The following is a 54,480-nucleotide window of genomic DNA, read 5'->3' as shown; positions in this document are numbered from 1 at the left end:
GGTGGTGAATTCGAGCCAGGGCGGCGGCACCAAAGACACCTGGATCCTGGACGAGTAGAGAGATGCTGTCGCGTACCGCCGAAAACCTCTACTGGCTCGCCCGCTACGTCGAACGGGCCGAATATCTCGCGCGCACCATCGATGCGACGCTGCGCGTCACCGCGCTTCCCGCCGCCTATATCGGCAAGACCAATGAATGGGATTCGGCGCTGCTCACCGCCGGGGTCGCCGCCAGCTTCTATCAGACCTACGAGGAAGCCAACGAGCACAACGTCGTCGAGTATCTCTCGTTCTCGCCGAACAATCCGTCCTCGATCAGGAACTGCATCGAGGCGGCGCGGCTGAACTCGCGCTCGGTGCGCACCGCGCTCACCAGCGAGATGTGGGACACCATCAACTCGGCCTGGATCGAGCTTCAGGCGGTGTGGAGCAAGGGCGCCTCGACGCGCGAGGACCTCGCCAAATTCCTCCGCTTCGTGCAGGAGACCTCGCTGCGCTTCGACGGCTCGGCCTACCGGACCATGCTGCGCAACGACGCCTACTGGTTCTCGCGCATGGGCGTGCATCTGGAGCGCGCCGACAACACCGCGCGCATTCTCGACGTAAAATATCATGTGCTGTTGCCCGAGGAGGAGCATGTCGGCGGCCCGCTCGACTTCTATCAATGGAGCTCAATCCTGCGCTCGGTCTCGGCGCTGACCGCCTATCACTGGGTCTATCGCGAGACGCTGAAGCCGTGGCTGATCGCGGATCTGCTCATCCTCAACGACACGCTGCCGCGCTCGCTCGCCAGCTGCTACGGCAACCTCGTGCGCAACCTCGACCAGATCGGCGTCGCCTATGGCCGCCAGGGCCCGGCCCAGCGCCACGCCCGCGGCATCCGCAACCGGCTGGAACACAGCAATATGAACGACATTTTCCAGCATGGCGTGCATGAATTCATTCAGGAATTCATCACGGACAATTCCAGGCTGGGCGAAATCATCACGAAGCAGTATTTGATCTAGCCGAGACTGAAACCTTCACCTTTCGTCATTCCGGGGCGATGCAAAGCATCGAACCCGGAATCTCGAGATTCCGGGTCTGGCGCTTCGCGCCATCCCGGAATGACGGAATCAAAACACCATGCGCCTGCGAATCCAGCACATCACGACCTATCGCTACGAGCCGCCGGCCACCAGCGTGATCCAGATCCTGCGCATGACGCCGGGCAGCCATGACGGGCAATACGTCGCGGAATGGCAGATCGACGTCTCCACCGACACCAAGCTCGACATGCATGAGGACGCGTTCGGCAACGTCACCCACGTGCTGTCCTGCGGACCGGTCGGCGACATCCAGATCACGGCAGAAGGGCTGATCGAGACCCACGATACCGGCGGCGTGCTGCGCGGCACGGACGAGCGCTTCCCGGCTGGGATGTTCCTGCGCTCCACCGACCTCACCTCCGTCAATCCGGCGATGACGGCGGTTGCGCGCCAGTTGCGCAGCGAGGCCGAGAGCGACACGCTGGGCTTCCTGCACACGCTGATGACGCAGATTGCCGATCACATGACGTTCGACGAAGACCCCACCAACAGTGGCACGTCCGCGGTGGAGGCGTTCGCGCTCAAGCGCGGGGTCTGCCAGGATTACGCGCACATCTTCATCGCCTGCGCCCGCGCCGGCGGCGTGCCGGCGCGCTTCGTGTCCGGGCACTTTCTGCGATCGGACGACACGGCGCACCAGGAGGCCGGCCATGCCTGGGCGGAGGCCTACGTGCCCGATCTCGGCTGGGTCGGCTTCGATCCCGCCAACAGCATCTGCGCCACCGACGCCCATGTGCGCGTTGCGATCGGGCTCGACTATCTCGGCGCGGCCCCGGTGCGTGGCACGCGCTATGGCGGCGGCACGGAAACGCTGGCGGTGGCCGTGAAGGTCGAGCAGACCAGCCGCGGCGGGCAGTCGCAATCGCAGTCCCAACGGCAGAGCTAGGTGCTGCCGGACGAGCGCATGCGCCGTGCTACAGTCGCGGGATCAGACCAGACCAGCGAGGTAGCCCATGGCGACTGTAAAACTGCTTTCGGATGACGAACTCTCCGCCGACGCGCGCGCCGTTTTCGACGACATCCGGATGGTGCGGAAGTCGGATTTCGTCAACAATTTCTGGCGGGCGCTGGCGCATGATCCGAAGACGCTGCGGCGGACCTGGGAGAGCATCAAGGAAGTGATGGCTCCGGGTGCGCTCGACCCCAAGACCAAGGAAATGCTCTACGTCGCGGTTTCGATCGCCCATGGCTGCAGCTACTGCATTCATTCGCACACCGCCGCCGCACGGGCCAAGGGCATGACCGAGGCCGAATATGGCGAGCTGCTCGCCATCGTCGGCATGGCTGCGGAGACGAACCGGCTGGTCACGGCGCTCGGCGTGCCCGTCGACGAGGCGTTTCTGGTGGACGCGGCGGATTGAGGTCGGAGCGGAGCGCGATTCCTCGTCATTCCGGGGCGCGCTTAGCGCGAACCCGGAATCCATTGATCCACCAACTCTGCGGCCCAATGGATTCCGGGCTCGCGACTTCGTCGCGCCCCGGAATGACGGGCCCAATCGGGGGTTGGACCGGCCTCCGAAATTGGCTAGTAATTCCGCGCAAACGCGTTCGGGGACTGGAAATGACCTATTGTTGCGGAATCCTGGTTCGGGACGGTCTGGTGATGATCGCCGACACCCGCACCAATGCCGGCCTCGACAACGTCTCGACCTTCCGCAAGCTGCACATCTTCTCCAAGCCCGGCGAGCGCATCATGGCGATCGCCAGCGCCGGCAACCTCGCCATCAGCCAGTCGGTGCTCTCCACCCTGACCGAAGGCCTGGAAGACCCCAACACGGGCGAGATCGAGACGCTGATGAACGCGCCGACCATGTTCCAGGCCGCCCAGCGCATCGGCCGGGCGATCCGGGCGGTGCATGCGACCGAAGGACCGGCGCTGAAATCCGAGGACGTGTCCTTCGACGTCTCCTTCCTGTTCGGCGGCCAGATCAAGGGCGCGCGCATGCGTCTGTTCATGGTCTACACCGCCGGCAATTTCATCGAGTGCACCACCGATACGCCCTACCTGCAGATCGGCGAGCACAAATACGGCAAGCCGGTGCTCGACCGCGCCATGCACTACGACGTCGAGCTTTACGAGGCGCTGAAGACCGGCCTGATCTCGATGGACTCGACCATGCGCTCGAATCTCGGCGTCGGCCTGCCGATCGACGTGCTGGTGGTGCGCACGGACGCTTGCGAAGCCGATCTCAACCACCGCATCGAGGCGGGCGAACCCTATTTCCACGATTTGCGTTCGCGCTGGTCGGCGGCGTTGCGCGCCGCGCACCAGAACATTCCGCGCCCGCCCTACAAGAACGAAAAAGAACCCAAAACCTGACAGCAAAAGAGAAAAGGCAGGAAACGATGAGTGAAGCGAAAAAGATCGCGTTGGTGACCGGCGCCGGCACCGGTGTCGGGCGCGCAGCGTCGCTGGCGCTGATGAACACCGGCTTCACCGTGGTGCTCGCAGGGCGCCGGCTCGACATGCTCGAGGACACGGCGAAGCTCGGCCCCGCCGGAAAGAGTCTCTGCGTCACCGCCGACATGACCAAGCCGGAGCAGATCGCCGCGCTGTTCGACAAGGTGAAGGCAACCTATGGTCGCCTCGACGTGCTGTTCAACAATGCCGGCATGGGCGCGCCGGCCGTGAACTTCGAGGACCTCAGCCTCGAGCAGTGGCAGGCGGTGGTGAACACCAACCTCACCGGCCCGTTCCTGTGCACCCAGCACGCCTTCCGCATCATGAAGGACCAGACCCCGCGCGGCGGCCGCATCATCAACAACGGCTCGATCTCGGCGCATGCGCCGCGGCCGTTCTCGGCCGCCTATACCTCGACCAAGCACGCCATCACGGGCCTGACCAAGGCCAGCAATCTCGACGGCCGCATGTACGACATCGCGGTCGGCCAGGTCGACATCGGCAATGCGGCGACGCCGATGACCGACCGTATGGTCAACGGCCCCGGCGTGCTGCAGCCCGACGGCACCACCAAGCACGAGCCGCGCATGGACGCCAAGGCGGTCGGCGACGCCGTCGCCTACATGGCTAGCCTGCCGCTCGACGCCAACGTGCTGACGATGACGGTGATGGCGACCAAGATGCCGTTCGTGGGGCGGGGCTGAACTAAAACTGCGAAAACAACCCCATGCACAGTAGGCGTCAAGAGGCGCCTGCTGTTGCCGGGCTGCGGGGGTAATGTGAGCTAACATCCTGCGCTGCCACCACATTTTTCATTGCGAGCGCAGCGAAGCAATCCAGAATCTTTCCGCGGGGAGATTCTCGATTGCTTCATCGCAAGGGCTCCTCGCAATGACGGAGGAGAGAGCGGAGGCCTACTCCAAACTCTCCACCTTTCGCAGGGCCGGAAACAGCTTCATCCAGAGCAGCGCCACTGCGACGGTGGCGACGCCGCCGAGCACGGCGGCGGGCATGGCGCCGAGCAGCGCGGCTGCCACTCCGCTCTCGAACTGGCCGAGCTGGTTCGAGGCGTTGATGAACAGGAAATTCACCGCGCCGACCCGCCCGCGCATCTCGTCGGGCGTAGAGAGCTGCACCAGCGAGAAGCGGATCACGACGCTGATCGTATCGGCCGCGCCCAAAGCAGCGAGCGACAGCACCGACAGCCACATCCAGGACGACAGCGCGAACACGATGGTGGCAAGGCCGAACACGATCACGGCCTGGAACATCCGCAGGCCCACATGCCTGGAGATGGCGTGACGCGCCAGCACCATGGTCATCAACAGCGCGCCGACCGCGGGCGCCGCGCGCAGCACGCCGAGCCCAACCGGGCCGGTCTGCAGGATGTCGCGGGCATAGATCGGCAGCAATGCCGTGACGCCGCCGAACAGCACGGCGAACAGGTCCAGCGAGATGGTGCCCAGGATCGCGGGATTGCTGCGGATGAAGCGGACGCCGGCAAAGATATTGTCCGAGTTCGTCCCCTCCTTGAGCACCGCTTGCGGGCGCGGCCGGATGAAGCCGGTCAGAATCATCCCCAAAACCCAGAACAGCACCATCCCGGCATAGGCCAGATGCGGGGCGACCGCGTAGGCGAAGCCGCCGAGCGCCGGCCCGGTGATAGTCGCGACCTGCGCCGCGCCGCTGGAAATGGCCGTGGCACGCTGGAGCGACCCTTGCGGTGCGATCAGCGGCAACAACGCCGCCGTGGTCGGGCTCTCGAATGCGCCGGCAATGCCGAGCACGAAGGTTGCAATGAATATCTGCACCTCGCCGACCGCGCCGAAATAGGTGGCGAATGCGAGATAAAGCGCGGTCGCGGCTTCCACGAGCTGACAGAGCTGGACCACGCGCTTGCGCTCGTAGCGGTCGGCGGCGTGGCCTGCGACGAACACCAGGAGCGCGGTGGGCAGGAACTGCACGAGGCCGACCATGCCGAGGTCGAATGCCGAGCCGGTGAGATCGTAGATCTGCCAGCCGATCGCGACCGCCGCGATCTGGCTGGAAAAGCGAGACAGGCTGCGCGAGAGCAGGAAGAACAGGAAGGCGCGGTGGGACAGGAGCACGCGGGCCGTAACCGGCGAATCCGCGGCTGTTGGTTGCTCTGGCATCGTCTCTTGGGACACCCTTGGAACGTTTGGGCCCTGATCTCGCCGCCCCGCGTGGCTGAGGCGGACCTGCTTGTCAACAGCAGGATGCTCTCTGCCGCTTGCCGGCATTGCCTTTGCAGCGCCTGCCCGGCCATAATCATTGAAGGTTTGGGAACATCATGCTGCGCCTGCAATCGGCATTCGGCATTTTCGCATTGCTGCTGATCGCCTTCGCACTGGCGGAGAATCGTCGCGCGGTCTCGCTGCGCCAGGCGGCGATCGGCCTCGCCGCGACCTTCGTCACCGCGGTCGTGCTGCTGAAGCTGCCGGTCGTCGCGCATGCGTTCGGCACCATCAACGACGCGGTCGGCGCGATCTCGGCGGCCTCCCGCGCCGGCTCCGCCTTTGTGTTCGGCTATGTCGGCGGCGGCGCCCTGCCATTCGATCTGAAGGTGCCCGGCGCCGATTTCATCCTGGCGTTCCAGGCGCTGCCGATCGTTCTGGTGATGAGCGTGCTGACGACGCTGCTGTTCTATTGGCGCGTGCTGCCACCGATCGTGCGCGGCTTGGCATGGCTGCTCGAGCGCACGCTCGGCGTCGGCGGCGCGGTCGGGCTGTCGACCGCCGCCAATGTCTTCCTCGGTATGGTCGAGGCACCTCTGTTCGTGCGGCCCTATCTGGCACAGATGACCCGCAGCGAGCTGTTCCTGGTGATGACCGGCGGCATGGCGGGCATCGCCGGCACGGTGCTGGTGCTCTATGCGACGCTGCTTGCTCCCCTCATCCCCGACGCCGCCGCGCATTTCGTCATCGCCTCCGTGCTGGGCGCGCCGGCCGCGATCCTGGTCAGCCTGATCATGGTGCCCGAGACCTCCGACAAGCGCACCGGCGGCGCGCTGGAGGATCCCGAGATGGACGTGTCCAGCACGATGGATGCGATCGTGAAGGGCACCACGGCCGGCCTCGAATTATTGCTCAACATCGTCGCCATGCTGCTGGTGCTGGTGGCGCTGGTGTACCTCGTCAACGCCATGCTCGGCCTCCTGCCGCACATTGGCGGTGCCGCGATCTCGCTGCAGCGTCTGCTCGGCCTCGTCATGGCACCGGTGTGCTGGCTGATGGGATTGCCGTGGGATCAGGCGATCACCGCCGGCAGCCTGATGGGCACCAAGACCGTGCTCAACGAATTGATCGCCTATGTCGACTTCTCGAAGCTGCCGCCCGACGCGCTCGACCCGCGCTCGCGGCTGATCATGCTCTATGCGATGTGCGGCTTCGCCAATTTCGCCAGCCTCGGCATCATGATCGGCGGCCTCGGCGTGATGGCGCCGGAGCGGCGCGAGGAGATCAACGCGCTGGGGCTGAAGTCGATCGTATCGGGCACGCTGACGACGTGCTTGATGGGCGCGATGGTGGGGGTGTTGGCGTAATCTCTCCCGCCGTCATTCCGGGGCGCGACAAAGTCGCGAGCCCGGAATCCATCGCGCCACGACACAAGCGGAGAAATGGATTCCGGGTTCGCGCTACGCGCGCCCCGGAATGACATCACGCCTTCAACTCCACCGTCTTGAACTCCGCCGGCAGGATCACCTCCAGCAGTTCCACATCATCGGAATAATCCAGGATCATGTGCCTGATCTTCGGCGGCTGGGTCCAGGCGCTGCCTTGCTTCATCAGGGTCTCGCCCTGGCCGTCCATATAGGTCTTTACCCAGCCCTTGAGCACGTAGACCATCTGGAATTCGACGTCGTGATAGTGGAGCTTGGATACCTCGGCCGGATTGCAGGGGCCTTGCAAGCGGATCACATGTGCCTGCGCGAGGCCATGGGTCGCCTCGGCGATCCCGAGATCGCGGTAGCTGGCATAGGCACGCAGGCCGTCGGCCTTGAAGTCTTCCTCGCGGTGATGGCTGACGGCGATACGCTGCTTCGGCCGCACGGGCTTCTTCGGAGCGACGGTGCGCGCCTTCGCCTTCACCGCCTTGCGCGCCGGGGATCGCGCTGCGGCCTTCACGCCGCTCCGCTTCTTCACCGCAGTCTTCGTTGCGGGTCTCGATGCCTTTTGCTTGGCCATTGTCTGCCTCCCTGATCCGAGCCGCGTCCGCCTGACGGGACCAACCCGAAGGCAGATTACCCAGTCTTGGGCGAGGCAGCAATTGCGGGGCCTGGGGCAATGAGCTCGACGAACCCAATCGGCCGTAGCTTGTCCCAGGCTGTCGTGGCGAGCGGCCATCGTCTCGTATTCACTCTCTCGCTGAATTAATCTCGCCGGGAGACCTGGGGGAATTGATTCATGGGCAGCAGCGTCGGTCAGCGTGCATTTCAAAATGCCCGGCTTCAGAAACGGCAGAAGGCCGAAGTGCTGCCATTGCTCGGGCGCGCACTCGAGTTGCACAAGAAGGGGCTTCTGTCCGAGGCCCGGGCCGCCTACCGACAACTGCTCCAGATCGCGCCCAATCAATTCATCGCGCTGCATATGCTCGGCGTCATGGAGTCCGATGCCAAGAACTATCAGCAGGCTGAAATTCTACTGAGCCGGGCGGTTGCCGTGGATCCGCGATCTGCCGAAGCTCACATGGGTCTGGGCGTCGCGCTCAACGGGCTGAAGCGCCACGATGAGGCCCGAGCAAGCCATCGAAAGGCACTCGCGTTAAAGCCCAACTACGCCCTGGCCCTGTCCAATCTCGGCAACGCAAGCGCGGCGCTTGATCTGCACCTCGAAGCGCTCGAGAGCTACGATCGGGCGCTCGCATTGGACGGAAACCTTGCCGAAGCCCACAACGGCCGGGGCGCTGCGCTCTGCCGTCTGCGCAACTATGACGAGGCTCTCACAAGCCTGAACCGCGCGCTCTCGATCAAGCCCGACTATGCCGCGGCACTGGCGAACCGCGCCGTCGCATTGCGGGAGCTTCAGCGATTTGACGAGGCCATGGCGGATTGCAATCGGGCAATTGCCCTGGCACCCGACGACGTGAACGGATGGCTCTGGCGCGCCAATGTCCTGCTCCAGACCCAGCAAATTGCCGAGGCATTGTCCGATTGCGAGAGGGCTCTCGCGATCGCTCCCGATTCCGACCAAGCCCACCTTGTGCTGGGTCTTTGTTTCGCCGGACTTGGCCGGGTCGACGAAGCCCTCGCCAGCTTCGACCGAGCTCTCGACATCCGGCCTGACCTCCAGAGCGCGATCTCCAGCAAGATATTCACGCTCGATTTCGTGGCCGACGCCAGCGTTGAACAGCATCAGCAAGCGCGGCAAGTCTGGTGGGAGCGGATCGGCGCGAAGATCGCTGCAGAGGTGGCGGCGCCCCATGACAACAGCCGCGATCCGGATCGGCGTCTGGTGCTTGGCTATGTCTCGTCGGATTTCAACGCGCATTCGGCCGCGTTCATCTTCAAGCCCGTGCTGCAATACCATGACCGCGCGCAGTTCGAGATCGTGTGCTACTCCTGCTCGTCGAAAGCGGATGCGACGACGAGCGAATTTCAGGGGATCGCCGACCGCTGGCGTGACGCCGCGCAATGGACCGACGATCGCCTCGCCGCTCAGATTCGCGCCGATCGCGTCGATATCCTGATCGATCTGTCCGGCCACACCAGAGGAAACCGCCTCGGCGTGTTTGCGCGCAAGCCGGCACCGATCCAGGTGCACGGCTGGGGCCACGGCACCGGCACCGGACTGCCGACGATCGATTATCTGTTCTCGGACCCGGTCGCGATTCCTGCCGCGGTTCGGCATTTGTTTGCGGAGACCGTCGTCGACCTGCCATGCTTCGTGACGCTGGCGCCGCTGCCGGCCGGGATTGCGCGGGCGCAGGCGCCAGCTCTCTCGAACGGCTTCGTCACGTTCGGTGTCTTCAACCGCATCAGCAAGATTTCGGACGAGGCTGCGGAAGTCTGGTCCAGGATTCTCGCGCGGGTCCCTGGCTCGCGACTGCTGATCAAGGATGTTGCGCTGGACGATCAGCTGGTTCGCGACAAGCTGCTGGCGCGATTTGCGGCTTGTCGATTGCCGGCCGAACGCGTCGATCTGCTCGGAGCCACCTTGCGGAGCGAACATCTGGCATCGTTCAATCGCGTCGACGTTGCGCTCGACCCGTTCCCGCAGAACGGCGGCGTCAGCACATGGGAGGCCCTGCAGATGGGGGTGCCCGTGGTGGCGAAGCTCGGGAACAGTCTGCCCAGCCGTGCCGCCGGCGCCATCCTCTCCGCGCTTGGCTTGCCGGACTGGGTCGCAGACAGCGATGAGGCATATGCCCAGATCGCAGTCGGCCGCGCCGCGCGGATCGGCGATCTCGATCGATTGCGCCGCGAACTGCCCGGACAGATCAACGCTGCGGCCGCCGGCAACCCCGTCTCATATGCGCGAGCAGCGGACGACGCCTATCGCGCGATGTGGAAACGCTACTGCAGCGGCGGGGTCTGATCTCCGGCTCAATGCAGCCGGAACACGCCATCCACGGCGCGCAGCTCGGCCGGCTTGATCAGCTTGGAATGCGCCACCGTGACCGAATGGAGGGGGCCATCGAGCTTTTCCTGCCAGAACGCCAGGAAATCCTTCAGCGCCGGAAATTTCGGAAACATGTCGTAGTTCTGCCAGACGTAGGTCTGGAGCAGCGAAGGATGATCCGGCATCCGATAGAGAATTTGCGCCGTCGTCAGTCCGTAGCCTAGCATCTGTTTCCGGAAATCCTCGGAAACGCCCCCACTCCGCAGTCCCATGCCAAACCTCCTTTGCAGGAGCGCATTCGGGGGTGGCTTGCTCGGTGCCCCGGGAGCCACCCGGAATCGATGCGCTCACATGAGAGAAATGTGACGCAAACTGACAACCCATCTCAAGCCCAAAAGTTTAACAAGCTGTTGAAATTCAATGCGTTAGCAGCAGATGCAGCTCCGTGCTAATACGGGCCCGGCGTCGGTTAACGATGGCAAAGAGATTCTGGCAGTCCGTGCTTTCGGGTGCTAATTTTTCTGCTAGAAGGCCTTGCCCCCGCAAAATTCCTGGCTTATCTCAGCTTCGCCCGTGCTAGCACTCGCGGGCAACGACTGCTAACAATCTCAAAATCCTCAACACGTGCAATTGCTTAGGAGGACTGCATGAAATTCCGTCCGCTTCACGACCGCGTCGTGGTCAAGCGCATCGACGCAGAAGAGAAGACCGCTGGCGGCATCATCATTCCCGACACTGCCAAGGAAAAGCCCTCCCAGGGCGAAGTCGTCGCTGTTGGCCCGGGTGGCCGCGACGAGTCCGGCAAGCTGGTCCCGATCGACCTGAAGGTCGGCGACCGCGTGCTGTTCGGCAAGTGGTCCGGCACCGAGGTCAAGATCGACGGCCAGGACCTGCTGATCATGAAGGAGAGCGACGTGATGGGCGTTCTCGAGGTCAGCGAGTCCAAGAAGAAGGCGGCCTAAGAGCCCCCTCTCCCTCCAGTCAAATCATTCCAAGGAAAAATCCAGATGGCAGCCAAAGAAGTCAAATTCTCGGTCGATGCGCGCGACAAGATGCTGCGCGGCGTCGACGTTCTCGCCAACGCGGTGAAGGTCACGCTCGGCCCGAAGGGCCGCAACGTCGTGCTCGACAAGTCGTTCGGCGCTCCCCGCATCACCAAGGACGGCGTCACCGTCGCCAAGGAGATCGAGCTCGAGGACAAGTTCGAGAACATGGGCGCCCAGATGGTGCGCGAAGTCGCCTCCAAGTCCGCTGATGCGGCCGGCGACGGCACCACCACCGCCACCGTGCTGGCCCAGGCGATCGTGCGCGAAGGCGCCAAGTCGGTCGCCGCCGGCATGAACCCGATGGACCTCAAGCGCGGCATCGACCTCGCGGTCGAGGCGGTCGTTGCGGACCTCCAGAAGAACTCCAAGAAGGTCACCTCGAACGACGAGATCGCCCAGGTCGGCACCATCTCGGCGAACGGCGACCAGGAGATCGGCAAGTTCCTCTCCGACGCCATGAAGAAGGTCGGCAACGAGGGTGTCATCACCGTCGAGGAAGCCAAGTCGCTGGAGACCGAGCTCGACGTCGTCGAGGGCATGCAGTTCGACCGCGGCTACATCTCGCCCTACTTCGTCACCAACGCCGACAAGATGCGCGTTGAAATGGACGACGCCTACATCCTCATCAACGAGAAGAAGCTCTCCTCGCTGAACGAGCTGCTGCCGCTGCTCGAGGCCGTGGTGCAGACCGGCAAGCCGCTGGTCATCGTCGCCGAGGACGTCGAAGGCGAGGCCCTCGCGACCCTCGTCGTGAACCGCCTGCGTGGCGGCCTGAAGGTCGCGGCCGTCAAGGCTCCGGGCTTCGGCGATCGCCGCAAGGCCATGCTGCAGGACATCGCGATCCTGACCGGCGGCCAGGCGATCTCGGAAGATCTCGGCATCAAGCTCGAGAACGTCACGCTCAACATGCTCGGTCGCGCCAAGAAGGTGATGATCGACAAGGAGAACACCACGATCGTCAACGGCGCCGGCAAGAAGGCCGACATCGAGGCGCGCGTGGCCCAGATCAAGGCGCAGATCGAGGAGACCACCTCGGACTACGACCGTGAGAAGCTCCAGGAGCGTCTCGCCAAGCTCGCGGGCGGCGTCGCGGTGATCCGCGTCGGCGGCGCGACCGAGGTCGAGGTGAAGGAGCGCAAGGATCGCGTTGATGACGCGATGCATGCGACCCGCGCCGCTGTCGAGGAAGGCATCGTCCCGGGCGGCGGCGTCGCCCTGCTCCGTGCCTCCGAGCAGCTGAAGGGCCTGCGCACCAAGAACGACGACCAGAAGACCGGCGTCGAGATCGTGCGCAAGGCGCTGTCGGCGCCCGCCCGCCAGATCGCGATCAACGCCGGTGAAGACGGCTCGGTGATCGTCGGCAAGATCCTGGAGAACAAGGCCTACAATTACGGCTTCGACTCCCAGACCGGCGAATATGCCGACCTCGTCAAGAAGGGCATCATCGACCCGACCAAGGTGGTCCGCACCGCGATCCAGAACGCTGCCTCCGTTGCCGCGCTCCTGATCACCACGGAAGCCATGGTCGCCGAGCTGCCCAAGAAGGGCGGCGCCGGCCCGGCGATGCCCCCCGGCGGCGGTATGGGCGGCATGGACTTCTGATCCAGCCGTTCAGGCACAGTCGAGAAATGCGAAACCCCGGCAGCGATGCCGGGGTTTTTGTTTTTGGGAAACTCCCTCCCGTCGTCATTCCGGGGCGCGCCCTCTTGGGCGCGAGCCCGGAATCCATAACCACGAACCTCAGTTGGCTATCCCGGGATGGAAATCAGCCCGGTTTAAAGTCTTCCAATCCCGGCGCCACTTCTTGCACTCCTTCTTACGGGCGACAGGCACAGCGGGCCATTCCATCCGCCTGTGGTTATGGATTCCGGGCTCGGCGCTGCGCGCCGCCCCGGAATGACAAGGAGTGCAGGATGAACCTCATTTGGTGATCCCGGGATAAAGATCATCCCAATTCGGGTTCTGCTCCTCGATGAGGCGCGTCTTCCAATCGCGTCGCCATTTCTTGAGCTCCTTCTCGCGGGCAATGGCCGTCGCGGGATCGTCGTAGATCTCGAACAAGACCAGCTTGTTCACACCGTACTTGCTCGTGAAGCCAGGAACGGCCTTTGTCTTGTGCTCGTACACACGGCGCACGAGATCGCGGGTCACGCCGATATAGAGCGTGCCGTGCTTCTTACTCGCGAGGATGTAGACATAGTAGGCCAAAACATCCGCCCGTGGTTATGGATTCCGGGCTCGCACCCAAGAGGGCGCGCCCCGGAATGACGGGAGGAGAGACCTTCCCTTCACTCCAACTTCCCAAACCGCTCGAAGCGCGGCTCGCCATCCTCATCGAGCGACCAGAGGATCCGCGTCACCTTGCCGACGAGATTGTCCATCGGAATGAAGCCCATCGCGGACGCCATGCGGCTGTCGGTGGAATTGTCGCGGTTGTCGCCGAGCACGAAGAGATGGCCTGGCGGCACGGCGTAGACGCTGGTGTTGTCGAGGAAGCCATTGTCGAGGCAGTCGTAGGTCACATAGCTCGCGCCGCTCGGCAGCGTCTCGCGCCAGCGCTTGACCTTCGCTCCGTCATCGCCTCCGCAGGCGGCGCCGGCTTGTGCCTCCTTCAGCGCAACGCGCGTCACCGGACGGTCGTTGAGGATGAGCCGGCCCTGCTGCATCTGGATGCGGTCGCCGGGCAGCCCGACCACGCGCTTGACGTAATCGACGGAAGTATCCCTCGGCGTTCGGAACACGACCATGTCGCCATACTCGGGCTCGGCGGCAAAGACGCGGCCCGAGATCCAGGACGAAGCGAAGGGGAAGGAATAGCGGCCGTAGCCATAGGCATATTTCGCCGCAAAGACGTAGTCGCCGACCATCAGCGTCGGCGTCATCGATCCGGACGGGATGTTGAACGGCTGGTACAGGAAGTAGCGAAACAGGAACGGCGGCGACCACAGCACCGGGATCAGCAGGATCAGGATGACAATCGCCTTCCATTCCCGCGATTGTGCCGAGGGACGGATCGTTTGCTCAAGAGTGGTCATGCAGCTGCCCTGTTCAAAGACGTAGTCGTCGCGAGATTACGCAACCTGCGAGCGCGGGCAATCCCCGGCGAACTTGCGAATTTGGTCGCACGTCCCGCGGCCCGCGTTCAATGCGAGGCCATGAACGTCGCCAGCGGTCAGCCGTGCGACAAATCCCTGAAGCAGTGCCGTACCCACTCGATCGTCACGCGCGTCGCCGGATCGCGCTTCAGATGATTCTGCACCAGGAGCCAGACGTCGCGGCGTCTCGGCAGCAGCGTGGCGCGGAGGCTGCGGTCGGCGAGCAGCGGTGCGCAGCTGTGCTCGGGCAGCACGCCGATGGCCTGATGCGACTGGATCATGGTGCGGATGATGCGGATATTGTCGGTGATGCAGCGCACGTTCGTCAGCCGCTTCGCACGGAGGAACTGCGCTTCCGGGATCGCGTCGAGCTCGTCGGGATAGATGCACGCGACCGGCTCGGCTCCGCTGCGGTCCGCGGGCTCGAAGAAATACAGCCTGACCTCGCCGAGCTTGGAGATGGTGAAGTCGCCCTTCTCCGGTTTGCGCAGGCGGATGGCGAGATCGGCCTGCCAGCGCGAGAACTTGACGTTGCCGCTGGAGGTGAGGAATTGCAGCGTCAGCCCCGGGTGATCGCGCAGGAAGCTGGCCGCATGCGGCGCCAGCAGCTCTTCGGCGACCGCATTGGTCGAGGCGATGCGCAGCCGGCCGACCGGGCCGGATTGAGTGTCCTTGATGCGGTCGATCGCCGCCGCATGCGCCGCCATCGCGCCGACATGTTCGAGCACCGCCTCGCAATGGCGCGTCGGCCGCCGCAAGCCGTCCACGGCGTCGAACAGCGGCACGCCGAGATCGCGCTGGATGCGCGCAAGCCTGCGGCCGACGGTGGTCTCGTCGATGCGCAGCCGCGCGCTGGCGCCGGCATAGGTGCCCTCGTCCCTGACCGCGGCGATGATGCGCAGATCGTCCCAGTTCATCAGGGCGAGCCTAGCAGGCGCCGCCGCTGCCTGCAAATTCGCAGCCATCAGCTGCAATAGTCCTGCACAATGGCAGGCTGCTGCTGCGCTAATATCGAAGCATCCGAATCCACGAAAGCCTGACGGCATGACCGCTCCAAAGACCCTGCTCGAACTCGCCGGCGCCGATCTCGATCCGCCCAAGCTCAACGAGGCCTGCCTCGTGCTGATCGACGTCCAGAACGAATATTGCGCCGGTCCGCTGGCCCTGCCCGATGCACAGCCGGCGATCGCTGCGGCTGCGCGCCTGCTCGCGCGCGCACGCGGGAGCGGAGCCGCGATCTTCCATGTCGCACACAAGGGCCGCGCCGGCGGACTGTTCGACCGCGAGGCCGCGCGCGGCGCGATCGTCGAGCGCCTGGTGCCGTTCGCCGGCGAGCCCGTGATCGAGAAGGCGCTGCCGAATGCCTTCGCCGGCACCGACCTGCAAGCCAGGTTGGCGGCCACCGGACTCAAGAACATCGTGCTGGCCGGCTTCATGACCCACATGTGCGTCAGTTCGACCGCCCGCGCCGCGCTCGACCTCGGCCTGCGCACGACGATCGCGGCCGACGCCTGCGCCACCCGCGACCTGCCCGACGGCCGCGGCGGCACGCTGGACGCCCGGACGATCCATCAGGTCGCACTGGCCGAATTGTCGGACCGCTTTGCGATCATCGCGCAAGTCGAAGCACTGACTTGATGGAGCGTGCGATGCTGCAGCTTTATTTCTTCCCGATGGCCTGCTCGCTCTCGAGCCGCATCGCGCTGATGGAGGCCGGTATCGAGGCGCAGTATCACCTCGCCCATATCTGGACCAAGCAGGTCGTGAAAGACGGCAGCGATTTCCGCGACCTGTCGCCGAAAGGCGCGGTGCCGGTCCTGGTGCTGGAGAACGGCGAGCGGCTGACCGAGAGCGCAGCAGTGCTGCAATACATCGCCGATGTGAAGCCGGAGACGCGTCTTGCGCCGCCGCCCGGCGATGTCGATCGCTATCGTCTGCAGGAATGGCTGAGCTTCATCGGCGCCGAGATCCACAAGGCGTTCCTGTTTCCGACCTTCTGGTACAAGGACGACGGCTCGCTCGCCAAGCCGCGGGAACGGATCGCGCAGACCTTGTCGGTGCCGGCAGCGCACCTGGCGGACCGCGAATTCCTCGTCGGCAACGGCTTCACCGTCGCGGATGCCCATCTCACCTGGGCCTTGCTGCTGCTCCGTCCCGCAGGGATCGACATCGCGCTATGGCCGTCCTTGTCGGCCTCTCTCGAGCGGATGCAGGCGCGGCCGGCCGTGCGGGACGCGATCGCGACCGAGATCGCGCTGCGCAAGGCGATGGCGGCGTGAGCGCGCCTCACTCCACCCGCGCCAGGACCGCGAGCTTGCGGATGCCCTTGTTACGGTAGGCGTCGAGGAACGCGTAATAGTCCTTGAACGACACGCAGCCGTTGGAGTCGCCGTTCGGCCCGAGCATGAAGGTGTGCGCGAGCAGGCCGTCGCGGCCGTGGATCGCGCTCTCGCCGCCGATCGGAGTCAGGCGCAACGCCGGCACGCCGTGGAACAGCGCCTCGCGCGGCTTCAGCGTGTAGATGTGCGGCGGCGTCACGCCGCGCATGCGGATCTTCGAGGAGCGCGGATCGTCGAGATTGGAGCCGAGGCCCGAATGCGCCTCGAGCCTGGTGCCGTCGGGCAGATACACGGTCTTGGCGGTGATGTCGTAGACCGCGGTGTCGCGCTCATAGGGCGGCGCGCCGCCGAACATCGGATTCTGCTCCTTCGGTGCGATGGACGCGGTCACGCTGGCATCGGCCGAGGCGTAGGCCAGCAGCCCGCCGGACGGCTCGCGCTTGCCCCAGAGCTTTTCCACCATCGACTGACGCGGCCCGGTGATCGACATTACCGCGGCCTTGGCGCGATCGGCGAACGACTTCGGCTGCGCCTCGGGCGCCGGCACGATCTGGGCCGGATCGGCCGAGGCCAGCTGCATCTGGGCATCCGGCGCGCGCCTGGTCTTGTCAGCAGTCTTGGCCGCCGGCTTCAGCGCGTCGGCGACCCTCGCGACCACGCTCTGCTTCGGGGCGTCCTTCGAAGTCTCCCTGGCCAGCGCAACCTGGGTCGGGGGCGCTGCGCTCGCCGCATTCGACGGCACGCCTTGCGTCGCGGCCGCGGCAAAGCGCTCGTTGAACATCTCGCGCGAGATCGGAGCTGCGACCTGGAGCCGGTCGGGCAGCAGCGCGAAGGTTTCCCTGATAGCCTCGCCGGCCTCGCGCAGCACGACCTTGGGCGCGCGCCTGACCACCGGCTCGTCGTAGCCGATGCTGCCGACCGTGGGGTAGACGCTCGCGCCGAGAATGTTGCTGTAGATGATCCAGCCGGCGCCCATCAGCACGCAGCCGATCGCCGCGGTGCCCAGCCAATTGGCCGTGGTCATTTTCCGGGAAGACTTCCGAACAGAATTCTTGCCAGGATTTTTGGACTTCCGTGCCGCGATACTTTGCGCAGCGATACTCGTACTCATTCGCCTTGCGTCCAGGACGGTGTCACTCGGTCCCCCTTCAAAGTGCCGCTGGTCACGATCCGGGAACAGCATCTCGCAGAGGGTCGGAGCGTCATTAAGGCGACTTTTAGTTAAATGCAGATTAAGTTCGGGCGGATATGGGGCAACTCGTTAATGCTGTCCCGTTTTGAGAAAAATCCCGCAAAATTACGGACTTAAACGCATCTGTTAACCATGTTTCTCGACCGGCTCACGTCGGTTCTTCGACGCTTGCGGCCGCACCCACGAGACATTCAACAACGTCATTTTCGTGGTCGCCAACTGGCCCTGACCGTAGCGCGGAAGCGTTGCGCGAGGCTGGTGGGCCGGGCGTCCGTCGGGCCCTGCGCCCTCACGCGGCACGGCGCCGTGACCGAAAGTTGATCACGTCGGTTCTGGTAATCGCCGCCGCGAGAAAGTAGCTCCTACCTCGGCACTTTTCAGCAGCCTCTGCGCGTCATACGGTACCGTATCGATTTGCCCTGAACTGTGCCGTGCACGCAAACGGAGGCTGGCATGAGAGGGATCGCGCGCGCCGGGTTTTTCGCCCTGGCGGGGTCGTTTCTGTTGATTGGATCTGCGACTGCGCAGCCTGGTTCCAATTTGGGCTGTACGGCATCGCCGTCGACTGCCGGGACGCAAACCTGGCGCTGCGACAACGGCATCACCATCGTTGCGGAAAATGGCGCCAGATTTGAACTTAAGGACGCCAACCGCGACGGACATATAGACTCCGTGGAGTTGAGCAGCAAAGCGCTGCTGGTCGAGGTGCCCCGGAAGCCGCGGGGCAATCCGTTCAAGGTGCTGACGCCGCAAGCGATCGCCGCGGTGCGCGGCACCAGATGGGCGGTCGATGTTGCTGACGCCAAGACCTCCGTGTTCGTCGCTGACGGCCGGGTCGGCGTGACCCGAAGGGCTCGTGGGCGCGGCGTCGTGCTTGGACCCGGCGAAGGCGTCGATGTCGAGGCAACCGGCCCGTTGACCGTCAAGACCTGGGGCCAGCCGCGCGTCGACGCGCTCATGGCAAGACTCGGGCAGTAAGACCGGGTCAACAACGCTCGCCCAAGAAATTTGGACGATAGAAGATTGCAGAACCAGCGCATGCGCAACCGACGCGTTCAGATCCTGGTGGCACTCGTCCTCACCGCGCTGTGGGGCGCGGGCATCTTTGCCGCGCACGCCAACGGCCGCCTGCGTTTTCTCGACCGCCTCGAAGCCACGCTGACGGATTGGCGGACGCAAGCCCGCGGCGTGCGGCGTCCACCCGATCTCGTCACCATCGTCGCGATCGACGACACCGTGGTGAAGCGCGGCGGCAGCTATCCGCTGCCGCGCGCCGATCTCGCCCGTGTCGTCGACACCATCGTGCAGTTCAAGCCGAAGGTCATCGGAATTGATCTCCTGCTCGTCGACCGCAGCGCTGCGATCGGCGATGCCACGCTCGCCAGCACGCTCGCCACCGGTCCCATGGTGCTCGCCGCCGCGGCGATCTTCCCCTCCGCCAGCGAAACCGTGGATCCGAGCAGCGAAGGTCCCCTCGCCGTCCTGCCGCAGGCCGAACGCTTCCTGCGGCCCTTGCCCGCATTTGCCGAAAACGCCGAGGTCGGCGTCGTCAACGTCGCGACGGGACAATCGGGCTCACCGCTATCGGTGCCGATGCTGTTCCGGACGCGCGACAAGGTCGAGCTGTCCTTCCCCCTGCGCGTCGCGGCCCGCGCGCTCGACCAGCCGCTGACGGTCGCGCCGGACCATCTCATGCTGGGCGATCGCGCGGTACCGACCGACGGCGATCTGGCATTGCCGATCACCTATTACGGCCCGCGCCGCACGATCCGTACCGTCAGCGCACAGAGCATTTTCGACGGCACGCTCGATCGCGCGGCGATCGAGAACCGGATCGTCGTGATCGGCGCCTCGGTCGCCGGCGGCGGCGACTTCTATCCGACGCCCTTCGATTCCCTGATGCCCGGGGTCGAGGTGGTCTCGACCGCGATCACGCATCTCGTCGCCGGCGACGCCATGGTGCGCGACCGCAGGGTCCGCATTGCCGACGCGCTCACTGCGATCCTGCTGCCGATGCTGCTGGTCGGGCTGCTCGCCTGGCGGCGCAGCGCGCTGGGCATCATGACGGCGGCCGCGGTGATGATCGCCTGGGCCGGCGTCAACCTGTTCGCGTTCACGCACGGTGTCTGGCTGAACGCCGCAACCACGCTCGCCGCGGCAATGCCGCCGGTTGCGGTCTTTGCCGGCGTGCAGCTGTGGGCTGGAGGCCGCCGCACGCAATATTTTGCCGCCAAGAGCCGGTCGCTTGCGCAATTCCAGGCTCCGGCGCTGCAGGAGTGGCTGGCGCGAGATCCGAACTTCCTGTCGAAGCCGGTCCGGCAGGACGCAGCCGTGGTCTTCGTCGATCTTTCCGGCTTCACCGGACTGAGCGAGCGGATCGATCCGAACGAACTCAGGACTCTCCTGAAGGCGTTTCATGCACTGATCGACAAGGCCGCGATCGCTTGCGACGGCATGATCACCGGTTTTCTCGGCGACGGCGCCATGATCCTGTTCGGGCTGCCGCGCGCGATGCCCGACGACGCGGCGCGCGCGCTGAAATGCGCGATCGATCTGCATCGCGGCCTCGAACGCTGGATCGCTTCGCTGCCGCCGGCGATCGCAGGTCAGCTCGGTTTCAAGATCGGCGCGCATTGCGGCCCGATCGTCGCGTCGCGGCTCGGCGAAAGCCATCAGCACATCACGGCGACAGGCGATACCGTCAATGTCGCTAGCCGCCTGATGGAGATCGCCGCCCAGAACGATGCGCAGCTCGCGCTGAGCGATACGCTGCTCGACACTGCCGATTTCAGCGGCGCTCCCGACGGCGTCTTGTCCGGCCCCCTGCTCGCCAAGGTCCGCGGCCGCGCCGGCATCGTGACGGTCTGGTTCTGGCGCGACCGGGATGGGCCGGGTCAGGCCTCGACCAAGGCCGAGATGATCGGCTGAGGCCCGCTAAAGCGCGATGAGATTTGGAGGGATCGTCATCGCGCTTTAGATTGTTGTTAACGCATGATCTTCCCGGAAAACCACTTCGCACTTTTCCGGATCATGCTCTACCGCGCTTCCGGCGGCGGCGAGCGATCCAGCACCTCGCCCTTGGCGCCCTCGAGCAGGTCGATGCCATAGGTCTCGACCACGAGCGGCCCGCGCTTGCGCTGCAATTGCGCGATCTGCGTCACCTGCGCAAAGAGGGCATTGAGGGCGGGATGGCCCTCGCTGCGCAGCTCGTCGACATAGAGCAGCTTGCCGGCGAGCAGCCGGGGATCGGGCTCGGGCATGTTGACCCAGCGAATGCGCTGGCTCTGCTGCGCAACGCAGGTGCCGCGCGGCAGATAGAACGCGAGCCAGCCCGTGGTGCCGTAGTCCTGCGCCAGCACACAGGTCGCACCACTGCGTACGCGCACCGTTTCGATCTCGGCGGCAAGCTCGCGCCAGCCGACGCCGACGCTGCGCACCGTGGCATCGCGGCGATATCCGGACAGCCAGCCGGTATTGGCCTGCACGATCAGCGCTGCAAACATCACGATGCCTGTTGGCGCCGCCCAGCGCAGGCAGAAATCGACCAGGCGCCGCTGGCGAGGCTTCCACTGCACGAGGTTGGCGGCGGCCGCCGCGGCGATGACGAAAGGCGGATAGACCGGCGCGAACCAGTTGGCTTCGACGCGGGCATGCAGCGAATGCCAGACGAAGTAGACGACGATGGTCCAGAACATCGTCTCGATCAGCACGCGCGAGGCCAGCGCGCCGGCGCGCCGCCAGGTCAGCGCGTGCAGGCCCATCGCGCCGAGGATGAAGACCAGCGGCGTCGCGAACGCGATCTGGGTCGGGATCAGCTCGGCAATGAAGACGGGGCGGAAGTCCTCGATCCTGGCGCGGCCGAGCTGCTTTGCGAACGAGACCCATTGATGGTCCGCATTCCACAGGATCACCGGCGAGAACAGCGCCAAGGCAACGAGCCCGCCGAGATAGGGCCAGGGCGAGAGAAACCAGCGCCTCAGCTTCGGCACGGAAGCGAGCCAGATCAGGATCGCCGGCCCAAAGAACATCGCGGTATATTTCGACAGCAGTGCCGCGCCGACGGCTGCACCAACCGCGAGCCACCAGGCGCCCCGGCCGGTCTCCAGCACCTTGGCGAGGAAGAACAGCACGAAGCTGGAGGCGACCAGCAGCGGCGCATCGGGCGTGACGATCAGCGTGCCGACGGAAGCCAGCAGCGTCACGTTGAGCAGGATAGCGCTGGTCGCGGCCACGCGCACCCCGCCGAACAGGATCGCTGCGGAACGATAGACCGCATAGCTCATCGGCAGCGCGAGCAGGATCGACACGAGGCGAACGCCGAGCTCGGTATCGCCAGCCATCAGGGTGCCGGCCCGGATGACATAGGCCACCATCGGCGGATGATCGTAATAGCCGCCGGCGAGGTTCTTCGACCACATCCAGTAATAGGCTTCGTCGAAGGTGATCGGCGTGAACGCGGCCGCGACCAGCCGCAACACGACCAGCGCAACAATCACCAGCGCCGTGTTGCGGACGATCCGCGCGTCAGCTCCGGCCATGTCGCGCTATTTCTTGCGCCAGACGAACAGGCCGGACATCGCGTAGTTCCACACCACGCCCATCAGCGCGCCGGCCATGCCGGCCAGCCACCAGATCGGCTCCTGGTCGTACACGGAGAAGGCGACGCCGACATTGGCGAGCAGGCCGACGCTACACACGATGTAGAAGGCGATCAGGCCGCGCAGCAGCGCAAAGCCCTTCAGCCGCTGGTCGCGATAGGTGAGGAAGTTGTTGAGGATGAAATTGCTGGTCATGGCGACGATGGCGCCGGCGGCCTGCGCCTCCGCGAACGGCGCGTTGAACACGCGAAGCGCGATGAACAGCGTGGCGAGATGCACCACGAGGCCGATGCCGCCGACCATCGCGAACAGGATGAAGCGCAGCGAGACGATGTCGTTGGTCAGCTTGGCCAGCACGAGACCCAGGAAGTCGAGTGCGACCATGGAATCGAGCTTGCTCTCGCCGTGCTGGCGGGCGCCGAAAGTGTAGGGGATCTCGACGGCGCGCAAGCTGCCGTGCGCGCTCGCGACGACGTCGAGCAGGATCTTGAAGCCGTGCACGGAGAGCTTGGGCGCGAGCTGCTCGAAACGGTCGCGGCGGATCATGAAGAAGCCGCTCATGGGATCGGCGATCTCGACCCGCAGCATCTTCCTGGCGACCTCGGTCGCAAGCGCACTGGCTCCGGCGCGCTGCTTGTTGAAGCCTTCGCTCTTGTAGCCCTCGATGTAGCGGCTGCCGACGACGAGGTCGGCCTGATCGCTGGCGAGGAGCAGCAGCATCTTCGGCAGCTGCGTCTCGTCGTGCTGGAGGTCGGCATCGATCACGGCCACATAGGGAGCGCTCGAGGCGAGGATGCCCTCGATGCAGGCGCCCGAGAGGCCGCGACGGCCGATGCGGCGGACACAGCGCACGCGACTGTCGCGCTGCGCCAGCGCGCGCACGACGTCCCAGGTGCCGTCGGGCGAGTTGTCGTCGACGAACACGACTTCCCACGCGATATTGGCGAGCGTTGCCTCCAGCCGCCGGTACAGCACCGTGACGTTGTCGCGCTCGTTGAAGGTCGGGACGATGACCGACAGTTCCGGCCCCTCTTGAGCCTGCGGCGGGATGTCGGCGCCGGGTCTGATCGCTTCGTTCATGACGGCAGCGTATATCCGCCGCGTCCTGCGCTGCCAAGCCGGGGGCTCTGGGGAACGGCCGAAAAGGGGCCCTAAAATGCCAACGACCCCGGAACGGCGGACCGCGCGTACATCCGGCGCAGGCCTGAGCTATTCCAAGGTCGTCCCAGCGACGGAGCTCTTCGCTCAACGTCGCCGTTACAAGCTAGATGGGGACGGCAGAAGCGCTTCGCAAGGGGCAGGAAAGCTCGTTTTCCTGCCCTATTGGTTGGGCACTTCCCGAATTATCGGCCCACGCGGCGCGGGCGCGGCTGGGGCCGACGGCGCCGCCTCCGGAGCTGGTTCGACTTTCGCCGGCCTGGGCGGCTTGCCGTACTGGCCGATCGGCCCGAACACGACGGCAGCCGCAAGCACGATCGCCGCCACAATCGCCCCCAGAATGCCCCCCACCGACTCAGACGACATGCAAGTCCATCCCTGCTCCAGACGCGGCGAGTGATACCATGGATGAGCGCGCGGCCGGAAGGCCCCGGGGCGAATAGCGAAGCGGAAGGCCTGCTTTCTCGCCCTATTCGCTATTGGCCACTCGCCATTCCCTACTTCGCCGGCGGCCGGTGCTTGACGAAGGCCATCACGATGTCCTTCTGAGCCGCCTCCACCGCCCTGTTCGCGGTGGCGAGATGGGCGCCGGCATCGATGTTCGGATACTGCGTGGTGAGATAGTCGAGCAGCGCGACCCGGTAATATTGCCGCTCCGAAGGACAGGCACCCGCAACCGAGCGGCCGAAATCCTGCTCCGACAGGCCTTGATTGGAGTCGCGCGAATATTCCCGCGCCAGGCAATGCCAGTAATCGTCGCGGCCCTGCTGGGCGAGCTTCTGTGCGCTTCTCGCGTCGTCATCATCGGCCAATGCGGGCCGTGTCATGGCAGCAGATGTCATCATAAAGAGCGCCGCTCCCACCGACAGCATCCGCATCTTGTTCTCCCTTTTTCGCGGGTCCGGGCGCAAGCTTAGACGGGGCAGGCCAACTGGCCAATCACAACTGGTTTGACTAGGATGGGGTCCCTCCCCGTCGATGCGAGAAATTCCGTGGCCAAAGCAAAAACCGCGTCAAAAAAATCCGGCAACATCTTCATCGGCATCGGCGGCTGGACCTTCGAGCCCTGGCGCGGCGTGTTCTATCCGGAGAAGCTGGCGCAGGCGAAGGAGCTGTCCTACGCCGCCTCGAAGCTCACCTCGATCGAAATCAACGGCACCTATTACGGCTCGCAAAAGCCGGAGAGCTTTCGCAAATGGGCGAGCGAAGTTCCCGATGGCTTCGTGTTCTCGGTGAAGGGACCGCGCTTCGCCACCAACCGCCGCGTGCTCGCCGAGGCCGGCGATTCCATCAAGCGGTTCTATGATTCCGGCGTGCTGGAACTTGGCGACCATCTCGGGCCGGTGCTGTGGCAGTTCGCCCCGACCAAGAAATTCGACGGCGCCGATTTTGGAAAATTCCTCGAGCTGTTGCCGCGCAAGCTCGAAGGGCGCGCGCTGCGCCATGTCGTGGAAGTGCGCCATGACAGCTTCTGCACGCCGGACTTCGTCGCGCTGATCCGCGAGTTCGAGACGCCCGTCGTGTTCGCCGAGCACGGCAAATATCCTGCTATCGCCGATGTCGCCGGCGATTTCGTCTATGCAAGGCTGCAGAAGGGCAATGACGAGATCAAGACCTGCTATCCGCCGAAGCAACTCGATGCCTGGGCCAAGCGCTTCCAGGATTGGGCTTCGGGCGGTGAACCCGACGACCTTCCGAAGGTCGACAAGGGCAAGCCGAAGAAGGAGCCGCGGGACGTGTTCGCCTATGTCATCCACGAGGGCAAGGTGCGCGCGCCGGCCGGCGCCATGGAACTGATCGCGCGGGTGATGTGAGCGGGCTATGGCCAATTGGGAGCACCAAGGCTTCCTCACGTCATGGCCGGGCTTGTCCCGGCCATCCACGACCTGCCGCGCGGCACGAAGAACGTGGATACCCGGGACAAGCCCGGGCATGACGACCTCACGTGTCGTGACCTGAGGAGTCCCCATGGCAAAGGCGAGGAAGCTGTTCACCATCGGCTACGAGCAGACGCCGCCCAAGGCCGTGCTGGACGAGCTGGAAGCGGCCGGCGTCAAGCTCGTGGTCGACGTACGCGCGGTGACGTCATCGCGCCGGCCCGGCTTTTCCAAGAAGCAGCTTGCGGCTGGCCTCGACGAGCGCGGCATCGCCTATGTCCATCTCGCCGCGCTCGGCACGCCGAAAGAGGGCCGCCTCGCCGCCCGCAGCGGACAGTACGACGTGCTGGAGAAGATCTTCTCAAAGCACCTGAAGGCGCCAGAAGCCAGGGAGGCGATGGACGAACTCTCGTCGCTGGTGAAGAAGGCCGGGCCCGTCTGCCTGCTCTGCTACGAGCGCGACCACACCCACTGCCATCGCCAGATGATCGCGGAGATCATCGAGGAGCGCGACGGGGTGGCGGTGAGGAATCTGGCGGGGCGGCAGGTTTAGCCGTCGCCGTCATTCCGGGGCGCGCGTAGCGTGAACCCGGAATCCATGCACCCACCGACACTGCGGCCCGATGGATTCCGGGTTCGCGCTACGCGCGCCCCGGAATGACGGGCTAAGCCTCGCCTGCCAGCGTGAACGTCCCTTCCATCATCTGAACGCAGCTCCCGCCGACATGGGCGGAGACGATCTTGCCGTCCTGCTTGCGCACGCGGGTGAGAAGCATGCTCGGACGTCCCATGTCAAAGCCCTGGCCAATGGTGAGCTTCAATTCGCCGTCGCGCGCGGGATCGAGATCGGCGAACAGCGCGGCGGCGGCGACCGTCGCGCTGCCGGTGGCGGGGTCTTCGATCAGGCCGCTTGCGCCGGGAAAGAACATCCGCGCCTGACGCTCGCAGGGCACCTCCGCTGCCGGCACGTCGCGCGTGTAGAAGTAGACCGAGAAAGCGCCGTCGCGCGGGAGCATCCGGGCAAACGCTGCCGCGTCGGGCTTGGCCCTGCGCACGGCTTCGCGCGATCCCACCTCCGCCACCACGAACGGCGTTCCGACGCCGACGACTTGCGGCGCATGATGATCGGTCCTGATGTCATCCGCCGCCAGCGAAATGCAGACGGCGACGTCGGCCGGGGACAGCTGTGCAAGCCTCGCCAGTTTCTGTGGCGCGGTGAGCTCGGCGCTGATCACCCTGCCCTGCTCCCGCACGATATCGACCGGGACCAGACCAGCCTTCTCCTCGAACAGCAGCCGCGGCTTCGGCTCTTTCGCGATTCCCGCCAGCACGAAGGCCGTGCCGACGTTGGGATGGCCCGCAAAGGGTAGCTCCCTGACGGGGGTAAAGATGCGCACCTCGGCGTCGTTGGCCTTGTCGCGCGGCGACAGCACGAAGGTGGTCTCGGAATAGTTGAACTCGGTCGCGATCGCCTGCATCTGCTGTGTCGTCAGCCCGCCGGCATCGAGCACCACGGCGAGCTGGTTGCCGCCGAAGGCGCGATCGGTGAACACGTCGACGGTGACGTAGCGGCGCTGCATTTTCGTTTCCTCATGCAAGTCGCGGCCGCGACCGGCCGCATCGTGCGGCACTCTACAAGCCGGCCACATCGCTCGTCATGTCCCAAAATTCGGAGCAATCGGAGCAATCGCCGATGATGGAAGAGACCTGCGTGCAGCGACGCATGATGCGCGCTACCCCAGCTGAAACACCCGCATCTTCTGCACGTACCCACGCACCTCGACCTCGCCGAGCGCGACGGCGTCGTCGCCGTCGTCGCCCAGCGCTTCACGGACAGATGCCGAGATCAGGAACTGCGAGCCGAACTCCTTGTTCAACGCCTCCAGGCGCGAAGCAAAGTTCACGGTGTCGCCGATCACCGTGTACTCCTTGCGGCGGGGTGAGCCGATATTGCCGGCGACGACTTCGCCGAAATGGATGCCGATGCCGATGCGAAGCGGCCAACTGGTCTCTGCGTTGATGCGGTCCATCGCGGTCAGCATCTCGCGGCCGGCGGCGACCGCTCGGTGCGCGGCGTCGGAAGCCTCCAGCGGCGCCCCGAACAGCGCGAGGAAACCATCGCCTAGAAACTTGTTCACGATGCCGCCGTGGCGGTCGAGGATGTCGACCAGCACGGCGAAGGCACCGTCGAGCCGGTCGACCACCTCTTGCGGCGTGCGCGATTGCGCGCCGGCGGTAAAGCCGCGGAAATCGACGAACATCACCGCGACGCGGCGGACGTCGCCGCCGCCGCTGGTGCTTGCCTGCATCAGCCGCTCGACCACCTGCGGGGAGACGTGCTGGCCGAACAGGTTCGTCACGCGGTCGCGCGCGGTCGCCGCCGCGATGCTCGCGGCGAACTGGCGGCGCAATTGCGCGCCGACGGCACCCGCAAGCACCCCGCAGATCAGGATGACGACGCTGCGCACGGCGTGGAAATAGATCAGGGGATCGCCGGCCTCGTCAGCCGCGTTGTAGTACAGCGCGACCGACAGAAGCCCGGCCGCGGCGACGATGCCCGTGAATGCCGAGAGCCAGAAGTCGAGCCGCAGGGTCGAGAGGATGATGAAGATGAAATACATCAGCGGCACGGCAAAGCCGAGAGCCTGGCTTGGACCCATGGTCCGGGTCTGCAGGATCAGGATCACCGTCGGCAGCGAGGTCTCGATCAGCGTGCCGATATAGCGTCGGATCACCGGCAGATCGCGATCGAGCCGGAGATTCCTCCTGATCTGGGTGTGGACCCAGAGCTCGAACAGGATGAAGCCGCCGAGGAGGCCGTAGACCTCGACGAGCCCTTCCGTTCCGCGCCAGACCCGGTTCAGCACGGCGGGGTCGATCAGATAGATCGCGGTGAGCAGCAGCATCAGGACGCAGCCAGTCATGATCAGCGCCCGCACCCGGAGCAGCTCGGTGCGCAGCACCTCCCGCGTCAGCTCGCGCTCGAATTCCTCCGATAACGCGGCGTGGTGCCGCGTCTTCCTGCTCGCAAACCTGACCATTCCGCCCTCTTGTCATTCCGGGGCGCGGCGAAGTCGCGAACCCGGAATCTCGAGATTCCGGGTTCGATGCTCTGCATCGCCCCGGAATGACTTCGAGACAGTCTGCCTCAATCCAGCGTGCGACGGAAGCGCGTCACGGCGATGGTCATGGCGAGCAGCATCAGGGCCGCCAGCGCCAGGGTGTCGAAGTGCAGGTTCTGCATGGTCGCGCCCTTCAGCATGATGGCGCGGACGATGCGCAGATAATGGGTCAGCGGCAGGGCTTCGCCGAGATATTGCGCCCACGCCGGCATGCCCGCGAACGGGAACATGAAGCCGGAGAGCAGGATGCTGGGCAGGAAGAACATCATCGACATCTGCATCGCCTGGAGCTGGTTCTGCACCAGTGTCGATATGGTGTAGCCGATCGACAGATTGGTGGTGATGAACAGCGTCGAGAGCAGCGCCAGCAGGACGAGGTTGCCGAGCACGGGTACGCCGAACAGGCCGACGCCGATGCTGATGATCAGGAAAGCCTGGACGAAGCCGACCAGCACGTAAGGGATGATCTTGCCGAGCATCACCTCGACCGGCTTGATCGGCATCGACAGCAGGCTCTCCATGGTGCCGCGCTCGACCTCGCGCGTGACCGACAGCGCGGTGAAGATCAGCATGGTCATGGTCAGGATGGTGCCGACCAGCCCCGGCACGATGTTGAGGCTGGAGCTAGCTGCCGGATTGTAGCGCGCGTGGGCGCGGATCTCGAACGGCATCTCGGGGGGATCGCCGATGTAGAGATCGTGCTTGAGCGCGGTCTGCACGACCATGCCGAGCGAGCCGAGCGCCGCGCTCGCCGCGACCGGATCGGTGGCGTCGGCGGCAACCAGCAGCGCCGGCCTGTCGCCGCGCCGCACCGCACGCTCGAAGCCGCGCGGGATCTCGACCCCGAACAGCACCTTGCCGGATTTCAGCAGGTTGTCGAAGTCGTCGACGTCGTGCACTTCATAGAGGAAGCGGAAATAGGCGGTATTCTCCAGGGCCTTCAGGATCGAGCGGGCGAGATCGGAGTCCTCCTGGAGCAACACGGCGCTCGGCAGATGGCGCGGCGTGGTGTTGATGGCATAGCCGAACAGCATCAGCTGCATCACGGGCAACATCACGATCATCGCGAACGAGACGCGATCGCGCTTGAGCTGGATGAACTCCTTGACCAGCATCGCATAGGAGCGCCGCAGAAAGCCGAAGCGCTCGCGGATCTCGCGCCGCGGTGCGGGATGGTCGACGGCGCTCATTGGAAATTGTCCTTGGAACGCCCCATCAGCTCGATGAACACGTCTTCGAGCGACGGTTGCGACTGCTGCCAGCGCAGTCCGCCCTTCTCGCGCCAGGGCGCGATGCTGGCTTCGAGCGCCGGGACGTCGCGGCCGGAAACATGCAGCGAGGTGCCGAACGGCGCCACCATGTCGATGCCTGGCTTACCCGAGAGCGCGGTCGCAAGCTCGTTCAGGCCTTCGCCGGTGACGGTGTAGGTCGTCAGCGCGGATTTCGCGATCACCTCCTCCACCGTGCCGTGCGCCAGCAGATAGCCGTAGGCGATGTAGGCGATCTCGTGGCAGCGCTCGGCCTCGTCCATGTAATGGGTCGAGACCAGCACCGTGAGGCCTTCGGCTGCGAGTGCGTGGATCTCGTTCCAGAAATCGCGCCGCGCCTTGGGGTCGACGCCGGCGGTCGGCTCGTCGAGCAGCAGGAGTTGCGGATTGGGCAGAGTGCAGGCCCCGAGCGCCAGCCGCTGCTTCCAGCCGCCGGAGAGCTCGCCCGCAAGCTGCTCCTCTCGCCCCGAGAGCCCGAGCCGCCTGATCATGTCGCGCGCGGCGCCGCGCGCGTCAGCGACGCCATAGAGCCGCGCGACGAATTCGAGGTTCTCGCGCACCGACAGGTCCTGGTACAGGCTGAAGCGCTGGGTCATGTAGCCGACCTGGCGCTTGATCTTCTCGGCATCGCGGCGGATGTCGTAGCCGAGGCAGGTGCCCTCGCCACTATCGGGCGTGAGCAGCCCGCAGAGGATGCGGATGGTCGTGGTCTTGCCCGAGCCGTTGGGTCCGAGGAAACCGTAGATCGAGCCGCGCTTCACCTGCATCGACAGATCGTGCACGACCTCGCGGCCGCCGAACGACTTGGTCAGGCCCTTGACGTCGATCGCGATGCCGTTGCCGCCGCTCATCGCTTGTCCGCCACGGGTGTCTTGATCTCAGAAATCTTGGGATTGAGATAGACGTCAATCGGCTGTCCTACACGCAAGGCATCGGGACGAGAGGGCCGCGCCTGGATCAGATAGACCAGCTTGTTGCGCTCATCGAGGCTATAGATGACAGGCGGAGTGTATTCGGCCGAGGTTGCGATGAAGTAGATCTTTGCGGTGAGGTCGGCCGCGCAATTGTCGCACGATACGCGCACCGTGTCGCCGATCGCGAGCTTGGGCAATTCGGCTTCCGGCACGAAGAAACGCAGCTTCATGTTTCCGGGCGGCATGATCGACAGCACCGGACGCTGCGCCGCCACCATCTCGCCCTCGCGGAAATAGATCTGCTGAATGGTGCCGGCGACGGGCGCAAAGCCCTTGCGCCGCGCCATCCGCGTCTCCGACGTCGCCACCCGCGCTTCCGCGACGCGCAAGGCCGACACGGCGGCATCGAGATTGGCCTGCGTGCCCGAGCCGGTCTTGCTCAGCGAGGCCGCCCGGTCGTAGGTCTGCTGCGCGTTCGCCAGTGTCGCCTTGTTCTGATTGAGATCGGCGCGCTGGAGATCGTCGTCGACGGAATAGAGGGCATCGCCGACCTTGACCTCGTCGCCTTCGCGGACGTTGAGCTTGGTGACCCGCCCCGCTTCGTCCGGGCTGACGAAGATCATGTCGGCCTCGACCCAGCCCTGGAAGCCGGGATCGCGCCTTTCCTTGCATCCGGCAAGCCCGGTTGCGAGCACGGCGACCAATGCCAAAACTGAAATTGCCTGCGACGACGTCATGTCGTGCTCCGTTCGCCAAAAATCAGATCGAGATGGACGCGCAGCATCTCTTGCGCGTCCAGCGGCGCGTGCCGCGCAAACAGGCTCTGCCAGATCACCGCGATCATCGCGGGTGCGACCAGGATCTGCGGATAGCGCGCGAGGTCCTTCTGCCGGATCTCGCCGCGGGCGATGCCGAGCTCGATCAGCGCGCGCATGGCGGCGATCCCGCGCGAGACGACCTCGCGGTAATAGAAGTCGGCAACGGACGGAAAGCGCGGGCCTTCCGCCACGATCAGGCGCACCAGATCGCCGCGCCTCGTGCCGATCACCTCGTTCAGGAAGTTGCTCGCGAAAGCCTCGATCAGGTCGCGCACCGAGCCCGCCGGCGGCGGCAGCGTGGTCAGCCGCGCGACCACGGGAACGATGACGATGCGCACCAGCTCCTCGAACATCGATTCCTTGTCCTTGAAGTGCAGGTAGATCGTGCCCTTTGCCACGCCGGCGCGCCTCGCAATGTCGTCGAGCCGCGTCGCCGCAAACCCCCGCGCGATGAATTCCTCCATCGCCGCTTCGACGATCGCCGCACGCCGCTCCGCCGCGCGCGTTGCGCGGTTCGTGGCAGGCGCCCGTTCACTGCGAGCGGGCTCAGGGCCCTTGGCGCTGGCGCGAGTTGCTGGCGGCAAGGCGGCTTTGGTCGGCTTCCTGGTCATTTGATATTAATGACTGACTGGTCAGTCATAGTCAAGTCCGTCGAGCAATTGCCCTTTTGAGATCGGATTAGTATTGACTAATGCATTAGCGAATGCTAATCGATTGGCATGACCGAAGCCGCCCCAAACCCCGTCACCACCGTGATGCGCGCCCTCGCCGACCCGACACGGCGCGCCGTGTTCGAGCGCCTGTTCGAGAGCACGGAGATCAGCGTCGCCGAGCTGACGCGCGGCAGCGGCGTCACTCAGGGCGCGATCTCGCAACACCTGAAGTCCCTCAAGCAGGCCGGTCTCGTCGCCGAGCGCGCAGAGGGCCGCAACGTCTATTACCGCGCCGCACCGCAAGGTCTCGAACCCCTGGTGACCTGGATGGATCATTACGGCGTCTTCTGGCGCGAGCGTTTCCAGAACCTGCGTGACCTCTTGAAGGAGATCGATCCGTGAGTGCTGCCGCGTTGAAAGCCGAAACGAGGGACATCGTCATCGACGAGGTCTTCCCTCACACGCCCGAGACGATCTGGAAGGCACTGACCAGCGCGCAGTTGATCGCGCGCTGGTTGATGCAGCCGACCGGCTTCGAGGCCGTCGAAGGCAACAGCTTCACGTTCCAGACCACGCCGGGCGGCAACTGGGACGGCGTGATCCATTGCCGGGTCCTGGAGGTCGTACCAAACCGCCGCCTCGTCTACGCCTGGAAGGGCGGCGATGAGCGCAACACCGGCTATGGCGCACCGCTCGACACCATCGTGACGTGGTCCCTCACGCCGGTCGAAGCCGGCACGCGGATCCGCCTTCTCCATGCGGGCTTCGTCCTGCCGAGGAACGAGTCGGCCTACACGGTCATGAGCGGCGGCTGGAAGAAGGTTGTGCGCAAGCTCGACGAGATCAGCGGCGAAGAGTGAATGGGAGATATCGCGATGGACAAGCCCTATACCGGCGGCTGCGCCTGCGGCGCGATCCGCTATTCGATTTCCGGCGAGCCGCTGTTCAGCAATCACTGCCAGTGCCGGGACTGCCAGCGGGAGAGCGGCAGCGGCCACGGCTCGTACGCGACATTCGCGCGCGCCGGCGTCACGCTGACCGGCGAAGCGAAGCATTGGGACATGGTCGCCGACAGCGGCAAGGTGAAGACCCGCGGCTTCTGCACGCAATGCGGCGTGCCTGTCTACATGACGTTCGCAGCACAGCCCGAAATCTTCACGATCCGGGCGGCAAGCCTCGACGAGCCCGCCCGCTACAGGCCGCAGGCAGTCACTTTCGCTGCGCGCGGTCACGGCTGGGATCGTCTTGATCCCGACCTGGCGAAATTTGCAGGCATGCCGCCGGCGTAAGCCACGGCGCGCTGGGGGTGGTCGGCCGCTCAGATGCATGGCCGGATGTAAGGTCGGTTGATCTCCCACAATTCCTCGAGCAGGCCGCGCGCGGCCTGCTCGGAATGGATGACGGGGTCGAGCAGCAGCGCTTGCAGCGCCATTTCCTTCGAGGCATGCATCGCCGCCTCCACCGCCATCTGCTGAACCTGAACCTGGGTCGTCATCAGCTTGGCCACGCCGTCGGGCAGCGGCCCGAGCGAGACAGGATGGATGCCCACGGCATCTGCCACCACCGGCACCTCGACCGCGGCATCGGCCGGCAGGTTCGGGATCACCTGTCGATTGTGGACGACGGCAGATTCGACGAGTTGCTTCCGGTTATGAACGATGGCGGCGATGATGCTGATCGCGCGCTCCCCCGACGGCGCCGACCACCAGTCCGGCACATCGGCACGACCGGCGAGCACGTCATCGATCAGCCGCGTCAGTTTCGCGCGTTCGCTCTCGTCCCAGTCGTAATTGTAGCCACCCTCGCCGGCCTCCCAGCCGAACGAGAGATACTCGCCAACGTGACCGTCGCCGCAGCCGAGCCAGTAGCCGAAGGCCTGCAACAGCTTCCGCGTCAGGGGTGAGAAGGTGGGATCGAAATCCCGCTCCTTCTCGCGCAACAGCGGATAGAGGTCCTCGCCCGTCTCGCGATCCCGAATTTCGGTCAGGCATTGGAAGTGATTGAGGCCTGCACCCCACACATCCACCCGGCTTTCCGGCATTCCCAGGATTCGGGCAACATCGCCGCGGGCAAGGAATATTCCGTGGCAGAGGCCGACGCTGCGAATCCTGCTGTACCGCCCGAGCGCCAGGATGATGCGGCTTTCCGGATTGGAGAAGTTGATGAAGGTCGCACGCGGGCAGCGGACCTCCATCTCGCGCACGAAGTCGAAGACCACCGGCAGGGTGCGCAGCGTGAAGAACAAACCGCCGGGCCCACCGTTCTCGCCCAGCGTATGACGGACGCCAAATTTGCGCGGAATCTCGAAATCGAGCCGCCACAGCCGATTGCGATCGATCGCGGTGGAATGCACGACGAACTCCGCCCCGTCGAACGCCGCGCGCCAATCCGTCGTGGCCTCGATGGCATAACCGGCGCCGGATCTCTCGTTGAGCAGTTTCGCGAGCCGCGTCGACCGGCCGAGCCGGTCGACGTTTCGTCCGACCAGGACCAGTGTTGAACCGGCCAGATCGCGGGTCGAGAACAGGTCCCGGAACATGCTCATGCCAAAGGACGCGCTGCTGGCGCCGAGGAAGACGATCTTCGTTGTCCGGGTCATGCCCTGCTCCCGGCAGAGATTAGGCGAAGTCGAGCACCATGCGGCCCTCGATCTTGCCGGCCTTCATCCGATCGAAGACGTCATTGATCTCCGCGAGCGGCACCTTGGCCACCTCGGCCTTCACCTTGCCGTCGGCGGCAAACGCGATGGCTTCGTCGAGGTCGCGCCTCGTACCGACGATGGAGCCGCGCACCGTGATGCGCTTGAGCACGACGTCGAAGATCGGCGTCGGGAATTCACCCGGCGGCAGGCCGACGAGGCTGACGGTGCCCTTGCGGCGCACCATCTTGAGCGCTTGCGCAAATGCGGCCGTCGAGACGGCCGTCACCAGCACGCCGTGGGCTCCGCCCCCGGTCGCGGCCAGCACCTTGTCAACAGCGCCGGCTGCGAGCGCGTCGACCGCGAGATCGGCGCCGGCCTCGCGTGCAAGCGCGAGCTTGTCCTCGGCAATGTCGACCGCGGCGACCTTGAGCCCCATCGCCTTGGCGTACTGGATCGCGACATGGCCGAGCCCGCCGACGCCCGAGATCACCACCCACTCGCCGGGCTTGGCCTCGGTCTCCTTCAATCCCTTGTAGGTGGTGACGCCGGCGCACAGGATCGGCGCGATGGCAGCAAAGTCCACCGTCGCCGGCAGCTTCGCGGCGAAGGCGGCCGAGGCGATGACATATTCGGCGAAGCCGCCGTTCACGCTGTAGCCGGTGTTGTGCTGGTGCTCGCACAATGTTTCCCAGCCGGTCTCGCAATATTCGCAAGCCATGCACGCATCATGCAGCCAGGCGACGCCGACGGCGTCGCCGACCTTGAGGTTCTTCACGCCGGGCCCGAGCGCGGCGACGATGCCGGCGGCCTCATGGCCGGGGATGAAGGGCGGCACCGGCTTGACCGGCCAGTCGCCGGAGGCGGCGTGCAGATCGGTATGACAGACGCCGCAGGCCTTGACCTTGACCAGGACCTCGCCGGGACCTGGCTGCGGCACCGGCACGTCCTCGATCACCAATGGCTTGCCGAATTGCTTGACGATTGCAGCTTTCATGGTCGGCATATCTCTGCTCCTTCGCATTGCGAATGGCAGAGTAACGGCCGCGCGCGGCCGGCACTTGATCCGGGTCAAACCGCCCAATCGTTGCGCAGCGCGCTGCCGTCATGACAGCGCGGTGACAGGACTTCCGCAGCTGGATATCAGCTATGGAACTTCAGGCCGTCGACGATCTTGTCGATCACCTTGCGCTCGGCGCGCATGGCTATGCCGACGAGATTGAGCTCGGTGCGCGCGACCGCCCTCACCGCCTCGCGGTTGGCGGCATCGTGCGTGGTTTTGAACATGTCCTCGGTATAGACCGCCGGCGTGACGTTCCGAGTGAGGGCGCGGTCCAGCGCGCGCGACAACGCCGGACCGTCGGCGCCATAGATCAGGATCGGCTGGCCGATCAGAGCGTGATATTTCGTGCCTGAAGCGTCTTCATAGGCTTCGCCGATACAGTCCGGAAATGCCGCAGCGATGCCGCTGGTGAGAAAGGACGCGACGTTGAGCTTCTGCCAGGTCTGAAGATCGGTGCGGATCACGACTGCAATCTTGGTGTCGAACTGCATGGGGTTCCTCAGTGTCATTCCGGGGCGCGCCAGTTTGGCGCGAGCTACGGTGCGCAATTGCGCACCTCAGAATCCATCGCGCTACCGAGCAAATGGACGAATGGATTCCGGGTTCGATGCTACGCATCGCCCCGGAATGACAGCAAGAGAGATGGATGGAATCAACCCTTGGCGTCGCAGGCCCAGGCGCGGATCACGCATTCCTTGCCGCCGTACTTGTAGCATTCGCGCGTGGCGGCATTGAGCGAGGCCGAGATCTTCGGCTTGACGGCATAGCCATAGGCGCCGCAGGGATTTGTCATATCGACCGACATCGCGGCACAGGCGCGCTTCATCGTCACGGTGGTGCAATCGCCCTTGCACTGCTTCTGCGCCGCGGCGCGGGCCTCGTGCTCGTGGCCATAGTCATAGGCCTGGCCATAAGCGCCGCATTTGCCGACTGCAAAGGCGCCGGCGGCATGGGCTTCGGTGATGTAGCGGGCACCCGTGATGGCTACTGACAAGACAAAGCAGAACATCGCGCAACGGCGCGCGACGACGTTCGAAACCATGGAAAATCCCCTCCCCCCAAGGCAGGTGCGGCTGACTCTAAGCCGCGGTCGTTTCCAGATGGTGAACGGGTGGTGGAATTCGCCAAGCTTGGAGGATGCCGTAGTCCCATAGGGCGGATTCGCGAAGCGCAATCCGCCTCTTTTGTTTCCGCGGAGAAACACAGCGGCGGATTACGCTTCGCTAATCAGCCCTACGCACCTTCATCCCCGCCTTGCCGCCTCCAGCGCCTGCGGGGTGTCGATGTCGAGGAAGGCGCTCTCGCCGTCGACGGGCACTTCGGCGACCGCCTCAGTGTGCTTGGCAATCAGATGCCGCGCGCCGACGTCGCCGTCGAGCGTCATCAGCTCCTTGAAGAAGCGGCGCGACCACAGCACGGGATTGCCGCGGCGGCCTTCGCTGACGGGAACGACGATGAGATTGCCGCGGTCGGGGGCAAAGCCGTCGATGAGGCGGTCGATCAGGCCGGCATCGATCAGCGGCATGTCGCCGAGGCACACCACGGCGCCGCTGCAGGTCTCCGGCACGGCCGCGATGCCCGCCTTGACCGAGCCGGCGATGCCGCCGGCGAAATCCGGATTGCGGACGAATTTCACGTTCAGGCCTTGCAGGGCCTGCTCGACCAGCTCGGCCTGATGCCCCGTGACGACGATCACCTCCGATGCCTTCGAGGCCAGCGCCTGCTCGGTCGCAAGGCGCACCAGCTTCTTGCCGTCGAGCTCGGCGAGCAGCTTGTTCGGGCCGCCCATGCGGGTCGAACGGCCCGCCGCGAGCACGATGGCCGCGACCTGGCTATTGCCCTCCGTCTCCGGCTGTGTGCGCGGCTGCGGCCGCGTCACGATCTCCATCAGGAGGCCGCCGACGCCCATGCCCATCAGCTCGGACCGCGTCACCTTGATGCCGGCGAGGAGCCGCATCAAGACCCAGTCGAAACCGTTCTCGACCGGCGAGCGCGCACAACCCGGCGCGCCCAGCACCGGGACGCCGCCGGCGCGGGCGATCAGCAACAGATTGCCGGGATCGACCGGCATGCCGAAATGCTCGATCTCGCCGCCGATGCCAGTAACCGCCGCGGGGATCACGTCGCGGCGATCAGCGATCGCAGAGGCGCCGAACACGATGACGAGTTCGGCACCGAGGCCCAGCACTTCCTTGATCGCGGCCGACAGCGCCTGCTCCTCATGCGGGACACGCCGCTCGGCGATGATGCCGGCGCCGGCCGGCGCGAGCCGCTCGGCGGTGACGCGCAGCGTTTTTTCGATCACCTTGGAGGACAGGCCCGGCAGCAGCGTCGAGACGACGCCGACGCGCTTGATCAAGTAAGGCGCGACCTTCAGCACGTCCTTGCCGGCCGCCTTCACCGCCGCATCGCGCAACGCGCCCTCGACGCCGAACGGGATGATCTTGACGGTACCGACCATCTCGCCCTCGACCACCGGCTTGTAGGCGGTGAGCGTCGCGAAGGTGATGGCCTCGTCGACATTGTTGATGCGGTCGACCGCAGCGCGGTCGATCACCAGCACGCCCGGGCGCGCGGCAAACAGATTGGCGCGCCCGGTGAAGGCGCGTTCGACATGAATGCCCTCGCCGCCGACGGCGAGCGCGATGCTGGCAGCTGCGACGTCCTCGGAGACGTCGCCCGCCTCCATCCGCACCACGACGATGTCCTTGATGCCGGCACGCTCCAGCGCCTCGACCTCGGCGGCGCCGATCGTCGTGCCTTTCTTCAGCACCAGCGGCCCCTGGCGCAGGGTGTGGACGGTCACCCCGCCAATCGCATCCCTCGGGCTCGCCGGTCCGAATTTCATGCCGCTTCTTCTTTTTCCTTCGGAGGCAGCCGAAGCGCGGCCGTAATCTCGGCCATGATCGCCACCGCGATCTCGGATGGAGAGACCGCGCCGATCGGAAGGCCAATGGGCGCGTGGATGCGCGCGATGTCGCTCTCCTTCGCGCCCTGCGCCCGCAAGCGGTCGCCGCGCTTGGCATGCGTCTTCCGCGAGCCGAGCGCGCCGATGTAGAAGCAGTTGCGCTCGAAGGCGTGCAGCAGCGCGGGATCGTCGATCTTCGGATCGTGCGTCACCGCGACGAACGCGGTGTAGGCATCGACATTGAGCGGCGGCAACGCGGTGTCGGGCCATTCGGCGACCAGCGGAATGTCCGGGAAGCGCTCCGGGCTTGCAAAGGCCGTGCGAGGATCGACCACGGTCACGTCGTAGCCGAGCGAGCGCGCCAGCGGCGCCAGCGCCTGGCTGATATGGACTGCGCCGACGATGACGAGCTTTGCCGTCGGCGCGTAGACGTTGAGGAACAGCTTCCTGCCGCCGGCCTCGACACTGGCGCTCTTGCCCATGCGAAGCTGCTTTTCCAGCTCGGCGCGCAGCGGATCCCTGGCAAAATCCTTCGCCTTCACCAGCCGCTGCTCGCCGCTCTCGGTGTCGGTCACCAGGATCACCGGCCGGCGCGCGGCGCGCTCGGCATTGAGTTCGTGCAGGATCTCGAGCTTCACGATTAACCGACCTTCTCGACGAAGACGCGGATGGTGCCGCCGCAGGACAGGCCGACATTCCAGGCGGTCTCGTCGGCCACGCCGAACTCCAGCATTCTCGGTTTGCCGCTCTGGATCACGTCCATGGCCTCGGTCACCACGGCGCCCTCGACGCAGCCGCCGGAGACCGAGCCGAGGAAGGTGCCTTCGTCGTTGATGACGAGGCTCGAGCCCGCCGGACGCGGGGCCGAGCCCCAGGTCTCGACAACGGTGGCGAGCGCGACGCCACGACCGGCCTTCTGCCAGTCCTCCGCCGCCTTCAGGATATCCTCGTCGCGATCGAGCATGGGTGCCTCTCAAGCTGCGGAGCGGATCAGGCTGCGGTGATGCGGCGGCAGCGGCTGGGAGAGCGTCGCGATCAGCTCCTGGATCGAACTCAAATTATGTACCGGGCGGAATTCGTCAACGTGGGGAAGCATCATTTTGATGCCCTGCGCCTTGGCCTCGAAACCGCCGAACCGCAACAGCGGGTTGAGCCAGATCAGCCGCCGGCAGGACCGGTGCAGCCGGTCCATCTCGAAAGCCAGCTTGGAATCGGCCTCCCGTTCCAGCCCGTCGGAGATCAGCAGCACGATGGCGCCCTGGCTCAGCACGCGCCGCGCCCACAATTTGTTGAAGTTGTGCAGCGAGGCCGAGATCCGGGTGCCGCCGGCCCAGTCCTCGACCGAGGCCGAGCAGCTCGCCAGCGCCTCGTCGGGGTCGCGCTGGCGCAGCGCGCGGCTGACGTTGGTCAGACGGGTACCGAACAGGAATACCGAGACGCGCTTGCGCGCGTCGGTGATGGCGTGGAGGAAGTGCAGGAACAGGCGGGTATACTCGCTCATCGAGCCCGAGATATCGAGCAGCGCGACGATCGGCGCCGGCTTCTGGATCCGCCCGAGGCGATGGATGTCGATGATGTCGCCGCCGGTGCGGAGCGAGGCGCGGAGCGTGCGGCGCAGGTCGAGCCGCAGGCCCCGGGGGTCGGGCTGGCGCCGGCGCGTCAGAAGCTCGGCCTGCGGCAGGTGCATCCGCTCGATGGCGCGGAGCGCCTCGGTGATCTCGGCCGCGCTCATCTGCGCGAAATCCTTCTTCTGAAGGATCTCCTTGTCGGAGACGGACAAGCGCAGATCCTGCTCCTGGTGCTGCGGCGTCTCGGTCATCCGCGGCTGCGACATCGCCTCCTGCACGCGGCGCGCGCCCGCCTGCGGCTTCTTCTTGGCCTGCTCCGGCAGCGGCACCGAATCCAGCATGTGCTTCCATTCTTCCGAGGCGCGGAAGAACAGGTTGAAGGCCTGCCTGAAGATCAGCGCATGCTCGTGACGCTTGACGAAGATCGCCTCCAGCGTCGTGAAGACGTCGGCGCGGTTGCCGATGTCAATCACCTCCAGCGCATTCAGGGCATCGATCACCGCACCCGGCCCGACGGGAATGCCGGCGGCACGCAGCGCGCGGGCAAAGCCAACGATGTTGTCGGCGAACTGCTCGGTTTGCTCCGGGGCAAGGTGGTTGATGGCCATGGGTCCACACTCTCGGTCGTCATTCCGGGGCGCGCTTCTTGGCGCGAGCTACGGTGCGCAATTGCGCACCTGAGAATCCATACTCCCGATCGTGGTTATGGATTCCGGGCTCGCGCTGACGCGCGCCCCGGAATGACGAGTTAGTTATGACGCACGCGCGTCAATTCTCGCTCGTCGCTTCCTTCAGCACCTTCTGCAAGGCATCGCCCTGCATCCGGGTGATGTCGTCCTGATATTTGAGCAGCGCACCCAGCGTGTCGCCGACCACTTGCGGGGTCAGCGACCGGGCATCGAGCTCGGACAGGGCGGTGGCCCAGTCGATCGTCTCGGCGACACCCGGCGACTTGTAGAAATCCTGGTTGCGCAGCGCCTGCACGAAGCGCACCACCTGCTGCGACAGCTTGGCGGAGATGCCGGGCACGCGCGTCTTGACGATCGCAAGCTCACGCTCGGCGGCAGGATAATCCACCCAGTGATAGAGGCAGCGCCGCTTCAGGGCGTCATGGATCTCACGGGTGCGGTTGGACGTGATGATGACGATCGGCGGATGCGGCGCCTTCACGGTGCCGAATTCGGGGATGGTCACCTGGAAGTCGCTGAGGATCTCGAGCAGGTAGGCCTCGAACGCCTCGTCGGCGCGGTCGAGCTCGTCGATCAGCAGCACCGGCGGACCGGCGACGTCGGGCTCCAGCGCCTGAAGCAGCGGCCGCTTGATCATGTAGCGGTCGGCGAAGATATCGCTCGAGAGCTGGTCGCGATCGGTGTCGCCGGCGGCTTCCGCCATCCGGATCGCGATCATCTGCGCGGCGCTGTTCCACTCGTAGACCGCGGAGGAAACGTCGAGGCCTTCATAGCATTGGAGGCGGATCAGCTTCCGCCCCAGCGCCGCGGAGAGCACCTTGGCGATCTCGGTCTTGCCGACGCCGGCCTCGCCCTCCAGGAACAGCGGCCGGCCCATGCGCAGGGAGAGGTAGGTCACCGTCGCAAGCGACCGCTCGGCGAGGTAGCCCCGCGACGTCAGAAGTTCGAGCATCGCATCGACCGATGCCGGCAAAGCACCGGACGAATTGGGCGTTGAAGTCATGAGAAAGCCAGTCTTACTACGCCCTCATCGGGACATGTTCGGGGCCGAGGCGTGAGGTCACCTCACGCCTTGGCGTTGGCGGCATCGACGGCACGCCGCGTCAGCACCCCGATGAGGTGCGCGCGGTATTCGGCGCTGCCGTGGATATCGCTGTTGAGACCTTCCGCCGGCACCGCGATGCCTTCCAGCGCCTTCGAGGCGAAGCGCTTCTTCAGGGCCTCCTCGAATGCGGTGACGCGGAACACGCCTTCGGAGCCGGCGCCGGTGACGGCAACGCGCACGTCCGAAGGACGCCGCGCCACGAACACGCCGACCAGCGCATAACGAGAGGCCTGGTTGCGGAACTTGATGTAGGCCGCCTTTTTCGGCAGCGGAAACATCACCTTGGTGATGATCTCATCGGCTTCGAGCGCCGTGGTGAACAGGCCCTGGAAGAACTCTTCGGCCTTCAGGCGGCGCTTGTTGGTGACGATGGTGGCGCCCAGCGCCAGCACCGCGGCCGGATAGTCGGCGGTCGGATCGTTGTTGGCGAGCGAGCCGCCGATCGTGCCCTTGTGACGCACGGCCGGATCGCCGATTCCGCTGGCGAGATCCGCCAGCGCCGGGATCGCCTCACCGACGATCGCGGAGGTGGCGACCTCGGCGTGCCTGGCGGTGGCGCCGATCACAAGCGCGCGGCCCTTCATCTCGATCGCGTTGAGCCCCTCGATATGGGAGAGATCGACCAGATGCGGAGGGCTTGCGAGGCGCTGCTTCATGACGGGAATCAGCGTGTGGCCGCCGGCGATCACCTTGGCGTCTTCGTTCTTCACCAGGAGGTTGGCCGCCTGGCGAACCGTCCCAGGGCGATGATATTTGAATTCGTACATCTGGATGTCCTGATCGCGGGATGCGCGTTACGCGAGGTCGGATTTCGCCATCGCCTTCGCGCCGGCGGAGATCGAAGCGACGATGTTCTGATAGCCCGTGCAGCGGCAGAGATTGCCTTCGAGCTCCTCGCGAATCGTGTGGTCGTCGAGTTCGTGGCCCTTGCGATGCACGATGTCGATCGCGGTCATGATCATGCCGGGCGTGCAGAAGCCGCACTGCAGGCCATGGTGTTCGCGGAAGGCCTCCTGCATCGGATGCAGCGGCGCGCCGTCGGCGGCCAGCCCCTCGATCGTCTTGACCTCGTGGCCATCGGCCATCACCGCAAGCGTGGTGCAGGACTTCACGGCCTTGCCGTCGAGATGCACGACGCAGGCGCCGCACTGCGAGGTGTCGCAGCCGACATGGGTGCCCGTCAGCTTCAGATTCTCGCGCAGAAACTGCACCAGAAGCGTGCGGGGATCGACATTGGCCGTGACAGGATTGCCGTTCACGATGAGGGAGATTTTTGCCATAAGCACTCTCTATCAGCGCCCCGACGGGTCCCGTCGAAGCGGTTCTTATAATTATTCCAACCCATCATATGGGCCAATATGCCCGGGGGCAACATCGCCCGGAACGCAAGGCGCCATGCCGAAAGCGATAGGTGTCAGCCTTGTACCGCTAGCCCTGTACAGCTTTGGCGAAGTTCGCGAAAAATTCGTCGGCCAGTTTCTTGGCGGCGCCGTTGATGAGGCGCTGGCCGAGCTGCGCCAACTTGCCGCCGATCTGCGCCTCGACGTCGTACGACAGCAGCGTGCCGCCGTCCTTCTCCGCGAGCTTGACCACCGCACCGCCCTTCGCGAATCCGGCCACCCCGCCCTCGCCCTCACCTGAGATCTTGTAGCCATTCGGCGGGTCGAGATCGGACAGCGTGACCTTGCCCTTGAAGCGCGCCGACACCGGGCCGACCTTCATTTTAGCCGTTGCGCGGAAGCCGCCATCGTCGGTCTTCTCCAGCTCCTCGCAGCCGGGGATGCAGGCCTTCAGCACCTCGGGGTCGTTGAGCTTGGCCCACACGGCCTCGCGCGGCGCCGCAAGCTCGACTTCGCCGTTCATCGTCATGGCCATGAGGTGCCTCCCGGATCGGACAACTATAGTGCTGATCAAGTAACGCAGCGGCGCGGCAAAGGAAAGGGCGGGGCCGGGTCACGTGCAATGCATATTCGCAACTGCAAAAAGACGTGTGTGGGCGGTTGGGGATTGGCACAGCCGGGCCGTGATGATTAGGTCGCGCGCAAGATGAGCACATCCCTCTCCCCCCTGCTCGCGCCGATGCTGTCGAGCCCAGCCATGCGCGCGGTCTGCGACGACCGGTCCACCCTGCAGAACATGCTCGATTTCGAGGCAGCCCTGGCGCGCGCCGAGGCCGCCACGGACGTGATTCCGGCGTCCGCGGTGGGGCCGATCGAGGCCGCGTGCAAGGCCGATTCCTTCGACATGGCCGCACTGGCCGAGGCCGCGACGCGATCGGGCAATCTCGCAATTCCCCTGGTCAAGATGCTGACCGCCCATGTCGGCAAGTCCGACACGGAGGCCGCGCGCTACGTGCATTGGGGCGCGACCAGCCAGGACGTCATCGACACCGCGACGATGCTGACGCTTCGTGCCGGCATCGATGCATTGGATGTCGACCTCAGCCGCGCCATCAAGGGCTTTGCCGCACTGGCGCGCAGCCATCGCAACACCGCGATGGTGGCGCGGACCTGGCTGCAGCATGCGCTGCCGATGCCGTTCGGGCTGAAGGCGGCCGAATATGCCGCAAGCCTTGCCCGCGCCCGCTGCCGCCTGCGGCGACTCCGCCGCGAGGGCCTGGCGCTGCAATTCGGCGGTGCCGCCGGCACGCTCGCCGCGCTCGGCGACAAGGGGATCGCGGTGGCCGAACGGCTGGCGCAGGAGCTCGGTCTGCCGCTGCCGGAGGCGCCCTGGCACACCCATCGCGACCGCATCGCCGAGGCTGCATCCTGCCTCGCAATTCTCGCCGGCAGCTGCGGCAAGATCGCGCGCGACGTCTCGCTGCTGATGCAGACCGACGTCGCCGAAGCGTTCGAGCCCGCCGGCGAAGGCCGCGGCGGCTCCTCGACCATGCCGCACAAACGCAACCCGGTCGCCGCGGCGAGCGCGCTGGGCGCCGCCACCATGGCCCCGCAGCTCGCCGCCACGATCTTGGCCGCGCAGGTGCAGGACCACGAGCGCAGCGCCGGTCCCTGGCACGCGGAGTGGCCGACGCTGCCGCAACTGATGCTGGTCACATCAGGCGCGCTTGCGGCCATCGTCGACATCGCCGAGGGACTCGAGGTCGATGCGGTGCGCATGCGCAGCAATCTCGATGCGACGCAGGGGCTGATCATGGCCGAAGCGGTCACCTTCGCGCTGGCCGAAAAGATCGGCAAGGGCGATGCGCGTCATCTGATCGAGGCGGCCAGCAAGCGCGCGGTCGCGGAGAGGAAGCATCTGCGCGAGGTGCTGTCGGCCGATTCGCAGGTCAACACGCACCTTTCTCCGGAAAAAATTGCGGCATTGTTCGAGCCGATGGCCTATCAAGGAGCCTCCCAAGCCCTGATCGACCGGCTGCTCGACAGCCTCGACCGCGAATAAGAACCGCAAATACGACGGAGACGCCGCATGCCCATGATCGATGCCGACGGTTGCCTGCTCAACGTCTCCGTCGAGGGCCGCGACGGCGGGCCCACCCTGATGCTCTCCAACTCGCTGGGCTGCACGCTCCAGATGTGGGAGCCGCAGATGAAGGCGCTGACGCAGGTGTTCCGCGTCATCCGCTACGACCGCCGCGGCCACGGCAAGTCCAACGTTCCCCCGGGTCCTTACTCGATGGAGCGTTTCGGCCGCGACGTACTGGCGATCCTCGACGATCTCAACATCGAGAAGGTGCATTGGTGCGGCCTGTCGATGGGCGGCATGGTCGGGCAATGGCTGGGCGCCAACGCGCCGGAGCGCATGGGCAAGCTCATCCTCGCCAACACCTCCTGCTACTATCCCGATCCAACGAACTGGCACAACCGCATCAAGGCGGTGAAGGAGGGCGGCATCGCGGCGGTTGCCGACGCCGTGATCGCGGGCTGGCTGACGCAAGATTTCCGCGAGCGCGAGCCTGAGATCACGGCGAAGATGAAGTCGATGCTGCTCGCCTCCCCTGTCGAGGGCTATCTCGCCTGCTGCGAGGCGCTGTCGACACTCGACCAACGCGCGCTGCTGCCCAGGATCAAGAGCCCGACGCTGGTGATCGCCGGCCGCCACGACATGGCGACGCCGATCTCGGCGGCCGAGTTGATCCGCTCCAACATTCCGGGCGCGAGCATGACCATCATCGACGCCGCCCACATTTCCAACGTCGAGCAGCCGCACGCATTCACCGATGCGGTGGTGGGATTTTTGATGCAGCGCTAGTTGTTATCACCGTCATTCCGGGGCGCCTCGAAGAGGCGAACCCGGAATCTCGAGATTCCGGGTTCGATGCTTCGCATCGCCCCGGAATGACTGATCCGGAGAGACACCATGGACGACCAGAAGCGCCGCGATGCCGGCATGAACGTGCGCCGGAAAGTGCTCGGCAATGCCTGGGTCGACAAGTCGATCGCGAACCGCAACGCCTTCAACACCGACTTCCAGGACATGATCACGCGCTATGCCTGGGGCGAGATCTGGACGCGGCCGCATTTCGACGAGCGCACGCGTCGCGTGCTGGTGATCGGCACCATGGTGGCGCTCGGGCAATGGGACGAGTTTCGCCTGCACGTGCGTGCCGCGCTCGCCGAGGGTGGCTTCACGCCTGACGACATCAAGGAAATCCTGCTGCAACAGGCGATCTATTGCGGCGTGCCGGCGGTGAACCACGCCGTCAAGGAAGCCTCAGCGATTGTGCAGGAGCTCGGCCTGCTCAAGGCCTAGCGGCTCAAGGCTTGGCGGCTTAAGGCTTGGCGGCGCGGCGATCTCCGACGTCTTCGGCGCTGGCGCCGGCTTCTCGATCACCACCACGATCGCGGCGCCGAGCAAGAGCAGGAGCTCGGTGGCATGCAGCCGGAGCGCAGCCATCTCGCCGACCTTCGAGGCCATCACCATGCTGGCAAACGAGATCAGGCTGCCGATCGCCAGCGCGATGCCGAGCGCCTCGTCGCTGCCGCCGTTCTTGCGGATTCGGGGAATGCACAGCAGCACGAGGAAGAACGCAAAGAACGCCACGGCCGTCAGGCGGCCCAGCGCAAGCAGCCAGGCGGCGCGCACCGTGTCCATCCCCGCCATCTGGAGATGGTCGCTCAGGAACAGCGCGACCGCAACGCTCGGGCGCTCGTAGAGGCCGTGCACCGGGGCGACAATGATGTTGAAGGCAACCATCGCCCAGGCCGGAATGAAATAGGCCGCCAGCAGCGCGCCGTTGACCGAACCGATCCGCCAATTCCCGAACATGCCGCTTCCCGCCTGTTTGCCGGCCTTCGTCGAAAAAGGCCGCGGCTTCGCCGAGGTAACTCGCCTCAGACCGTGGCGGCAATTTAAACTCTTTGTTTACCTTAACTGCCCTGGGGACGGGGAACTGTCCCAGGGACCGGGCGCCAAAAGGAAAGCCCCGCCTCTCGGCGGGGCCTCCTCACTCCTGGGCTCCCAAACTCGCTATTCCTGACCGCGCTGGCCGCCCTGTTGCTGGCCTGGACGCTCGCCCTGGCGCATCGGGTCGTTCTGCTGCTGCTGTCCGGGTTTCTGGCCGCCGCCCTGCTGCTGCCCGGGCTGTTGACTGGGGCGCTGCTGGCCGGGGTTTTGACTCTGCTGGCCCGGATTCTGGTTCTGCTGCTTCGTCATTTCGGGAAACTCCCTTGTTGGACGTCAGAGCTGAGACAACGACGGGCATCCGCTTTGGTTGCCTGAGGGAACCCGGTTCCTCGCAGCAGCGGAACCGGAAAAGACGACAGTCGTAACGAAATGACCATTGTACAAGCCCGTCTGCCGCGGCTTCGCTAGTTGCAGCCGCCAGTTCCCTCCTGTTACAAAACCTGAAGAAGGCTCAAGGGCTGCCGGGGCCCGAGAAGAAACTCAAGACTCTCTCTCGAATAGCTCCCTTTGAGCGGCGTCAGGTTTGGTAAACGGCAGCCCATGGATTATTTCGCCCAGCAGCTCATCAACGGTCTCGTCCTGGGCTCGATCTACGGCCTGATCGCGATCGGTTACACGATGGTCTACGGCATCGTCGGCATGATCAACTTCGCCCATGGCGACGTCTTCATGATCGGCGGCTTCATCGCGCTCATCACCTTCGTGATCCTGATCTCGCTCGGGCTGACCGCCATCCCCGTGATCCTGCTCGTCGTGCTGCTGGTCTCGATGGCGATCACCGCGCTCTATGGCTGGACCATCGAGCGCATCGCCTACCGGCCGCTGCGCCATTCCTTCCGTCTCGCCCCGATGCTGTCGGCGATCGGCATGTCCTTCGTGCTCACCAACTATTCGCAGGTGGCGCAAGGCGCGCGCGTCAAGCCGATCCCACCCTTCATCACCGGCGGCTACACGCTGCACGAGAGCGCGGACGGTTTCGTGATCCAGCTCTCCAACATCCAGATCATGGTGGTCGTCACGACCATCGTGCTGCTGGCGATCTTCACCTGGCTGGTGTCGAGCACCCGCCTCGGCCGCGACATGCGCGCCTGCGAGCAGGACCAGACCATGGCGGCGCTGCTCGGCGTCAATGTCGACCGCACCATCTCCATGACCTTCGTGATCGGCGCCGCGCTCGCCGCGGTCGCGGGCCTGATGTACCTGCTCTATTACGGCCTCGTCGACTTCTTCATGGGCTTCGTCGCCGGCATCAAGGCGTTCACCGCTGCCGTGCTCGGCGGCATCGGCTCATTGCCCGGCGCCATGCTCGGAGGGCTTGCGATCGGCCTGATCGAGACGTTCTGGTCGGCCTATTTCTCGGTCGAGTACAAGGACGTCGCGGCGTTCTCGATCCTGATCGTCGTGCTGATCTTCATGCCGACCGGCCTGCTCGGTCGTCCCGAAGTCGAAAAAGTCTGACGGTCACGCGTGGCAGCTCCCTCGACCATGACGGCAAAACCCGCAACAGGCATCACCTCCCTCCTCAAGACCGCCTTCATCAACGCGCTCATCGCGCTGGTGCTGTTCTCGCTGATGGTCGGCATCCGTACCGAGGCGGGCTCGGACGGTCAGCTCACCTACTGGACGCGGTTCGGCGAGCTGGCGTCGCTCGTTGCCGCGGTCTTCGGCGGCTCGATCGTGATCGAGCTGCTGCGGCAATGGATCGGGACGACCGGCGCCGAGAAGCTGGTGCCGCCGGCCGTGCAGAGCGGCATGTCCCTGGTCGGCCGCTATCTCGCGCCGGCGCTGCTGATCTTCACGGTGCTGGTGCCCGTGATCTTCTATAACCAGCGCTACATCCTCGACCTTGCGATCCTCGTGCTCACTTACGTGATGCTGGGCTGGGGATTGAACGTCGTGGTCGGGCTCGCCGGCCTGCTCGACCTCGGCTACGTCGCCTTCTATGCGGTCGGCGCCTATTCCTACGGACTGCTCGCCACCAATTTCGGCTGGTCGTTCTGGATCTGCCTGCCGCTCGCCGGCATTCTCGCCGCGTTCTGGGGCGTGCTGCTCGGCTTCCCCGTGCTCCGCCTGCGCGGCGACTATCTCGCCATCGTGACGCTCGCATTCGGCGAGATCATCCGTCTCGTCATCATCAACTGGCAGGATCTGACGGGCGGCCCCAACGGCGTCTCCGGCATTCCGCGGCCCTCCTTCTTCGGTATTCCGCTCGACAACAGCGATGACGGGCTCGCCGCGAGGCTCGGCATCGAATATTCGGCGACCCACCGCATCGTCTTCCTGTTCTACCTCATCCTGGCGCTTGCGCTGCTGACCAATTGGGTGACGATCCGCCTGCGCCGCCTGCCGATCGGCCGGGCCTGGGAAGCCCTGCGCGAGGACGAGGTCGCCTGTCGCGCGCTCGGCATCAACACCACGACCACCAAGCTCACGGCGTTCGCGACCGGCGCCATGTTCGGCGGCTTCGCCGGCGCGTTCTTCGCCACCCGCCAGGGCTTCATCAGCCCGGAATCCTTCACCTTCCAGGAATCGGCGCTGGTGCTCGCCATCGTCGTTCTCGGCGGCATGGGCTCGCAGCTCGGCGTCGCGCTCGCAGCTCTCGCCATGATCGGCGGCTTCGAGCTGTTCCGCGGCCTCGAGAACTATCGCATGCTGGTGTTCGGCATGTCGATGGTGCTGATCATGATCTGGCGGCCGCGCGGCCTGGTCGGCCACCGCGCACCCACTGTGTATCTGACCAAGGCGAAAGCAATCTCCTCCGACCTCGTCAAGGAAGGGCACGGATGAGCGGCGACACCATTCTCAGCGTCGAGCGGCTCACCATGCGCTTCGGCGGCATCGTCGCCGTGCAGGACCTGTCGTTCGCCGCCGAGCGAAAGAAGATCACCGCGCTGATCGGGCCGAACGGCGCCGGCAAGACCACGGTCTTCAACTGCATTACCGGGTTCTACAAGCCGACCGGCGGCACCATTCGCCTCACCCACGACGACGGCAGGGTGATGGCGCTGGAGCGGCTGAACGACTTCCGCATCGCCAAGCAGGCCAAGGTTGCGCGCACCTTCCAGAACATCCGCCTGTTTCCCGGCATGACCGCGCTGGAGAACCTGATGGTGGCGCAGCACAACGCGCTGATGCGCGCCTCCGGCTACACCCTTCTCGGTCTCCTCGGCGTTCCCGCCTACCGTGACGCCGAAAAGCGTGCGATCGATCTGGCCACCGACTGGCTGAAGCGGGTCAATTTGCTCGACCGCGCCGACGACGCCGCCGGCAATTTCGCCTATGGCGACCAGCGCCGGCTGGAAATCGCCCGCGCAATGTGCACCGAGCCCGCCCTGTTGTGCCTGGACGAACCCGCGGCCGGTCTCAATGCGCGCGAGAGCGCGGCCCTGAGCGAGCTCCTGCTCTCGATCCGGGACGAACTCGGCACCTCGATCCTCTTGATCGAGCACGACATGTCGGTGGTGATGGAGATCTCCGACCACATCGTGGTCATGGACCATGGCGTGAAGATCGCCGAAGGCACGCCGCGCGAGGTTCGCGACGACCCCAAGGTGATCGCCGCCTATCTCGGCGCGGATGAGGACGAGGCCGTGGCCGTGATGGAGAGCGGGACGTGACGTCGCCCCTGCTCGCGATCCGCGGTCTTCGCGCCGCCTACGGCAAGATCGAAGCGCTGAAGGGCGTCGACGTCGAGATCAATGCCGGCGAGATCGTGGCGCTGATCGGCGCCAACGGCGCCGGCAAGTCGACGCTGATGATGACGATCTTCGGCAAGCCGCGGGCCCGCGCCGGGCAGATCCTCTTCGAAGGCCGCGACATCACCGCCGTGCCCACCCACGAGATCGCGCATCTGCGCATCGCGCAGTCGCCGGAGGGACGCCGCATCTTCCCGCGCATGAGCGTGGCGGAAAACCTCCAGATGGGGGCGGACGCCACCGACTGCACGGAGGCTGAACGCGAGGCGACGCTGCAACGCGTCTTCACGCTGTTTCCGCGGCTGAAGGAACGCTACGCCCAGCGCGGAGGAACTCTCTCCGGCGGCGAGCAGCAGATGCTGGCCATCGGGCGCGCGCTGATGAGCCGCCCCCGCCTGCTCCTGCTCGACGAGCCCTCGCTCGGCCTCGCACCGCTGATCGCACGCCAGATCTTCGATGCGATCCGGACCCTGAACCGGCAGGACGGTCTGACCGTCCTGATCGTCGAGCAGAACGCCAACCATGCGCTCAAGCTCGCCCATCGCGGTTACGTCATGGTCAATGGCCTGATCACCTTGGCCGGGACCGGCACCGAATTGCTGCAGCGCCCGGAGATTCGCGCCGCCTATCTGGAAGGCGGCCGGCACGGCTGACCGAGCCAGGCCGACAAGTGCGGCCGAATGTGGCGAGATATCTCCGCAAATGCCCGTATTTTGCCGGTGACTTCTCCTCGAATTCATTCAAGAATGGCCGCGGTTTGAACCGGCATTCCCGGCAACTTCCACAGGCGACCACCCGCGAGGTATCTCATGAAATCACTGAAGCTCATCGGTCTGGCATTCGGCGCATCGATCGCGCTGTCGAGCGCGACATTCGCGCAGGATGTCACCGTCGCAGTCGCAGGCCCGATGACCGGCGGCGAGTCCGCCTTCGGCCGCCAGATGAAGAACGGCGCCGAGATGGCCGTGGCCGATATCAACGCCGCCGGCGGCGTCAACGGCAAGAAGCTCGCGCTCTCCGTCGAGGACGACGCCTGCGATCCGAAACAGGCGCGCTCGATCGCCGAAAAGATCGCCGGCGCAAAGATCCCGTTCGTGGCCGGGCACTATTGCTCGTCATCGTCGATCCCGGCTTCGGAAGCCTATGCCGACGGCAACGTGCTCCAGATCACGCCGGCCTCGACCAACCCGCTGTTCACCGAGCGCAAGCTCTGGAACGTGGCGCGCGTCTGCGGCCGTGACGATCAGCAGGGCCTGATCGCCGCTCAGTACATCGCCAAGAACTTCAAGGGCAAGAACATCGCGATTCTCAACGACAAGACCACATACGGCAAGGGTCTTGCCGACGAGACCAAGAAGGCGCTGAACAAGGCCGGCATCACCGAGAAGATGTACGAGTCCTACAACAAGGGCGACAAGGACTTCAACGCGATCGTCTCCCGCCTGAAGCGCGACAACATCGACCTCGTCTATGTCGGCGGCTATCATCAGGAAAGCGGCCTGATCCTGCGCCAGATGCGTGACCAGGGCCTCAAGACCGTGCTGATGGCCGGCGACGCGCTCGCCGACAAGGAGTACGCCTCCATCACCGGCCCCGCCGGCGAAGGCACGCTGTTCACCTTCGGCCCCGACCCGCGCAACAAGCCGACCGCCAAGAAGATCGTCGAGGCATTCAAGGCCAAGAACATCGACCCCGAGGGCTATACCCTCTACACCTACGCGGCGATGCAGGTGTGGTCGCAGGCGGCCAAGAAGGCCGGCACCACCGACGCCAAGAAGGTCATGGCGGCGATGAAGGCCGGCAAGTGGGACACCGTGATCGGCCCGGTCGAATATGACTCCAAAGGCGACATCAAGCAGATCGACTACGTCGTCTACAAATGGGACGCCAAGGGCGGCTACGCCGAGATCAGCGGCAACGGCACCTGAGCGCGCCTGCCGGGCCTTTGGGCCGCCATCCAATCATCATCGCGCCCCGGCTTGGCCCGGGGCGTTTCTTCTTGCGGCAGGATCAGACGGCTGCGGTCAGCTTGCCGTCGGCCGCAGCGCGGGCCTTCCGCAAGGCCTGCAGCAGGTCGTTCGGCCGAAACGGCTTTTGCAGGCACACCACGTTGGCGAGGTGGGGAGATTGGTCTACGAAGTCGAGCGCCGTCATCCCGGAGACCGCAATGATGGGGAGCGTCGGTGCACGCTCGCGCAGGGTCGCGATGACGTCGGCGCCGCTGGTGTCGCCGAGAAAAATGTCGACGATCGCCGCGTCGAAGGGGCTTTCCGCGAAGGCCTTCAGCCCCGCCGCGCCGCTTTCGGCCTCCGCGACCTCGAAATGATTGACCCGAAGCACGATCGCGACCATCGCACGGACGTCCTTCTGGTCGTCGATGATGAGAACGCGGGGCATGGGGGAACAACTCCCGATATCGAGATCAGAATCGCCAGGTTCGAACCTGGAACCCGCCGCGGCGGAGCGGCATTGTGGCATCGCCCCGGTAAAGGGCACCTTACCCAAGCCCTATTCCGTGTTCCCACCGAGATTAAGAAAGCTGTAACCTTCGGTTGAGTCGTGGCCGGTCCTGTTCACGATCCGCGCCCAGAACCGCTACCATGAACGGACTGCCGGCCGAATGAGACCTGCGGAGATGCTCAGACCCGACCAGCTCAAGACCGACCCGCGAGAGGTGGATGTACCTGCGACGGTCGACCGGAGCACATTTCTCTCGACCCTGCCGGCCACTTCGGCCGACCGCACCGCAGCGTCGACGATCGTCGGCGTATCCTCGCTCCTGTTCGCAGCGGCCGTGCCCTTCGCGGGTACCCCGCTCCTGCCGGTGCCGGCCTTCGTCGCGAGTTATCAATCGGCGCTCGCCGTAAGCGACATCGTCACGGCCGTGCTGCTGCTGTCGCAGTTTGCGGTCTTGCGGACCCGCGCGCTGCTGTGGCTCGCGACCGGCTATCTCTTCACCGCTGCGGCGGCGCTGGTTCATGCCCTCACCTTCCCCGGACTGTTCGCACCCGCCGGGCTCCTCGGCGCGGGCCGGCAGACCACGGTCTGGCTCTACATGATCTGGCACGCCGTCTTTCCGCTGTGCGTGATGGGTTATGCCTGGCTGAAAGAAAAGGACGGTGGCCCCCGGATTCGCGGCACGGCAAGCCGGGCGATCTACGCCAGCGTGCTCGGCGTCATCGCCGCGATGGCGGTCTTCACCTGGATCGTGACCGCGCAGCACGATATGCTGCCGGTCCTGTTGCGCGACGGCCGGTACACCCCAACCATGATCGGCGTCGTGTCCTTCGTGTGGTCGCT

The 54,480-nt window shown here is 65.2% G+C and carries 60 protein-coding genes (2 of these 60 running past the window's edge); 28 read left to right on the top strand and 32 right to left on the bottom strand.

Going from position 1 to position 54,480, the window contains the following annotated elements; genetic code table 11:
* The 6 genes from EDE08_RS23585 to EDE08_RS23560 form a co-directional block, all read left to right on the top strand.
* Positions 1-58, top strand: partial view of a circularly permuted type 2 ATP-grasp protein gene (locus tag EDE08_RS23585; protein ID WP_131871221.1) — the 3' portion only. Its footprint begins 1,361 nt before the window's first position; the window shows 58 of its 1,419 coding nt (coding positions 1,362-1,419); its start codon lies off the left edge, out of view; the stop codon is at positions 56-58.
* A gap of 4 nt (positions 59-62) precedes the next feature.
* Positions 63-1,007: an alpha-E domain-containing protein gene (locus tag EDE08_RS23580; RefSeq protein WP_028177332.1), complete on the top strand. Its 945-nt coding sequence runs from the start codon at positions 63-65 to the stop codon at positions 1,005-1,007.
* Positions 1,008-1,125: 118 nt separating this feature from the next.
* Positions 1,126-1,974, top strand: a complete 849-nt coding sequence (locus tag EDE08_RS23575) for a transglutaminase family protein (RefSeq protein ID WP_131871222.1) — start codon at positions 1,126-1,128, stop codon at positions 1,972-1,974.
* 67 nt (positions 1,975-2,041) lie between these two features.
* Positions 2,042-2,449 carry a carboxymuconolactone decarboxylase family protein gene (locus tag EDE08_RS23570; protein ID WP_131871223.1) on the top strand — a complete coding sequence of 136 codons (408 nt, stop codon included), beginning with the start codon at positions 2,042-2,044 and terminating at the stop codon, positions 2,447-2,449.
* A gap of 200 nt (positions 2,450-2,649) precedes the next feature.
* Entirely contained in the window at positions 2,650-3,408 is a 759-nt protein-coding gene (locus EDE08_RS23565; RefSeq protein WP_035678903.1) for a proteasome-type protease, read from the top strand.
* Between the two features lie 26 nt (positions 3,409-3,434).
* A complete protein-coding gene (locus tag EDE08_RS23560) occupies positions 3,435-4,193 on the top strand; it encodes an SDR family oxidoreductase (RefSeq protein ID WP_061882881.1) in 759 nt (252 codons plus the stop codon).
* A 210-nt stretch (positions 4,194-4,403) separates the two neighbouring features.
* Here the strand turns inward: EDE08_RS23560 and EDE08_RS23555 are convergent, their stop codons facing one another.
* Complete coding sequence (locus EDE08_RS23555) at positions 4,404-5,642, bottom strand: MFS transporter (protein ID WP_131871224.1); 1,239 nt, start codon at positions 5,640-5,642, stop codon at positions 4,404-4,406.
* 158 nt (positions 5,643-5,800) lie between these two features.
* On the opposite strand from EDE08_RS23555, the gene EDE08_RS23550 reads away from it, so the two are divergent.
* A complete protein-coding gene (locus EDE08_RS23550) occupies positions 5,801-7,051 on the top strand; it encodes a NupC/NupG family nucleoside CNT transporter (RefSeq protein WP_131871225.1) in 1,251 nt (416 codons plus the stop codon).
* Positions 7,052-7,166: 115 nt separating this feature from the next.
* Here EDE08_RS23550 and EDE08_RS23545 read toward each other — a convergent pair whose 3' ends face one another.
* Positions 7,167-7,694 carry a cupin domain-containing protein gene (locus tag EDE08_RS23545; RefSeq protein ID WP_131871226.1) on the bottom strand — a complete coding sequence of 176 codons (528 nt, stop codon included), beginning with the start codon at positions 7,692-7,694 and terminating at the stop codon, positions 7,167-7,169.
* A gap of 219 nt (positions 7,695-7,913) precedes the next feature.
* Here EDE08_RS23545 and EDE08_RS23540 point away from each other — a divergent pair, with 219 nt between their 5' ends.
* A complete protein-coding gene (locus EDE08_RS23540; RefSeq protein ID WP_131871227.1) occupies positions 7,914-10,043 on the top strand; it encodes a tetratricopeptide repeat protein in 2,130 nt (709 codons plus the stop codon).
* A gap of 8 nt (positions 10,044-10,051) precedes the next feature.
* Here the strand turns inward: EDE08_RS23540 and EDE08_RS23535 are convergent, their stop codons facing one another.
* Positions 10,052-10,339 carry an usg protein gene (locus EDE08_RS23535; protein ID WP_028177340.1) on the bottom strand — a complete coding sequence of 96 codons (288 nt, stop codon included), beginning with the start codon at positions 10,337-10,339 and terminating at the stop codon, positions 10,052-10,054.
* 375 nt (positions 10,340-10,714) lie between these two features.
* Between EDE08_RS23535 and groES the strand changes: the two genes are divergently transcribed.
* Positions 10,715-11,029 (top strand): co-chaperone GroES, encoded by a 315-nt coding sequence (groES, locus tag EDE08_RS23530; protein WP_131871228.1) that lies wholly within the window; start codon positions 10,715-10,717, stop codon positions 11,027-11,029.
* A gap of 45 nt (positions 11,030-11,074) precedes the next feature.
* Complete coding sequence (gene groL / locus EDE08_RS23525) at positions 11,075-12,715, top strand: chaperonin GroEL (protein WP_131871229.1); 1,641 nt, start codon at positions 11,075-11,077, stop codon at positions 12,713-12,715.
* Between the two features lie 318 nt (positions 12,716-13,033).
* Here the strand turns inward: groL and EDE08_RS23520 are convergent, their stop codons facing one another.
* The 3 genes from EDE08_RS23520 to EDE08_RS23510 form a co-directional block, all read right to left on the bottom strand.
* A complete protein-coding gene (locus EDE08_RS23520) occupies positions 13,034-13,321 on the bottom strand; it encodes a GIY-YIG nuclease family protein (protein ID WP_131871230.1) in 288 nt (95 codons plus the stop codon).
* Positions 13,322-13,401: 80 nt separating this feature from the next.
* On the bottom strand, positions 13,402-14,148 hold the full coding sequence (gene lepB / locus EDE08_RS23515; RefSeq protein ID WP_131871231.1) for a signal peptidase I: 747 nt from the start codon (positions 14,146-14,148) through the stop codon (positions 13,402-13,404).
* A gap of 137 nt (positions 14,149-14,285) precedes the next feature.
* Positions 14,286-15,125, bottom strand: coding sequence for a LysR family transcriptional regulator (locus EDE08_RS23510; RefSeq protein ID WP_131871386.1), 840 nt, complete (start codon positions 15,123-15,125; stop codon positions 14,286-14,288).
* Positions 15,126-15,252: 127 nt separating this feature from the next.
* Here EDE08_RS23510 and EDE08_RS23505 point away from each other — a divergent pair, with 127 nt between their 5' ends.
* Together EDE08_RS23505 and EDE08_RS23500 are read left to right on the top strand one after the other, a co-directional pair.
* Positions 15,253-15,846, top strand: coding sequence for a cysteine hydrolase family protein (locus EDE08_RS23505; RefSeq protein ID WP_131871232.1), 594 nt, complete (start codon positions 15,253-15,255; stop codon positions 15,844-15,846).
* Between the two features lie 11 nt (positions 15,847-15,857).
* Positions 15,858-16,487, top strand: a complete 630-nt coding sequence (locus EDE08_RS23500; RefSeq protein WP_131871233.1) for a glutathione binding-like protein — start codon at positions 15,858-15,860, stop codon at positions 16,485-16,487.
* 7 nt (positions 16,488-16,494) lie between these two features.
* On the opposite strand, the gene EDE08_RS23495 is transcribed toward EDE08_RS23500, so the two are convergent.
* Positions 16,495-17,571, bottom strand: a complete 1,077-nt coding sequence (locus EDE08_RS23495; RefSeq protein WP_165936132.1) for a DUF2778 domain-containing protein — start codon at positions 17,569-17,571, stop codon at positions 16,495-16,497.
* Positions 17,572-18,192: 621 nt separating this feature from the next.
* Between EDE08_RS23495 and EDE08_RS23490 the strand changes: the two genes are divergently transcribed.
* Both EDE08_RS23490 and EDE08_RS23485 read left to right on the top strand, forming a co-directional pair.
* Positions 18,193-18,717, top strand: coding sequence for a FecR domain-containing protein (locus EDE08_RS23490; protein ID WP_165936131.1), 525 nt, complete (start codon positions 18,193-18,195; stop codon positions 18,715-18,717).
* A 60-nt stretch (positions 18,718-18,777) separates the two neighbouring features.
* Entirely contained in the window at positions 18,778-20,667 is a 1,890-nt protein-coding gene (locus EDE08_RS23485) for a CHASE2 domain-containing protein (protein ID WP_131871236.1), read from the top strand.
* 107 nt (positions 20,668-20,774) lie between these two features.
* On the opposite strand, the gene EDE08_RS23480 is transcribed toward EDE08_RS23485, so the two are convergent.
* From EDE08_RS23480 to EDE08_RS23465, 4 genes are all read right to left on the bottom strand, one after another.
* Complete coding sequence (locus EDE08_RS23480; RefSeq protein WP_131871237.1) at positions 20,775-22,277, bottom strand: glycosyltransferase family 39 protein; 1,503 nt, start codon at positions 22,275-22,277, stop codon at positions 20,775-20,777.
* A gap of 6 nt (positions 22,278-22,283) precedes the next feature.
* Positions 22,284-23,417 (bottom strand): glycosyltransferase family 2 protein, encoded by a 1,134-nt coding sequence (locus EDE08_RS23475; protein WP_131871238.1) that lies wholly within the window; start codon positions 23,415-23,417, stop codon positions 22,284-22,286.
* 240 nt (positions 23,418-23,657) lie between these two features.
* On the bottom strand, positions 23,658-23,861 hold the full coding sequence (locus EDE08_RS23470; RefSeq protein ID WP_131871239.1) for a hypothetical protein: 204 nt from the start codon (positions 23,859-23,861) through the stop codon (positions 23,658-23,660).
* 131 nt (positions 23,862-23,992) lie between these two features.
* Entirely contained in the window at positions 23,993-24,373 is a 381-nt protein-coding gene (locus EDE08_RS23465) for a hypothetical protein (protein ID WP_131871240.1), read from the bottom strand.
* 114 nt (positions 24,374-24,487) lie between these two features.
* Here EDE08_RS23465 and EDE08_RS23460 point away from each other — a divergent pair, with 114 nt between their 5' ends.
* Positions 24,488-25,309: a DUF72 domain-containing protein gene (locus EDE08_RS23460; protein ID WP_165936130.1), complete on the top strand. Its 822-nt coding sequence runs from the start codon at positions 24,488-24,490 to the stop codon at positions 25,307-25,309.
* Between the two features lie 154 nt (positions 25,310-25,463).
* Positions 25,464-25,925 (top strand): DUF488 domain-containing protein, encoded by a 462-nt coding sequence (locus EDE08_RS23455; protein WP_131871242.1) that lies wholly within the window; start codon positions 25,464-25,466, stop codon positions 25,923-25,925.
* Between the two features lie 112 nt (positions 25,926-26,037).
* Here EDE08_RS23455 and EDE08_RS23450 read toward each other — a convergent pair whose 3' ends face one another.
* From EDE08_RS23450 to EDE08_RS23425, 6 genes are all read right to left on the bottom strand, one after another.
* Positions 26,038-26,952: a PhzF family phenazine biosynthesis protein gene (locus EDE08_RS23450; RefSeq protein WP_131871243.1), complete on the bottom strand. Its 915-nt coding sequence runs from the start codon at positions 26,950-26,952 to the stop codon at positions 26,038-26,040.
* A 153-nt stretch (positions 26,953-27,105) separates the two neighbouring features.
* Complete coding sequence (locus EDE08_RS23445; RefSeq protein ID WP_131871244.1) at positions 27,106-28,413, bottom strand: adenylate/guanylate cyclase domain-containing protein; 1,308 nt, start codon at positions 28,411-28,413, stop codon at positions 27,106-27,108.
* Between the two features lie 107 nt (positions 28,414-28,520).
* Positions 28,521-29,684 carry an ABC transporter permease gene (locus tag EDE08_RS23440; protein ID WP_131871245.1) on the bottom strand — a complete coding sequence of 388 codons (1,164 nt, stop codon included), beginning with the start codon at positions 29,682-29,684 and terminating at the stop codon, positions 28,521-28,523.
* Positions 29,681-30,613, bottom strand: coding sequence for an ABC transporter ATP-binding protein (locus EDE08_RS23435; RefSeq protein WP_131871246.1), 933 nt, complete (start codon positions 30,611-30,613; stop codon positions 29,681-29,683). The genes EDE08_RS23440 and EDE08_RS23435 overlap by 4 nt, the downstream gene beginning before the upstream one ends.
* Positions 30,610-31,413, bottom strand: coding sequence for an HlyD family secretion protein (locus EDE08_RS23430; protein ID WP_131871247.1), 804 nt, complete (start codon positions 31,411-31,413; stop codon positions 30,610-30,612). The genes EDE08_RS23435 and EDE08_RS23430 overlap by 4 nt, the downstream gene beginning before the upstream one ends.
* On the bottom strand, positions 31,410-32,105 hold the full coding sequence (locus tag EDE08_RS23425; protein WP_131871248.1) for a TetR/AcrR family transcriptional regulator: 696 nt from the start codon (positions 32,103-32,105) through the stop codon (positions 31,410-31,412). Before EDE08_RS23425 ends, EDE08_RS23430 begins: the two co-directional genes overlap by 4 nt.
* Before the next feature lie 108 nt (positions 32,106-32,213).
* Between EDE08_RS23425 and EDE08_RS23420 the strand changes: the two genes are divergently transcribed.
* Genes EDE08_RS23420 through EDE08_RS23410 form a run of 3 tightly spaced genes read left to right on the top strand, consistent with a single transcriptional unit; the run spans position 32,214 to position 33,436 of the window.
* A complete protein-coding gene (locus EDE08_RS23420) occupies positions 32,214-32,549 on the top strand; it encodes an ArsR/SmtB family transcription factor (protein ID WP_131871249.1) in 336 nt (111 codons plus the stop codon).
* Complete coding sequence (locus EDE08_RS23415; protein WP_131871250.1) at positions 32,546-33,007, top strand: SRPBCC family protein; 462 nt, start codon at positions 32,546-32,548, stop codon at positions 33,005-33,007. The genes EDE08_RS23420 and EDE08_RS23415 overlap by 4 nt, the downstream gene beginning before the upstream one ends.
* Positions 33,008-33,022: 15 nt before the next feature.
* The gene (locus EDE08_RS23410) at positions 33,023-33,436 is read left to right on the top strand and encodes a GFA family protein (RefSeq protein ID WP_131871251.1); all 414 of its coding nucleotides are present in this window, start codon (positions 33,023-33,025) and stop codon (positions 33,434-33,436) included.
* A 29-nt stretch (positions 33,437-33,465) separates the two neighbouring features.
* Here EDE08_RS23410 and EDE08_RS23405 read toward each other — a convergent pair whose 3' ends face one another.
* The 12 genes from EDE08_RS23405 to EDE08_RS23350 form a co-directional block, all read right to left on the bottom strand.
* Positions 33,466-34,746, bottom strand: a complete 1,281-nt coding sequence (locus EDE08_RS23405; protein ID WP_131871252.1) for a family 4 glycosyl hydrolase — start codon at positions 34,744-34,746, stop codon at positions 33,466-33,468.
* A gap of 19 nt (positions 34,747-34,765) precedes the next feature.
* The gene (gene adhP / locus EDE08_RS23400) at positions 34,766-35,791 is read right to left on the bottom strand and encodes an alcohol dehydrogenase AdhP (protein WP_131871253.1); all 1,026 of its coding nucleotides are present in this window, start codon (positions 35,789-35,791) and stop codon (positions 34,766-34,768) included.
* Positions 35,792-35,928: 137 nt separating this feature from the next.
* Positions 35,929-36,339, bottom strand: coding sequence for a DUF2000 family protein (locus EDE08_RS23395; protein ID WP_028179262.1), 411 nt, complete (start codon positions 36,337-36,339; stop codon positions 35,929-35,931).
* A 161-nt stretch (positions 36,340-36,500) separates the two neighbouring features.
* The gene (locus tag EDE08_RS23390) at positions 36,501-36,890 is read right to left on the bottom strand and encodes a DUF4189 domain-containing protein (RefSeq protein ID WP_061882910.1); all 390 of its coding nucleotides are present in this window, start codon (positions 36,888-36,890) and stop codon (positions 36,501-36,503) included.
* Positions 36,891-37,091: 201 nt separating this feature from the next.
* Positions 37,092-38,696 (bottom strand): NTP transferase domain-containing protein, encoded by a 1,605-nt coding sequence (locus tag EDE08_RS23385; RefSeq protein ID WP_131871254.1) that lies wholly within the window; start codon positions 38,694-38,696, stop codon positions 37,092-37,094.
* Positions 38,693-39,394 carry an XdhC family protein gene (locus EDE08_RS23380; RefSeq protein ID WP_131871255.1) on the bottom strand — a complete coding sequence of 234 codons (702 nt, stop codon included), beginning with the start codon at positions 39,392-39,394 and terminating at the stop codon, positions 38,693-38,695. The genes EDE08_RS23385 and EDE08_RS23380 overlap by 4 nt, the downstream gene beginning before the upstream one ends.
* Positions 39,395-39,396: 2 nt before the next feature.
* Positions 39,397-39,720, bottom strand: coding sequence for an XdhC family protein (locus EDE08_RS23375; protein WP_007602422.1), 324 nt, complete (start codon positions 39,718-39,720; stop codon positions 39,397-39,399).
* Positions 39,721-39,729: 9 nt separating this feature from the next.
* Positions 39,730-40,932 carry a vWA domain-containing protein gene (locus tag EDE08_RS23370; protein WP_131871256.1) on the bottom strand — a complete coding sequence of 401 codons (1,203 nt, stop codon included), beginning with the start codon at positions 40,930-40,932 and terminating at the stop codon, positions 39,730-39,732.
* Between the two features lie 160 nt (positions 40,933-41,092).
* Complete coding sequence (locus EDE08_RS23365) at positions 41,093-42,016, bottom strand: AAA family ATPase (RefSeq protein ID WP_061882914.1); 924 nt, start codon at positions 42,014-42,016, stop codon at positions 41,093-41,095.
* Between the two features lie 62 nt (positions 42,017-42,078).
* Positions 42,079-42,885, bottom strand: coding sequence for an FAD binding domain-containing protein (locus EDE08_RS23360; RefSeq protein ID WP_131871257.1), 807 nt, complete (start codon positions 42,883-42,885; stop codon positions 42,079-42,081).
* Positions 42,886-42,912: 27 nt separating this feature from the next.
* A complete protein-coding gene (locus tag EDE08_RS23355; protein ID WP_028137319.1) occupies positions 42,913-43,398 on the bottom strand; it encodes a (2Fe-2S)-binding protein in 486 nt (161 codons plus the stop codon).
* A gap of 148 nt (positions 43,399-43,546) precedes the next feature.
* The gene (locus EDE08_RS23350; protein WP_131871258.1) at positions 43,547-43,993 is read right to left on the bottom strand and encodes an SRPBCC family protein; all 447 of its coding nucleotides are present in this window, start codon (positions 43,991-43,993) and stop codon (positions 43,547-43,549) included.
* A 171-nt stretch (positions 43,994-44,164) separates the two neighbouring features.
* Between EDE08_RS23350 and EDE08_RS23345 the strand changes: the two genes are divergently transcribed.
* The 3 genes from EDE08_RS23345 to EDE08_RS23335 all read left to right on the top strand — a co-directional run bounded on the left by EDE08_RS23345 (position 44,165) and on the right by EDE08_RS23335 (position 46,831).
* Positions 44,165-45,520 (top strand): 3-carboxy-cis,cis-muconate cycloisomerase, encoded by a 1,356-nt coding sequence (locus tag EDE08_RS23345; RefSeq protein ID WP_131871259.1) that lies wholly within the window; start codon positions 44,165-44,167, stop codon positions 45,518-45,520.
* A 27-nt stretch (positions 45,521-45,547) separates the two neighbouring features.
* Entirely contained in the window at positions 45,548-46,330 is a 783-nt protein-coding gene (pcaD, locus tag EDE08_RS23340; RefSeq protein ID WP_131871260.1) for a 3-oxoadipate enol-lactonase, read from the top strand.
* Between the two features lie 108 nt (positions 46,331-46,438).
* Positions 46,439-46,831 carry a carboxymuconolactone decarboxylase family protein gene (locus tag EDE08_RS23335; protein WP_028179272.1) on the top strand — a complete coding sequence of 131 codons (393 nt, stop codon included), beginning with the start codon at positions 46,439-46,441 and terminating at the stop codon, positions 46,829-46,831.
* Here the strand turns inward: EDE08_RS23335 and EDE08_RS23330 are convergent.
* Together EDE08_RS23330 and EDE08_RS38555 are read right to left on the bottom strand one after the other, a co-directional pair.
* The gene (locus tag EDE08_RS23330) at positions 46,793-47,347 is read right to left on the bottom strand and encodes a hypothetical protein (protein WP_131871261.1); all 555 of its coding nucleotides are present in this window, start codon (positions 47,345-47,347) and stop codon (positions 46,793-46,795) included. The two genes, EDE08_RS23335 and EDE08_RS23330, sit on opposite strands and share 39 nt — an antisense overlap.
* A gap of 201 nt (positions 47,348-47,548) precedes the next feature.
* A complete protein-coding gene (locus EDE08_RS38555; RefSeq protein ID WP_165936129.1) occupies positions 47,549-47,734 on the bottom strand; it encodes a hypothetical protein in 186 nt (61 codons plus the stop codon).
* Positions 47,735-48,025: 291 nt separating this feature from the next.
* Between EDE08_RS38555 and EDE08_RS23320 the strand changes: the two genes are divergently transcribed.
* The 5 genes from EDE08_RS23320 to EDE08_RS23300 all read left to right on the top strand — a co-directional run bounded on the left by EDE08_RS23320 (position 48,026) and on the right by EDE08_RS23300 (position 53,108).
* Complete coding sequence (locus tag EDE08_RS23320; protein WP_131871262.1) at positions 48,026-48,943, top strand: ABC transporter permease subunit; 918 nt, start codon at positions 48,026-48,028, stop codon at positions 48,941-48,943.
* Positions 48,944-48,970: 27 nt separating this feature from the next.
* Positions 48,971-50,272 (top strand): high-affinity branched-chain amino acid ABC transporter permease LivM, encoded by a 1,302-nt coding sequence (livM, locus tag EDE08_RS23315; protein WP_131871263.1) that lies wholly within the window; start codon positions 48,971-48,973, stop codon positions 50,270-50,272.
* Positions 50,269-51,102 (top strand): ABC transporter ATP-binding protein, encoded by an 834-nt coding sequence (locus EDE08_RS23310; protein ID WP_131871264.1) that lies wholly within the window; start codon positions 50,269-50,271, stop codon positions 51,100-51,102. The genes livM and EDE08_RS23310 overlap by 4 nt, the downstream gene beginning before the upstream one ends.
* Complete coding sequence (locus EDE08_RS23305; RefSeq protein ID WP_131871265.1) at positions 51,099-51,833, top strand: ABC transporter ATP-binding protein; 735 nt, start codon at positions 51,099-51,101, stop codon at positions 51,831-51,833. Before EDE08_RS23310 ends, EDE08_RS23305 begins: the two co-directional genes overlap by 4 nt.
* Positions 51,834-51,989: 156 nt before the next feature.
* Positions 51,990-53,108: a branched-chain amino acid ABC transporter substrate-binding protein gene (locus tag EDE08_RS23300; RefSeq protein WP_131871266.1), complete on the top strand. Its 1,119-nt coding sequence runs from the start codon at positions 51,990-51,992 to the stop codon at positions 53,106-53,108.
* Between the two features lie 82 nt (positions 53,109-53,190).
* Here the strand turns inward: EDE08_RS23300 and EDE08_RS23295 are convergent, their stop codons facing one another.
* Entirely contained in the window at positions 53,191-53,577 is a 387-nt protein-coding gene (locus EDE08_RS23295; protein ID WP_131871267.1) for a response regulator, read from the bottom strand.
* Positions 53,578-53,815: 238 nt separating this feature from the next.
* On the opposite strand from EDE08_RS23295, the gene EDE08_RS23290 reads away from it, so the two are divergent.
* Positions 53,816-54,480: the 5' portion of a PAS domain S-box protein gene (locus EDE08_RS23290; protein ID WP_131871268.1), read on the top strand. 2,161 nt of this gene lie beyond the right edge of the window; 665 of the gene's 2,826 nt are visible here — the first part of the coding sequence; it begins with the start codon at positions 53,816-53,818; its stop codon lies off the right edge, out of view.

The organism is Bradyrhizobium sp. R2.2-H (assembly GCF_004346455.1).
Classification (GTDB): Bacteria; Pseudomonadota; Alphaproteobacteria; order Rhizobiales; family Xanthobacteraceae; genus Bradyrhizobium; species Bradyrhizobium diversitatis.
Note: the sequence above shows the minus strand (reverse complement) of the source record. Positions and strands in the feature narration are given on the sequence as shown.

What these genes read in the sequence shown, in the direction of transcription:
- EDE08_RS23560 (WP_061882881.1), top strand. Translation starts at nt 3,435, where the DNA reads ATGAGTGAAGCGAAAAAGATCGCGTTGGTGACCGGCGCCGGCACCGGT.
- EDE08_RS23480 (WP_131871237.1), bottom strand. Translation starts at nt 22,277, where the DNA reads ATGGCCGGAGCTGACGCGCGGATCGTCCGCAACACGGCGCTGGTGATT.
- EDE08_RS23580 (WP_028177332.1), top strand. Translation starts at nt 63, where the DNA reads ATGCTGTCGCGTACCGCCGAAAACCTCTACTGGCTCGCCCGCTACGTC.
- EDE08_RS23370 (WP_131871256.1), bottom strand. Translation starts at nt 40,932, where the DNA reads ATGGCCATCAACCACCTTGCCCCGGAGCAAACCGAGCAGTTCGCCGAC.
- EDE08_RS23455 (WP_131871242.1), top strand. Translation starts at nt 25,464, where the DNA reads ATGGCAAAGGCGAGGAAGCTGTTCACCATCGGCTACGAGCAGACGCCG.
- EDE08_RS23485 (WP_131871236.1), top strand. Translation starts at nt 18,778, where the DNA reads ATGCGCAACCGACGCGTTCAGATCCTGGTGGCACTCGTCCTCACCGCG.
- EDE08_RS23420 (WP_131871249.1), top strand. Translation starts at nt 32,214, where the DNA reads ATGACCGAAGCCGCCCCAAACCCCGTCACCACCGTGATGCGCGCCCTC.
- EDE08_RS23345 (WP_131871259.1), top strand. Translation starts at nt 44,165, where the DNA reads ATGAGCACATCCCTCTCCCCCCTGCTCGCGCCGATGCTGTCGAGCCCA.
- pcaD (WP_131871260.1), top strand. Translation starts at nt 45,548, where the DNA reads ATGCCCATGATCGATGCCGACGGTTGCCTGCTCAACGTCTCCGTCGAG.
- EDE08_RS23330 (WP_131871261.1), bottom strand. Translation starts at nt 47,347, where the DNA reads ATGTTCGGGAATTGGCGGATCGGTTCGGTCAACGGCGCGCTGCTGGCG.
- EDE08_RS23365 (WP_061882914.1), bottom strand. Translation starts at nt 42,016, where the DNA reads ATGACTTCAACGCCCAATTCGTCCGGTGCTTTGCCGGCATCGGTCGAT.
- EDE08_RS23375 (WP_007602422.1), bottom strand. Translation starts at nt 39,720, where the DNA reads ATGCTCGATCGCGACGAGGATATCCTGAAGGCGGCGGAGGACTGGCAG.
- livM (WP_131871263.1), top strand. Translation starts at nt 48,971, where the DNA reads ATGACGGCAAAACCCGCAACAGGCATCACCTCCCTCCTCAAGACCGCC.
- EDE08_RS23505 (WP_131871232.1), top strand. Translation starts at nt 15,253, where the DNA reads ATGACCGCTCCAAAGACCCTGCTCGAACTCGCCGGCGCCGATCTCGAT.
- EDE08_RS23300 (WP_131871266.1), top strand. Translation starts at nt 51,990, where the DNA reads ATGAAATCACTGAAGCTCATCGGTCTGGCATTCGGCGCATCGATCGCG.
- EDE08_RS23385 (WP_131871254.1), bottom strand. Translation starts at nt 38,696, where the DNA reads ATGAAATTCGGACCGGCGAGCCCGAGGGATGCGATTGGCGGGGTGACC.
- EDE08_RS23570 (WP_131871223.1), top strand. Translation starts at nt 2,042, where the DNA reads ATGGCGACTGTAAAACTGCTTTCGGATGACGAACTCTCCGCCGACGCG.
- EDE08_RS23475 (WP_131871238.1), bottom strand. Translation starts at nt 23,417, where the DNA reads ATGAACGAAGCGATCAGACCCGGCGCCGACATCCCGCCGCAGGCTCAA.
- EDE08_RS23440 (WP_131871245.1), bottom strand. Translation starts at nt 29,684, where the DNA reads ATGAGCGCCGTCGACCATCCCGCACCGCGGCGCGAGATCCGCGAGCGC.
- EDE08_RS23310 (WP_131871264.1), top strand. Translation starts at nt 50,269, where the DNA reads ATGAGCGGCGACACCATTCTCAGCGTCGAGCGGCTCACCATGCGCTTC.
- EDE08_RS23360 (WP_131871257.1), bottom strand. Translation starts at nt 42,885, where the DNA reads ATGTACGAATTCAAATATCATCGCCCTGGGACGGTTCGCCAGGCGGCC.
- EDE08_RS23335 (WP_028179272.1), top strand. Translation starts at nt 46,439, where the DNA reads ATGGACGACCAGAAGCGCCGCGATGCCGGCATGAACGTGCGCCGGAAA.
- EDE08_RS23445 (WP_131871244.1), bottom strand. Translation starts at nt 28,413, where the DNA reads ATGGTCAGGTTTGCGAGCAGGAAGACGCGGCACCACGCCGCGTTATCG.
- EDE08_RS23390 (WP_061882910.1), bottom strand. Translation starts at nt 36,890, where the DNA reads ATGGTTTCGAACGTCGTCGCGCGCCGTTGCGCGATGTTCTGCTTTGTC.
- EDE08_RS23495 (WP_165936132.1), bottom strand. Translation starts at nt 17,571, where the DNA reads ATGACCACGGCCAATTGGCTGGGCACCGCGGCGATCGGCTGCGTGCTG.
- EDE08_RS23490 (WP_165936131.1), top strand. Translation starts at nt 18,193, where the DNA reads ATGAGAGGGATCGCGCGCGCCGGGTTTTTCGCCCTGGCGGGGTCGTTT.
- EDE08_RS23430 (WP_131871247.1), bottom strand. Translation starts at nt 31,413, where the DNA reads ATGACGTCGTCGCAGGCAATTTCAGTTTTGGCATTGGTCGCCGTGCTC.
- EDE08_RS23295 (WP_131871267.1), bottom strand. Translation starts at nt 53,577, where the DNA reads ATGCCCCGCGTTCTCATCATCGACGACCAGAAGGACGTCCGTGCGATG.
- groL (WP_131871229.1), top strand. Translation starts at nt 11,075, where the DNA reads ATGGCAGCCAAAGAAGTCAAATTCTCGGTCGATGCGCGCGACAAGATG.
- EDE08_RS23425 (WP_131871248.1), bottom strand. Translation starts at nt 32,105, where the DNA reads ATGACCAGGAAGCCGACCAAAGCCGCCTTGCCGCCAGCAACTCGCGCC.
- groES (WP_131871228.1), top strand. Translation starts at nt 10,715, where the DNA reads ATGAAATTCCGTCCGCTTCACGACCGCGTCGTGGTCAAGCGCATCGAC.
- EDE08_RS23355 (WP_028137319.1), bottom strand. Translation starts at nt 43,398, where the DNA reads ATGGCAAAAATCTCCCTCATCGTGAACGGCAATCCTGTCACGGCCAAT.
- EDE08_RS23500 (WP_131871233.1), top strand. Translation starts at nt 15,858, where the DNA reads ATGCTGCAGCTTTATTTCTTCCCGATGGCCTGCTCGCTCTCGAGCCGC.
- EDE08_RS23450 (WP_131871243.1), bottom strand. Translation starts at nt 26,952, where the DNA reads ATGCAGCGCCGCTACGTCACCGTCGACGTGTTCACCGATCGCGCCTTC.
- EDE08_RS23540 (WP_131871227.1), top strand. Translation starts at nt 7,914, where the DNA reads ATGGGCAGCAGCGTCGGTCAGCGTGCATTTCAAAATGCCCGGCTTCAG.
- adhP (WP_131871253.1), bottom strand. Translation starts at nt 35,791, where the DNA reads ATGCCGACCATGAAAGCTGCAATCGTCAAGCAATTCGGCAAGCCATTG.
- EDE08_RS23535 (WP_028177340.1), bottom strand. Translation starts at nt 10,339, where the DNA reads ATGGGACTGCGGAGTGGGGGCGTTTCCGAGGATTTCCGGAAACAGATG.
- EDE08_RS23555 (WP_131871224.1), bottom strand. Translation starts at nt 5,642, where the DNA reads ATGCCAGAGCAACCAACAGCCGCGGATTCGCCGGTTACGGCCCGCGTG.
- EDE08_RS23550 (WP_131871225.1), top strand. Translation starts at nt 5,801, where the DNA reads ATGCTGCGCCTGCAATCGGCATTCGGCATTTTCGCATTGCTGCTGATC.
- EDE08_RS23510 (WP_131871386.1), bottom strand. Translation starts at nt 15,125, where the DNA reads ATGAACTGGGACGATCTGCGCATCATCGCCGCGGTCAGGGACGAGGGC.
- lepB (WP_131871231.1), bottom strand. Translation starts at nt 14,148, where the DNA reads ATGACCACTCTTGAGCAAACGATCCGTCCCTCGGCACAATCGCGGGAA.
- EDE08_RS23320 (WP_131871262.1), top strand. Translation starts at nt 48,026, where the DNA reads ATGGATTATTTCGCCCAGCAGCTCATCAACGGTCTCGTCCTGGGCTCG.
- EDE08_RS23545 (WP_131871226.1), bottom strand. Translation starts at nt 7,694, where the DNA reads ATGGCCAAGCAAAAGGCATCGAGACCCGCAACGAAGACTGCGGTGAAG.
- EDE08_RS23395 (WP_028179262.1), bottom strand. Translation starts at nt 36,339, where the DNA reads ATGCAGTTCGACACCAAGATTGCAGTCGTGATCCGCACCGATCTTCAG.
- EDE08_RS23350 (WP_131871258.1), bottom strand. Translation starts at nt 43,993, where the DNA reads ATGGCCATGACGATGAACGGCGAAGTCGAGCTTGCGGCGCCGCGCGAG.
- EDE08_RS23410 (WP_131871251.1), top strand. Translation starts at nt 33,023, where the DNA reads ATGGACAAGCCCTATACCGGCGGCTGCGCCTGCGGCGCGATCCGCTAT.
- EDE08_RS23435 (WP_131871246.1), bottom strand. Translation starts at nt 30,613, where the DNA reads ATGAGCGGCGGCAACGGCATCGCGATCGACGTCAAGGGCCTGACCAAG.
- EDE08_RS23405 (WP_131871252.1), bottom strand. Translation starts at nt 34,746, where the DNA reads ATGACCCGGACAACGAAGATCGTCTTCCTCGGCGCCAGCAGCGCGTCC.
- EDE08_RS23575 (WP_131871222.1), top strand. Translation starts at nt 1,126, where the DNA reads ATGCGCCTGCGAATCCAGCACATCACGACCTATCGCTACGAGCCGCCG.
- EDE08_RS23565 (WP_035678903.1), top strand. Translation starts at nt 2,650, where the DNA reads ATGACCTATTGTTGCGGAATCCTGGTTCGGGACGGTCTGGTGATGATC.
- EDE08_RS23470 (WP_131871239.1), bottom strand. Translation starts at nt 23,861, where the DNA reads ATGTCGTCTGAGTCGGTGGGGGGCATTCTGGGGGCGATTGTGGCGGCG.
- EDE08_RS23465 (WP_131871240.1), bottom strand. Translation starts at nt 24,373, where the DNA reads ATGCGGATGCTGTCGGTGGGAGCGGCGCTCTTTATGATGACATCTGCT.
- EDE08_RS38555 (WP_165936129.1), bottom strand. Translation starts at nt 47,734, where the DNA reads ATGACGAAGCAGCAGAACCAGAATCCGGGCCAGCAGAGTCAAAACCCC.